Consider the following 56,377-nt stretch of genomic DNA (forward strand, 5'->3'; position numbering starts at 1 on the left):
AACTCCTCCGAGTACACCTTCCGCACCACGAGCCGATCATCTCGCTTCCTCCAGGCTCAGCCTGGGTTCAGCGTGTCCACTGATCGGGGTCAGGTCCCGCACGCCCGCGCTGTCTTGGCCGCACCCGGTCCGCTGCTCCTGGCGATGGCCGATAGCGCCCGGCTGACCACTCCAGGAGTCACCTCGCGGATGCAGAGCTGACCGAGGGCCGGCTTGACCTGCTTGCTGACCACCGACCGGTAGGTGCGCTGCGTGCCAGTCGACCAGCCGTGGTCGACCTCCAACCAGGCGTCGGCCAACGCCTCCACTCTGGTCGCTCCGGTGACCGCCTTGCCACGACCGAAGGCCTGGCGGTTGGTCAGCTCGGCCTTGAGCGCGCGCTCGGCAGCCGCCCGCGACCGTCCGACCTTGGTCACCATCCGGATGCGGCCGTCGTAGTCACGGAATCTGGTCCGCGCCTGCGTCTCGCCGCTGGGCTGCTCGACGAAGTAGACCCTGCCGTACGTCCCTACGGGCTGCGGGGGCCGTCCCACGGCGACACCATCCTCACCAGTTTTGGTGAGTAAATGATGCATCTATTGCGGCCAAACCGCTAGCGACGAGCGAACATGCTGGTCAAGCTCCCCCGACTGGACTTGAACCAGTAACCCTGCGATTACGCGCCAGGGTTGTCGGTAAATATTGGCCAGCGACGAAAGCGCTGGTGAATGACGAGTTTGACGTTAACCGGCGCTGACTGATACGTGGAACTTGCGGTTGATTATTCGTCGTAAGTTCGTCGCGCACGCTCGGCGCGGCCAGTCCTTGTGTTCGAGCGTGGGCACGTGGAATCCCGCGGTGGGCTGGAGAGGATGGCTGGTCCGTGATTCGCATGCGCGGTGCCAGACCAGCAGGAGCCTGCGGCGTACGCCCGAGCCGGTGCGGCCGGTCGACGTCAGTGCCGGATCCTCCCATTGCCTGCGCCTTGGTGCGCAGTCCGCCCGGCGGCGCCGGTCCCCCGGCGGAGACCGAGGCCCGGCTGTAGTTGCCGGTCGAGGCCCTGTGGGGCCAGGAGCGGCACGTCGGTGCCGTCGCCGGCCGCTCCGAAGACGCCCTGGTGTTCGGTCGTGATGGCGAGAGGAGCCTCGGCGTCGGGGACCTCGGCGGTGGTGATCGAGCCGTCGGCGACGTCGTAGGTAACCCGGAGCGTGATGGTGCCGTCGAGGCGGCCCCAGCCGCGACCGTCGTCATCGATGGCGGTCCACCACAGCGACTCGTCGGTGCAGATGGTGGTTCCGGTCTGCAGATCTACGAGGTTGCTAACTGTCACGACGTAGCGGCCGCCGGGTGATTCAGGGACCCGACGGTCGAAGCCGGTGCGGCAGGGCAGGTCGACCTGACGGCCGTCGGGGTCGTCGGCCAGTAGCCGTTGGCCGGCTGCGGTGCCCATGAGCTCGACGGGCAGGGGCGAGGGCAGGTCGGTCTCGGCGGCGTACAGCCGGCCGTCGTAAACCAGTCCCGGGTTCGGGCAGGGGTCGATGCGGCCCGTGAGCCGCGGCTCCAGTCACCCCCAGCGGCTGCATGGGGGACGTGGCGCAGCACTCGCACGAGCAACTGCTCGCCCGCGGCGGCGTTCGAGCCCACTCACGACCGCACGCAGCTCGTGCCCTTCGCCGCCCGCGCCTGCATCCGACCGCTCGCCCGGATCAGAGAAGGTCCGGTCTGTCCTGGCGGCGGTGCCGATCCAGGAAGCGACGGCGTTCTGCGGCCGCGTCGAGATCCTCGGGCGTGGTGCCTCCGAAACCACCGTGCGGCATCGCCTCGAAGACGTGCAGCTCAGCATCGACTCCTGCGTTGCGCAGCTTGCGGTGCATGCGCACGGTGTTGGACAGGAACAGGTCGCGAGTGCCTGCCTTCAAGAAGGTGGGCGGGAAGCCGGTGACGTCGGCGAACAGCGGCGACAGGTGCGGATCGGCGAGGTCCTGGCCGCCGGCGTACAGCCGGTTGACCTCGATCAGTGGCCCGAGCACGTTGTCGAACTCCAGGTTCGTGACGAAGGAGTCCCCTGACTCGGTCAGGTCCACCTCGGGCGTCTCGAGGACCAACGCCGCCGGCATGGGCAGCCCCTCCTCCTTCGCGCGGACCATGAGCGCCGCGGCGAGGTTGCCGCCGGCCGAGTTGCCGCCGACAAAGACGTCGCCGGGGTCGCGGACCTCGAGCAAGGCCCGGTAGACGGCGACACAGTCGTCCAGCCCGGCCGGGTAGGGATGCCGCGGCGGCATCCGGTAGTCGACACCCCAGGTCACCATGCCGTTGGTCATCGCCGTCACAGAGGTGAAGGCCCGACACAGGTCGCCACCGCCCATGATCAGCGCGCCACCATGTATATCCAGGTACACGGGGCCGGCCTCGTCGCGGGCGTCCTCCGTTCGGGCCACGTAGGTGCGGACACCTGCCACCTCCCGCTCCTCGACCCGCACAGGCAGGGCCGCGGCGAGGACGTACTTTCGGATGTAGGAGTCCGACCGGGCGATGTGCCGTTCCCAGCCCTCGATGTCGTCCTGCGCCGGGTACTCAGCCGAGGCACGCGGTTGGGAGAGGAACTGCCTAGCGGCGTCGCTGATACTCGTCGGCACAGCGGCCGGGGGGTACGTCGGGTCGGACATGGGGGTCTCCTGGGGTCGTGGGTATCGGCTCGCGCCAGAGGCTGCGGCATCTTCCCGGTCGGTGCGCGCATCCCGGCGACGAGCGTCTTCGGTGACAGGTGCCGCCCGCCCGGGTTCGCACAGCTGATAGCTGTGGACCCCGCTCCCGCGGGAGCGTCCCGACGACGTTTCCATAGAGGACGGGTGACTGCCGTGCGCTTGCTGCAGGAGGCGCTTCCGGCGTCAACGTCGGTGGTCGTGATCGACTCGTATGCGACCCGGCATCCGAGTGGTGCAGCAGCCCGGTGGCGGTGAAGGCGGTGTTGCCGCGGCGGCGGGTGAACAGCGCCTGCTCCAGCGCGGAGCTGACCAGCGGCGTTGTCTTCGACCGGCTGACTCGCCAGCCCAGGATGCGGCGGGAGTAGACGTCGGAGACGAAGGAGACGTAGACGAACCCGGCCAGGGTCCAGCCGTAGGTGAAGTCGGCGACCCACCACTGGTCCGGTCGGGTCGGCGACGCCCAGGCCCGGTCGCACAGGTCCGGGTGCCGCGGCGCGGTCTGATCCCGTCGGGTGGTCACCGTCCGGTGCCGGCCGCGGCGGACGCCGTCGATGCCGGCGATGGCCATCAGCCGGCCGACCTGGTCCCGGCCCCACGGATGCCCGGCGCGGCGGGCGGTGTGCCACAGCTTGCGCACCCCGTACACCCGCCGGTTGCGCCGATGGAGGTCGACAAGGGTGTTCGCGGCGTGGGCGTCGGACAGCTCCGCGGCCGAGACCGGGCAGGCGACGCGCGCGTAGTAGGTGCTCGGGGCGATCTGGGAGGCCGTGCTCGCTGAGCACGCGGCAGATCGGCTCGACCCCGAAGCGGTCCTTGTGCGCGTCGATGTAGTCGATGACTACCTGAGTCGGCGGTCGAGCTCCGCCGAGGCGAAAAACGCCGAGGCGGTCTCGAGGATCTCGTTCGCCCGGCGCAGCTCGGCGACCTCCCGGCGCAGCGCCTTGAGCTTCTCCGACGCCTCGCTGGTCACCCCGGGCCGGACGCCGGAGTCGATCTCCTCGCGTTCCACCCAGTTGCGCAGCGTGGCCGGGTTGATGTCCAGCACTGCCCCCACCGCCTTGCGGGCGGTCAGCTTGGACTCACCGAGGTCGCGGAGGCGCTCGGTGTACATCCGCACGGCTCGGGCGCGGGTCTCCTCGTCGTATGTGCGGGGTGCTGGCACGGTCTCAGTCTCCTTGCGAGATCAGAGCCTCTGCCAGATCCAGGACAATTCAATCAGCTTGTCCTGCAGGTCCTCCAACGCCGCGGCCAACGCGGCCGCGGGCAACTCCTCGCGCATCGCCACCGCCCACGCCTCCAGCTGTGACCAGGTCAGCGACTCATCGAGCTCAGGCAGCTCAACGGTCAGGGCGAGGGTAGTGAGCGACACCGATAACTCCTCGGATCGAGAGGCCATCACCTCAACTCAAGATCCGAGAAGTTCAACGTTGTCCGATGCTACCGAGCGGTCAGCGCAGCTACCCTGCGGTGGCTGCACGTGGAGATGAGTGCACTACCGCAGGAGCGCGCTGCGAATCGGAGGGGAGTGCCCATGTCCGGAGGCAGGGCCGTCCGAGACCCGTGTGGGGTGCGCTAGGTGCTGACGCCCCCTCACGAGGGACACGGGCCGCGCGACGCTGCTTCCTCGGTCCCCGACCGTCCGCCGTCCTCGGTCCGCCGCACCTCGAACCTCGACCTGAGCCACCCGAACGGCCCTGCCGGCCACCTGGTGCTGAACGGAGCATCCCGCGACCTGCGAACCTCGCTCGACGGATCGGTGACCCAACTCGGCACCGCAGAGGTCGAAGCGACGGTCGAGCTGTCCGGGAGCCGCTCGATCGTGGAAATGCGCAGCCGCCCAGACCTGCCCGGAGTCAGCGACCTGGTCGGCTTCCCCGCCCTCTCGGGGTTCAGGGCCCGACTAAGCGCGGCCGCGCCCGCGGACGCGGCTGCACGGACACCCCTGCACGCGCTGCTGGACGACATCCCCGGTGCGGTCGTGATCTCCGGCTACGCATGGGTGGTCGGCCCCCCGGCGGGCGCGCCCCTGCTGGGCCACACCCCGCCGGCCGACATCTGCTCCGGTTGGCGCTCCGACGGAACGATGATGCTGGCCATCAGGCGTAGCGGCGCCATGCCACGCCTCTCCGGCCCCACGGCCCCGCCGATCATCGATGCACAGGACTCCATCGGGTGGCACGCCATGCCACCACTGACTCCCGGGCAGATGCGTCGCCGCCGGCTGATGGACGTTGCTCCCGACGGAGATCTGCTGCGTGTCGAGGCGATGTTCCGGGACAGCTACGTCGATGCGGACGGGGACGAGTCGGTGGTCCACGAGTACGGCTTGGCAGCGCGGGTGGCTGTCGATGGGCTGACGTTGGTGGCTGTGACCGCTGAACCCCGCGTGTTGCCGTGGCAGGAGTGCCCGTTGGCAGCGGCCAGCGCGTCGGCGTTGGTCGGCCGCCAGGTCGGCACCCTCGGGCAGCATGTCCGCGGCGAACTCAGCGGAACGTCGTCCTGCACTCACCTGAACGACCTGTTGCGGACGCTGGACGACGTGCCCACGCTCGCGCCGGAGCTGCTGACCACTGGCTGACCGTGCCTACGGCCATCGGACCGCGCATCGGCTGCCACCGGCCGAGGATGGGGAAGACGTTCATGGCGCAACCCGGCACCGACTCACCTCGCCGCGCCAGTTACGAGCCCCAGGAGGAATCGATCGCGGATCCTCGTGCACACGCGCTCCGCCAGCTGCGCGCGTGGGTGCGACACGGAAGCCAGCGAGCCGGAGCGGATATGAAACAGCACGGGACGGGCCGGACGCTGACCGGATCGCTGGCGCCAACTCGCCGGGGCGAGGGCGCTGGTGGTCGGCAGTCGGCGTGCCCGCGCTCCCACGCCGCGTCCACGACGTCACGGCGTGATCCCGACCGGCGCCATGTGGCACTCTCGTCCAGCGACACCTTGTCAGATGAACGGGAGGAGTGGCGAGCTCATGAGCGGACGACTGACGGGCAAGACGGCACTCGTATCGGGGTCCACACGAGGCATCGGGCGGTCGATCGCCGAGCTGTTCGCGGCCGAGGGATGCCGCGTGGCCGTGACCGGCCGCACCGTGGACCGCGGCGAGAAGGTCGTGCAGCGCATCCGTGAGGCCGGCGGTGAGGCGGAGTTCGTGCCCCTCGACATCATGGACGAGAACAGCGTCCGGGAGGTGGTCGAGAGCGTCGCCGAGCGCTTCGGCTCGCTGACGACGCTGGTCAACAACGCGGCGCCGACAGCCACTGTCGCTTCGACCGTGAAAACGGTCGCCGAACTCTCCACCGAGGAGTGGAACGCCATCCTCACCGGGACGCTGACCGGCAACGTCTTCTGGGCGTCGAAGTACGCTTGGCCGCACCTGGCGCGGGCGGAGGGGGCGTCGATCGTCAACATCTCGTCAGGTCAGTCGGTTGCGGGCTACCGCGGGTTCGGCGCCTACGGGGCGGCGAAGGGGGCGGTCAACAGCCTGACCCGCACCCTCGCGGTGGAAGGAGCCCCCGACGGCATCCGGGCCAACACGATCCTGGTCGGTCGCGTCGTCTCCGGTCGCGGCGACTCCGGGCAGCACACCGGCGGCGGGCGACTGACCCGCATCGGCAACCCGATGGACATCGCGCACGCCGCGCTCTACCTCGCCTCGGACGAGGCGGAGTTCATCACCGGCTCGGAGCTCACTGCCGACGGGGGGTTCTCGATCAACGGGGACGCGATCTCCGGCGAGGGCTAGTTCGGCAATCGGTGACACGCTGTCAGAATTATGTGAGGATCTCCTGGCCCGGCGCGGTGTGCCGCAGGTCCGACCACCGTGCCGCTGCGGCCCCTCTCACCCGGCGAAGGACGCTCCGATGACTGTCGACACCAAGACCGCGAACGCCCTGATGGCCGGACTCCGACCCTTTCCGGTGGCGATCACGACCATCTCGCAGGGCCGCACCAACGGTCTCATGTCCCTGTCGGCCGGATCGGCCGGGATCATCGACGAGGCCCCCCGCTTCCAGTTCGGGCTGACGAAGTACAACTTCACGCACGACCTCGTGCTCGAGTCCGGTGTCGCCGCGATGCATTTCCTGGCCGCCGAGGAGTCCCTGCTCGAGGCGTCCCTGGCGATCCTGATGGGCCTCGGCGGCAGCTCGGGCCGGGACGGCGACAAGATGGCGCAGTTCCGCACCAAGGAGGGCGTCACCGGCGTCCCGATCCTGCTCGACGCGCTCGGCTACGTCGAGGGCCGGGTCGTGCACTCCGTCGACAACGACGAGAACACGGTCTTCATCTGCGACGTCGTCGCCTCGGAGAAGCTGGCCGGCGGCCCGAAGCTGGACATCGGGAAGGCGTGGAGCCGGCTGCCGTCGACCTGGACCGAGCAGTACGAGCGCAACCACATCCACCAGACGAACGACGCCCGTCGCCGCCGGGGCCTGCCGCTGCTCGACGCTCACTGAGGGTCGAGCAGCGGCGCCCGAGCCGTTCCCTCACGCCAGGGTGACCTCCGCGGTGGCGTGTCCGGCCTCCCGCGCCGTAGCGACCCGGACGTCGACGACGTCGGGGTCGGACTCCCGGAACGACCCGTCGACCACGAACTCCTCGTGGACGAACACCGGCGCGCGCAGTCGGTACTGCACGATGCGGACGGCGCGCGGGGTGGCCCGCCGCACGCCCTCGACCATGAGCAGCGCCAGCAGGGGGCCGTGGACCACGAGCCCCGGATAGCCCTCGACGTCGCGCGCGTACGGGGCGTCGTAGTGGATGCGGTGGGAGTTGGCGGTGAGGGCGCTGAACCGGAAGAGCAGCACCTCGTCGGCCCGCCACGCGCAGCTCACGGGGTGCCCAGTTTGCGGCGCCGGCTCCTCCGTCGGCCGGGCGTGCAGCCGCTGCGGTGACTCCCCCGACCGGTAGGCGACGTCGACGTCGTCCACCACGCGGAGCCGACCGTCCTGGCTGATCCGGGTCCGGACCTTCACGAAGGCCACCTCCCCCGAACGCCCCGACACCCGGCGCACGTCGACCACCTCGACGTGGCGCTGCATCTCCCGGCCGACCAGGAGCGGCTCGTGGACGACGACGGATCCGCCGGCCCACATCCGGCGCCGGTCGGGGATCGGGGGCAGCAGGCCGCCCTCCCGCGGGTGCCCGTCCTCCCCCACGTTGCTCCGCACCGGCCAGTCGGCGAAGGACAGCCAGTGCCACAGCGGAGGCAGCTCGTCTCCCTCCCCCGCGGCCGGCGCGGCATGGTCGAGGGCGCGGGACAGGGCGGCGACCGGACCCGGGTCGAGGCGCGCCGCGTCCTCGACCGGTGTGGGATGCCAGTCCGCCAGGGAGGCGAAGGGATCGGTCCCGACGGACGCGTGCGGTGCGTCGGTCATGCGGCCGGACGGTCCAGCGCCTTGCCGTACAGCTCGATCTCCCGGATGCAGTCGTCGAAGGAACGGGCGTTCGACTCGATCGACACCCAGGTGGCCCCGGCCTCGGCGTAGGACGCGAAGCCGGCGTTGAGGATCTCGACGTTGCGCTCGGGCTCCCGCCCCATGTGCGGGCTGTAGCAGACGTCCACCTCGGCGGGACGGCCGAACTCGACCCGCATCCGCGTGAGCTCGTCGACCCGCTCCTTCAACTGCTCGAAGGCGAGCGCCGGCGTCGAGGTCACCTTCGCCATCGCCTCGGGCTGCTCGAACGGGCACCACCCGTCGGCGTACTGCGCGACGCGGCGCAGCGCGACCTTGCCGTTGCCGCCGATCCAGATCGGCGGACCCGGCCGCTGGGCGGGACGGGGCAGCATGACGTGGCCGTGCGCGGGGAAGTAGGGGTCGTCGTATTCGAGGACCTCGCCGGTCCACGCGGCCTGCATGGCTTTCATCGCGGCGTCGAAGCGCGGACCGCGGTCGTCGAACTCGGCGCCGAGGACGTCGAACTCCGCCTTCTGGTAGCCGGCCCCCATGCCCACGGTCAGCCGGCCGCCCGAGAGCAGGTCCAGGCTGGCGGTCGCCTTCGCCGAGACGTAGGGGTGCCGGTAGGCGGACACGAGGATGAAGGTCATCACCCGGATGCGCTGGGTCGCCGCGGCCATGAAGGCCAGCGAGACGAATGGGTCGAAGGCGTGGTGACCGCCGTTCTCCAGCCAGCCCGTCTCCGGGAACGGGTGATCGGTGGAGGACACCATGTCGAACCCGTTCTCCTCCGCGGCGACGGCGAGCTCGGCGAGGTGGTGCTCCCCCACCCAGGTCTCCCAGTGCTTCACCGCGCGGGCCGGGAACTGGAAGTTGAGCTTCATCGATCTCCTCCATTGGTCGCTGTCGTGGGTGGTGCCTCGGCCCAGGCGGCGAGCACGGCGTCCACCGTGGGGATCGCGCCCAGCAGGGGAAAGACGTGGCGGAACATGTCCTCGGCGAACTCCTGGGGCAGCCCCGCGGTCCCGTCCCGCACGGTGGCGACCCGGTAACCGAGGTTCACCGCCTCGATCGCGCAGCCGAAGACCGCTTCGTTCAGGGAGACCCCGCCGATGACGAGGGTCCGGACGTCGAGGCTGCGCAGGATGGTGTCCAGATCGGTGCCCGTGAACGCCGACATCCCGTGCCGGCGGGCGGCCACGATGTCGCCGGGTTCGGGCCCGAGCTCGGGCACGATCTCGGTCGGCGGTGTCCCCTCGAGCATGTGCCCGGGGTCCCGCAGCGTGACCGCCATGAGCGGGGTGTTGATCCGGACGCCGACGCGGCCCGGGCGGTACTGGAGGGTGGCGTGGACGACCGGGACCCCGTGCGCGCGGGCCCCCCTGGCCAGGTCGCGGAGCCGGCCGGTCACCCCGCGGTCCCGGACGGCCCGCGCCATGTCGGCCACGACGGGACCGGCGAGGTCGCCGGCGATCCCGCGCTGCATCTCCGAGATGAGCACTGCGGTCTGCGACGGCGCGACGAGATCGACGAGCTCCATGCCTCCGGCCTCTCTGCATGGGCGGGTGGGACCCGTCCGGGACGGGTGTCCTGACGGGCCCGGCCGGCGACCAGCACCACGTCCGTCTGCCGAGAGTTCTACCGCACGGACGACGGCATGAACACATTCATCCAACTGAATGGGCGGCCGGCCACACCCGGCGCACATCCCGCCGTGCCGCCGTCCCCGCGCGGTTGCCCGGCGGCGCGGACATCTGACACCGTGTGCACGGCAATTCCCCGAGGACGAGGACAGTGGGCATCTGATGCGGCAGGGTCGGCGGATGGTGGTCTGTGCGAGCCACAGCCCGGGCAAGGAGCGGGATCTCGAGCGGGTCGAGGGCGGGGACTTCCGTGCCGGCCTTGCCCGGGCGAGGGCCGCCGTGGCCGACTTCGACCCCGACTGCGTCGTGCTCTTCGGCGGCGACCACCGGCACGCGTTCACCTCGATCGTGCCCGCCTTCGCCGTCTCGCTGTCGGCGGGCATCATCGCCGAGGCGCCCCACCCGGCGGGCCGGCTCGAGGTCTCCCAGGAGCGTGCGCTGGCCCTGGCCGAGCACCTGCTGGACTCGGGCATCGACGTCGCGGTGTGCCGGGACGTCCAGCTCGACCACGCCTTCGCACACCCGATGCGCGATCTGTTCGGAGTGGTCGATGGACGGCCGGTCGTGCCCGTGGCGATCAACTGCGCCACGCCCCCCCTCCCGCGCGCGGACCGGGTGGCGGCCCTCGGCTCCGCGGTCGGGACGTTCCTCGACGGCCTCGGGGAGCGCGTCCTGGTGATCGGGACCGGCGGCCTGTCCCACTCGCCGCCGAGTCTCGAGGTCGCGACCCACGACCTCGGCGACGAGGAGCGGGCCCGCCTCATCCAGGAGGGCCGGGCGACGGCGGCGCAGAAGATCCGCCCGGCCTGGGACGAGGCGTTCCTGGAGGCGCTCGAGGCCGGGGACCGCGAGACCCTCCTCCGGCTGACCGACGACGCCCACCGGCAGGCCGGCTCGGGCGCCAACGAGGTGCGCACCTGGCTCGCCGCCTCCGCTGCCGGTGGCGGCCGGCCCCTGCACCGGCTCGTCTACCAGCCGGTCCCGGAGTGGATCACCGGGATGGCGGTCGCCGTCTCCGCGTGAGGGCGACCGCCTCCGGCTACGACGAGCGGCCCAGGCGATCCAGGGACTCGCGCACCAGGCCGACCGCCCGCATCGGGAACACCGAGGCGTACTTCTCGGGGGTCTTCCCGCTGGACACGAGGACGTCGGCGAGCCGGCTCGAGATCAGCGTCATCACCACCGCCGCCATCAGCTCGTAGTAGTCCACGTGCGGCTGGTCCGCACCACCGAGGGCCACGTACCGGGCGATCGTGCCCTCCCGGTCCGGCACACCCTCGAGCCGCTGGAGCCCCTGGGCCTCGCAGAGGAAACGCTCGAACATCAGCCACCAGCCGAGGTCGATCCCCGGCGGCCCGGTCGTCGCGGTCTCCCAGTCGAAGAGGGCCAGCACGGAGAGGTCGTCACCGAAGCTGATGTTCCCGGGACGCGCGTCTCCCCAGACGACTCCCTCGGCGGGGTCGTCCGGACGGTGGTCGAGGAGGTGCCGCAGGCCCTCGGCCAGCGTCTCGGGACCGAACCGCCGGCTGGGACCGCACCACTCGTACCAGCCCTCCAGCCGGGTGAGGTAGCGATCGAGTGCGGTCCCCTCCCCGGGCTCGGCGAGGAACTGCAGCTCGGCGGTGCGTGGCACGCGGTGCAGCGCGACGAGGGCGGCCAGCCCGTTGTCGTACAGCAGCGAGCGATCGGCCGGCGAGAGCTCGACGGTCCAGCCCCGCGCATGCCAGCTCGGGATGTCCCCCGGCACCCGGCCGTGCACCCTGACCATCACGTAGAAGGGTGCACCGAGGACGGCGTCGTCGGACTCCGTGTACAGGATCTCCGGAACGGGCACCCCAGGCGCGCCGGCGAGCGCCGCCATCGTCCGGGCCTGGCGCAGGGCGTCCGGGGCCACGAAGAGCTGGTGGTCGGACTGCTGCACCCGCACGACGAGCTCCGCGCTCCGGCGCGCCCCGTCCCGGTCGGTCCACGTCGCCGGGACGAACAGGGTCTTCCCCGAGTAGCCCGCGTCCGGCGACGTCAGGTCGCCGATCGCCACCTCGGTGCCGCCGGCGCGGCCGAGGCGCTGCTCGAGCCACGCCGCCAACGCCGTCCGGACGTCGCCCGCACCGCTTCCGACGGCACGCACCGGCGTCACCGCGGGTCCACCCTCTCGCGTCATATGCACATGCTGTCAGAATGCGAGGATGGTCACCATCGACCCGGCATCGACTCAGGCCTCCCCCGGCGAGGCACGACCCGCGGAGGGAGCACGCCTGGGCGCATACATCCTGCCGGGGCGCGTACCGGACCCCCGCCCGGCCGTGCCGCAGGCCCGCGACGCGGAAGAGGCAGGCCTGGGATCGGTCTGGCTCAGCGAGAGATGGGGCACCAAGGACCTCGGCGTCATCGCCGGAGCCGTCGGCGCGACGACCGAGCGGATCCGGATCGCGGCCGGCATCACACAGTTCCTCGTGCGCAATCCCGCGATCCTCGCCTCCCTCGCCATGACCGCGCAGGGGCTGACCGACGGGCGTTTCGTGCTCGGCTTCGGGCGGTCGGTCCCGGCGCTCTACAGAGCGCTCGGCCTCCCCGCGGTGACCAACCAGATCATGATCGACTACGCAGACATGATGCGCCGGCTGTTCCGCGGCGAGAAGGTCAGCTACGAGGGGCCCGCCGGCCGCTTCCCGGCTCTGCGGCTCGCCGACGTCCCCGACGCCCCTCCGCCCCCCATGATCCTGGCCGCCATCGGCCCGAAGACCCTCGCGCTCGCCGGCGCCCACTTCGACGGTGTCCTCCTGCACCCCTTCCTGACGCCTGAGGCCGTGGGCCGGGCCGCCGCCCAGGTCCGCGAGGGCGCGGAGCAGGCCGGCCGCGACCCGTCCTCGGTGACGGTCTGGGCGACGGTGGTCACCGCCTCGGGCCTGCCCCCGGAGGAGGAGGCAGCCGTCGTCGGCGCCCGGGCGGTGACCTACTACCAGATTCCCGGCTTCGGGGAGCAGTTGGCCGAGGCGAACGGCTGGGACACCGCCCCCCTGGCGACCTTGCGGGCCCACCCTCAACTGGCCGGCATCAAGGGCGCGGCCGACTCCGTCCGCACCCGGTCGGAACTCACCGAGGCCGCGACCGCGCTGCCGGGACACTGGGTGAGCGCCGCCTCGGCGGTCGGGTCGCCGGACGAGTGCGCGGAGCGACTCGCGGCGTACCGGGCGGCCGGCGCCGACGAGCTGCTGCTGCACGGGAGCACCCCCCGCCAACTGTGCCCGGTCGTGGCCGCCGTCAGCCGGCCCCGTCCCTGATCGATCCGCGGTCGGCTCCCCGGGCGGCTCAGCCGCCGGGCGCCCCGGTGCGGGCCGATGCCGACGCGGTGGCTCCGTTGAAGGGGCCGCGCTCGAGCACCGTGGCCGCCAGTTCGACGATCCGGTCGTCGTCGTCGCCCACGAACCGCGCGTACTCCGGCATCCGGTCGAGAACGGCCATGACCACCACGGTCGCCACACCGCGGTCGAGCGGGTACGCCCGTTCGACACGCGCGAGCACCGCACCCACGGCCGCCGCCAGGTCGGCGTTGACCTGCCGGGCCAGAGCCGTCACCCGGGCGTCCCCGGACCCTCCGTCGATGCCGGCACGGAACACGCCGAGGTACCGGCGGTAGAACGGCAGGTACCGACGGAGCCAGTCACGCAGGCCCGGCCCGAGATCCGGGCCCGGCTCGAGGACGGCCAGGTCCCGACAGAGCTCGGCGGCCCCCGACGAGCTCTCCTCGGTGAGCCGCAGCAGCAGGTCGGACTTCTCGTCGAAGTACTTGTAGAACGTCGCGCGGGCGAAACCGGCCTCGGCGACCACGTCGTCCACGCTGGTCCCGTGGTAGCCGCGCTCGGCGAACAGGCGCGCTCCCGCCTTCACCATCTCGCCGACGGTCACCGCCGCCCGGGGGCTCAGCTCCGTCGGGTGCCCGGCATCCGGCGCGACCCCGGGTGCCCCGCCCCTGTGCACCCGACCCCGTGGCGGCGGGTCCGGGAGGCCGGCAAAGGCCTCCGCCGGGGTCTCGGGGAAGAGCATCAGCTGCAGGACGACGGCCAGACCGTCCACCGCTTCGTCCGCGGGCGGCAGTCCGGTCCGCTGGTGCCTGAAGTAGTTGAAGCGGTGCACGGTGCTCGTGAGCACGAGTGCCGCTTCACCCGGATCGACGCCGGAGACGCCGCACTCGGCCAGCCGGTCGGCGATCCACCGGTTGTAGGACCCGACGAATCCGTGCACCAGGTGGCGCACACCGGTGTTCCCGGGCTCGAGATCGGCCCACTGGCCGAAGAGCGTGGCGTACTTGTCGTAGACCCAGGCCCACTCCCCGAGCCACCAGTGCAGGTTGTGGAAGCCGGCCCGGGTGGGACCGAGCGCGCCGATCCGCCGGGCCACTCGCCGCAGCGCCGCGCCGCACTCGTCCATGAGCTCGACGAAGATCTGCTCTTTGCTCTCGAAGTACTGGTAGAGCGTGGCCCGCGACGTGCCGGCCGCGCGCGCGATGCTCTCCACAGAGGTGGCCCGGAAGCCCTGCTGCTCGAAAAGCGTGAGCGCCTCGGCGACGATCCGCTCGCGGGTGCGCGCTCCACGGCTGCCCACCACCGGGCTCATCGGCCAGTAACCCTGGCGCCGCACGATGCCGCCGTCGGTCACCAGGTGCTCTTTCCTCCCGAGGGCCGGGCGCTGCTCGCCCTCCGACACCGCTGCTGGTCCACGTCCGCCAGCGTCGCCGTCGTCGCCGCCCCCGCTCGGCGGAGAGGCCCCAGAGGATACCACCGCCATGATCGCCTCCCGTCGGTGCCGCCCGCTGTGGGCCGGGCCGTCCCCCCGGTTCCCGGGGCCTGGTTGCAGTCGGGTACACAGACTGTCAGAATCGCTGTGCTTCGCCAGGTGGCGGCCCAGTCGCGGCCCGGCCGACGCGACCGACGGCGCACGCGCGACGCGGCGCGACCACGAACGGAAGAGCGACACGTGCCGGAGTACGACCACCTGTTCATCGGCGGGCGCTGGAAGCGTCCGACCACGACGGACGTCATCGACGTCGTCTCCCCGGCGACCGAGCTGACGCTGGGCCGTGTCCCCGATGCCTCCGCCGCCGACATCGACGCAGCCGTGGCCGCTGCCCGGGAGGCCGTCGACAGCGGGCCCTGGTCCCAGCTGCCGGTGGACGAGCGGATCGACGCGGTCGCCCGGCTCGCCAAGGCCCTCCGCGGGCTGAGCGAGGAGCTGGCCCGGACGGTCAGCGCCGAGGTCGGCTCGCCCGTGCGGTGGGCGCGGGGCGCCCAGATCGCCACCGCGCTCGGCGTGCTCCGCGCCTACCGGACGATCGGCGCGGACTTCCCGTGGGAGGAGGAACGCCGCGGGCTGCTCGGCAACCCCGTCCAGGTCCGGCAGGTCCCCGTCGGCGTCGTCGCGGCGATCGTGCCGTGGAACGCGCCGCTCTTCACGGCCGCGCTCAAGATCGCCCCCGCGCTGATCGCCGGCTGCACCGTGGTGCTCAAGCCCTCCCCCGATGCCCCGATGGCCGTCCTCGCGCTCGCCGACGCCGCACAGGAGGCCGGCCTGCCCCCGGGGGTCCTCAACATCGTCCCGGCCGGCGCCGCGGCCAGCGAGCACCTCGTGTCGCACCCGGGTGTCGACAAGGTCAGCTTCACCGGCTCCACGGCGGTCGGACGGCGGATCGGCGAGCTGTGCGGTCGCGACGTCCGCCGGGTCACCCTCGAGCTCGGCGGCAAGGCCGCCGCCCTGCTGCTCGACGACGTCGTCGTCGACGACGCGCTCGCCGCGGCGCTGGTCCACGGCGCGATGGACGGCAGCGGACAGATCTGCATGGCGCAGTCCCGCGTGCTCGTCCCCCGGTCCCGCTACGCCGAGACGGTCGAGGCGCTCGCCGGGGCCACGGCGGCGCTCCGGGTCGGCGACCCGGCCGACGAGGCGACCGACATCGGGCCGGTGATCTCCGCCGGCGCCCGCTCGCGCATCGAGCAGGCCGTCGAGGGCGCCGTCGCCGGGGGTGCCCGCCTGGTCAGTGGTGGGCGCCGGCCGGCCGACCTGGACACCGGCTGGTTCGTGGCCCCGACGCTGCTGGCCGACGTCGCACCCGACGCACCGGTGGCGCAGGAGGAGGTGTTCGGGCCCGTGGCCGTCGTCCTCCCCTACGACAGCGAGGACGACGCCGTGGCGATCGCCAACGGCACCGACTACGGCCTCTCCGGCAGCGTGTGGACCGCGGACCCGGTCCGCGGGGCCGCCGTCGCGCGGCGCTTCGCCGCCGGTTCCGTCGCGGTCAACTCGGCCGCTCCGGTCGACCTGCTCAGCCCCTTCGGCGGGGTCCGGCGCTCCGGGATCGGACGGGAGGGCGGCCCCGAGGGGCTGGCCGCCTACCTCGAGCCGCAATCGGTCGTCCTCCCGCCGGCCTGAGCCCGAACCCCGAACCTCCAGGAGGTACACCCGTGCAGACGATGGCAGCGGTCCTGTGGGACCGCGACGACCCGACGTGGTCCGTGGAGCCGATCGAGCTCGACCCGCCCGGCCCCGAGGAGGTGCTGGTCGAGCTGCACGCCTCGGGCATGTGCCACTCCGACGAGCACCTGATCACCGGCGACATGCCCTTCCACCTGCCGTGCATCGGCGGGCACGAGGGAGCCGGGATCGTGCAAGCGGTCGGCGAGAGGGTCTCCTCGGTGTCCCCCGGTGACCACGTCGTCTTCGGGTTCATGCCCTCGTGCGGTCGCTGCCCCTCGTGCGCCAGCGGCCACCAGAGCCTCTGCGACCTCGGCGCCCGGCTCTACACCGGGCGGCAGATCGCCGACGGCACGGCCCGGCACCACGCCCGCGGCCAGGACCTCGCGACCTCGTGCCTGGTCGGCTCCTACGCCCACCACACCGTCGTCCACGAGGCGAGCACCATCAAGATCGACCCGAACGTGCCGCTGGACCGCGCGTGCCTGCTCGGCTGCGGCTTCGTCACCGGGTGGGGCTCGGCTGTCTACGCCGCCGACATCCGTCCCGGCGACACCGTCGCCGTGGCCGGCGTCGGCGGGATCGGCGCCGCCGCCATCCAGGGCGCCAAGCTGGCCGGCGCGCGGGTGATCGTGGCGATCGATCCCGCCACCACCAAGAAGGAGACGGCCCTGGCCATGGGCGCCACCCACGTGGCCAGCTCCTGGAGCGAGGCGCCCTCGGTCGTGGCCGACGCGACGTGGCAGCGCGGCGTGGACCGCTTCGTGTGCACGATGGGCCGCGGCGACGGCACGCTCATGCACAAGATCCTCGGGATGACGGCCAAGCGCGGCCGGGTGGTCGTCACCAACATCCACCCGATCGCCGAGCGCTCGATCAACGTCAGCATGATGGACCTGACCCTGAACGAGAAGCAGATCGTCGGGTCGCTGTACGGCTCGGCCAACCCGCGGGCCGACATCCCCAAGCTGCTTGAACTGTGGTCGTCGGGGCTCGTGGACCTCGACGCGGTCGTGTCGAACACCTACCCGCTCGAGGGCATCAACGACGGCTTCGCCGACATGCGGAGCGGCAACTTCCTGCGCGGGGTGCTGCGGTACCCCGCCGCGGGTTGAGAGGGGACGCAATGACCAGCACGGAGAACCCGCCCGTCCGGAGGCTCGACGACCTCTCGTGGTGGACGCAGCCGGTCGCCGACCGCGACGCGTACTTCGCCCGGCTGCGCGCCGAGGACCCCCGCCCGTTCGTACCGCCCAGGCGGGAGCCGGGCAGCCCGCGGCACGACGGCTTCTGGGCGCTCCTCACCTACGAGGACGTCCGGGAGGTCAGCCGGCGCGAGGAGGACTTCTGCTCGGGCCAGGGGACGCAGATCTTCGACCAGCCGCCCCGGCTGCGGGAGTACCGCGGGTCGATCATCGACATGGACAACCCCGAGCACGTGCGGCTGCGCAAGATCGTCAACCGCGGCTTCACGCCCAAGTCGCTGGAGAAGCTGCGCGAGGACGTCCGGCGGATCGCCCGCGACCTCATCGCCTCGGTGGCCGAGCGCGGCGAGTGCGACTTCGTCACCGACGTGGCCGGTCCCCTGCCGCTGCGCATCGTCAACGACATGCTCGGCATCCCGGACGAGTACGAGAAGTACATCTTCGACCAGACCAACATCATCATGGGCGCCAGCGACCCGGAGTACATCCCCGACCAGAGCCCGCGCTCGGTGGCCGCCGCGGTCGAGGCCGCCGGAGAGGGTCTGGCCGAGCTGCTGTCCCACCTGGCCGAGGACCGGATCGCCTCGCCGCGCGACGACCTGATCAGCAAGCTCGTGGCCGCGCAGGGCGAGGAGGTCCTCACCCCCGGGGAGATGGCGCGCTTCTTCATCCTGCTCGTCGGCGCCGGCAACGAGACCACCCGCAACGCCATCTCCCACGGGTTGCTGGCCCTGACCCGCTACCCCGACCAGCGGGAGCTGTGGCGCAGCGACCTGGAGGCGCACACCGCCCCGGCGGTCGAGGAGGTCGTGCGCTGGGCCTCCCCCGTGCTCCACTTCCGGCGCACGGTGACCCGGGACGGCGTCCGGCTCGGCGACCAGGAGTTCGCCGAGGGCGACAAGGTCGTCATGTGGTACCGCTCGGCCAACCAGGACGAGTCCGCCTTCCCGGACGGGACCCGTTTCGACATCACGCGAAAGCCCAACCCGCACGTGGGCTTCGGCGCCCCCGGGCCGCACTTCTGTCTCGGGGCGAACCTAGCCCGGCTGGAGCTGGGTGTGGTCTTCCAGGAGTTGCTCACCCTGCTGCCCGACATCCGTGCCGTGGGTGAGCCCGAGTTCCTCCGGTCCAACCTGCTGCACGGGGTCAAGCACCTGCGCGCCGAGTTCACGCCCACGTCCGTGGTGACGGCATGACCGCCGTCGAGGCCCCCGGCGTCCTGTCCGTGGACCGGGACGGCATCCGGCGGATCACCCTCAACCGGCCCGAGGCGGCCAACGCGCTGCGCCCGGAGGACCGCAACGCCCTCATCGACCTGCTCGTGGAGGCCGACGCCGATCCGGCGGTCCGGGTCGTGGTGATCGCCGCCGAGGGACGGCACTTCTGCGCCGGCGCGGACGTGCGGTCGATGGCGTCGAGCCGGGCGGGCGGCGAGGGCAAGCGCGTCGGCGACACGATGCGCAAGATCATGAACGGCGCCCAGCGGTTGATCGCCGCGGTGCTCGACTGCGGCAAGCCCGTGATCGCCGTGGTCCAGGGCCCGGCCGCGGGCATCGGCGCGCACCTCGCCTACGCCTCCGACCTCGTGGTCGCGAGCGAGGAGGCGACGTTCGTGGAGTCCTTCGTCCGCCGCGGCCTCGTCGTCGACGGTGGCGGGGCCTATCTGCTCCCCCGGCGCATCGGCATGCAGAAGGCCAAGGAGATGGTCCTGTTCGGCGACCCGCTGACGGCGCAGGAGGGCCTCGCCCTGGGGCTGGTCAACCGGGTCGTCCCGGCCGACGAGCTGGGCGGCGTGGCCGACGAGCTCGCCGCCCGGCTCGCGGCGGGACCGACGAGCGCCATCGCGCTGACCAAGCGGCTGATGAACGGGTCGCCGGACACCGACCGGGCCGGGGCCTACCTGGCCGAGGGGATGGCACAGGAGATCCAGTCGAACGCGCACGACCTGACCGAGGGGATCCGCTCCTTCGTCGAGCGTCGGCCCGCCGAATACCGCGGGCACTGAGGAGGCGCAGCGCATGACCGCACCGAGATCCGACCTGCCCACCCCCGACGCCGACAGCCAGCCCTTCTGGGACGCCGCCAAAGAGGGGCGTTTCCTCATCGCCCGCTGCGGCGCCTGTGGGCGGGCCCACCACTACCCCCGGCCGTTCTGCCCCACCTGCTGGAGCGAGGACGTCTCCTGGGAGCAGGCCAGTGGCCGGGGCACGCTCTACACGCACTCCACCGTCTACATGAACGACCTCGCACCGTTCCGCGACCGGCTGCCGTACGTGGCCGCGCTGGTGGAACTCGAGGAGGGGCCGCGGGTCATGACCAACGTCGTCGACTGCGCGCCCGAGGACCTGCGGATGGGCATGCCGCTGCGAGTGGCATTCCGCGAACTGGACGAGAACACCACGGCGCCGGTGTTCCGCCCGGCAGAACTGGAGGACGACGCATGACCCCCCTGCTCGAGGGCAAGATCGCGCTGGTCACCGGCGCCGGCCACGGCATCGGCCGCGGCCACGCCGTGGAGCTCGCCAAGCACGGCGCGACCGTGATCGTCAACGACCTGGGCAGCTCGGTGTCCGGCGAGGGTTCCGGCCGCGACGCCGACCGCGTGGTCGACGTCATCGGCGCGCGCGGCGGGAAGGCGGTGGCCGACTACGCCGACGTGGGCGATGAGGATCAGGTCGAGGCGATGGTCGGCCGGGCATTCGACGAGTTCGGCCGACTGGACATCCTGGTCAACAACGCGGGCATCGTCCGCGACAAGGCGATCTGGAACATGAGCGCCGCCGACTTCGACCTCGTGATGCGGGTGCACGTCCGCGGCACCTGGCTGGCCAGCCGCGCCGCCGCCGTGCGGTGGCGTGAGGCCGCCAAGGCCGACCCCTCCGGCCGGGTCTACGGCCGGATCATCAACACCACCTCCGGCGCAGGGCTCTGGGGCAACTTCGGCCAGACGAACTACGCCACCGCCAAGGCCGCCATCGTCGGCCTGACCCAGACCCTGAGCCTGGAGCTGGCCAGGATGGGCATCACGGTCAACGCGATCAGCCCGGGTGGCATCACCCGGCTCTCGGCCACGATGAGCGGCGCCGACGCCGTCCCCGAGCCCGACGAGCGGCCCGAGGACGAGTTCGACCCGAAGGACCCGTCGCTGTCCAGCCCGGTCGTGGCGTGGCTGGCCAGCCCCGAGGCCGCGCACGTGAGCGGGCAGGTGGTCCGCGCCATGGGCGAGCTCATCGAGCTGGCGGAGGGCTGGACGAAGGGCCCGTCCATCAGCAACGGCGGCAAGCGGTGGGACGCCACGACCCTCGGCGACCGGTTGGCGAAGGACGTGTTCCGGACGCGGGCGCCGGGCCTGCGGATGGGCGGCTGACCGAGGGGGCCGCCGCGACCTCAGCTCGCGGCGGTCCGCCGGTCGGCGGACGCCGCCAGCGGTGTCCGGCCGAGCAGGCCGCGCTCGATGAACGCCGCCATCGTCTCGACGATCTCGGTGTCCGACACCGCCCGGCTCTGCTGCGGCAGTCCCGTCGGGATGCGCTCGAGCACGGCGACGAGGACCAGGCCGGCAACGTGCAGGTCGAGCGGATAGGGCCGCGAGATGCCGGTCAGCACGCGGGCGATCGCCGACCGCGTCGCGTGCCGGACCTCGTCGCCGAGCAGTTGGACGCGCGGATCGTCGCTGTGGCGCTCCACCCAGACCCGCAGCACCCCGGCATGCCGGCGGGAGAGCCCGATGAGCTCGTGCAGCCACACGCGCAGCTCGGCGCCTGCGTGCACGCTGTCGCCGAACCGGCCGGCGAGGGCCACCACGTCGTCGCGGGCCTCCTCGGCGAGCGCGGCGAGGACGTCGGCCTTGTCGGTGAAGTACTTGTAGAGGGTCGCCCGGGCGACTCCCGCCCCGGCCGCGACGGCGTCGACGTTGGCTCCGGCGAAGCCGCGCGCGGCGAAGATCCGTGCCGCCGAGTCCAAGAGGGCGCGGACGGTCGCCTGCGCCCGGGGGCCGAGCCGCTCGACGCGGCCGGACGGGGCCTGAACGGACGGGGCAGCGGCCGTCCAGGACTCCGGTGGCGGTGCGTCCCGCGAGCCCTGGCCGGCGAGGACGTCGGCGGGGGTGTCGGGGAACAGCACCAACTGCAGCACCACGGCCAGGCCGTCGCTCATCACCTCGGCCGAGGGGGACCCCGTCCGGCCGGTGTGCCGCAGGTAGTTGGAGCGGTGGACGACGAGCAGGATCGCGGCGGCGGTGTCCACCCCGTCGATGCCAGCGAACCCGGCAGCCGCGAGCCGCTCGGCGATGCGACCGGCGTAGGCGTCGACGAAGCCGGTCACCATCGGCCGGAACGTCGTGTCGGCGGTCTGCAGGTGCTCCCACTGGGCGAACATCGTGGCGTAGCGGTCGTACACCCACGCCCACTCCCCCAGCCACCAGTGGAGGTTGTCGAAGCCCTCGGCGGTGGGGCCGAGCGGCCCGAGCCGGCGGATCAGCCGCATCAGCGCGGCGCCGCACTCCTCCAGCAGCTCGGCGAAGACCCCGTCCTTGCTCTCGAAGTACTGGTACAGCGTCGCGCGGGAGACGCCCGCGGCACGGGCCAGGTCGTCGACCGAGACGTCGTGGAGACTGCGCTCGCCGAACTGCTCCAGGGCGACGGCGAGGATCTGCCGGCGCGTCTGCACGCCGCGGGCGCCGACGATCCGGCTGCTGGACCCGTAGCTGGGCCGGCGCAGCACCTCGTCGCTCGTCACCCCTCGATGCTACGGGCGCATCTGACGCTCTGCGTGCGCCCGCGAGCCGGTCTCCCCCGGAGGGATGTGCATGTCCGCGGGCACATCTGCCGGCACACGGCTGATCGGCGTCAGCGCGCGTCTGACACATCTGGCACCTCGATCTGCCGGTGCCGGCCGGTCAGGGAGCCTCCCCCTCGAGGACCTCGGCCCGGCTCCGCAACACCGTCCTGTCGACCTTGAGCATCGACGTCAGGGGCAGGTCGTCGACGAGGACCAGCCGGTCGGGGGCCTTGTAGTCGGCCAGCCGCTCGCGCACCCAGGACCGCAGCTCGGCGAGCTCCGGGGGGTCGTCGGGGTCGGCCGGGACGACGAAGGCCACGCCGATCTCCCCGATGACCGGAGCGGGAGAGCCGACGACGGCCGCGCGCCGCACGCGAGGGTGCTCGGCGAGCACGTTCTCCACCTCCAGCGGGTGCACGTTGTAGCCGCCCCGGATGTAGAGGTCGCCCACCCGCCCCGCCAGGACCAGATCGCCGTCGGGCGTGAGCCTGCCGAGGTCACCGCTGATGAGCCATCCGTCCGCCGTCAGCGCCGCGGCGGTCGCCGCCGGGTCCCGCCAGTACCCCCGCATGACGCAGGCACCCCGGACCCGCACGCGACCGACCTCGCCGGCCCCCACGGGCTCCCCCTGCTCGTCGGTGACCGCGATCTGCACGCCCTCCTGCGGACGGCCGACGGTGCGGGCCTGCACATCCGGGGGGTCGTCGGGATCGGTCCCGGTGATCGACGGGGACTCCGTCATGGCGTAGCGGACAACCAGCGGGACGCCGATCCGCTCACGGACGGCGGTGACCAGGTCCGGGGACGCCGGCGCGGTGGCCGCGATCCCCACGCGCAGGTGCTCCAGCCGCTCGGCGGCAGGCTCCTCGAGCAGCTTGGCCCACTGCGTGGGGACGCCGCCGACGACGGTGATCCGCTCGTCGCGCATGACGGCCGCCATCTCCCGCGCCGACCACGGCACCGGGGAGATCACCACCGCGGTTCCCCAGACCAGCTGGTCCCACAGCTTCGCCATGTAGCCGGCGTGGGCGAACGGCGTGGCAACGAGACGCCGGTCGTAGGGAGCGCTCATGACCCCGGACGACCGCGCGCCCGCGGCGAGGTTGCCGACGTCGAACCATGCGCCCTTGGGCAGTCCCGTGGTCCCGCTCGTCCAGATGATCACGACCGGGTCGGTCGGCGCCGGGGACGGGCGGGCCGGCCCCAGCCCGGGATGGCGGTACGTCGTCGGCAACTCGGCGCGGTCGAGGACCGGGATCCCAGGAGGCCCCTCGGGCAGCCCCGCGGCGCCGTCCCGGATCAGCAGCGCCGGGCCGGCGCGGTCGAGGACCGCGGCCACCTCCCGGGGACCGAGCCGCGTGTTCAGCCCGGTGGTGACGGCACCGAGCCGGGCCAGGGCGGCGTAGCAGACGGCGTAGTCGACGGACGACGGGAGCATCAGCGCCACGACGTCCCCGGCCGCGATCCCGCGCTCGGCCAGCGCGCCCGCGAGGGCATCGGAGGTCCGGTCCCACTCGGCGAAGCCGATCCGGGGGCCGTTCGGCTCGACATACGCGTCCCGGTCGCCGTGCACCCGCGCCGCGGCCCGCAGCAGGGCGTCCACGGTGGCGAACTCCCCGCGCAGGGGCGGCTCCGGGCGGGCGGCCGGGGTCACGGCCGGTCGGTGCCGAGGATCAGCGTGCCGCTGGAGCAGAACCAGCCGCCGGTGCCGCTGACGCACGCGAGTTCGGCGTCGGGGACCTGCCGCGGCCCGCACTCCCCGCGCAGCTGCCGCACCGCCTCGACCACCAGGAACAGCCCGCGCTGCCCCGGGTGGATCGCGGAGAGCCCGCCGCCGTCGGTGTTGGTGGGCAGCGCGCCGCCCAGGCGCAGGCGGCCGTCGGCGACGAACGGGCCGCCCTCCCCCTTCTTGCAGAAGCCGAGGTCCTCCATCGTCATGAGGAGCATGTAGGTGAAGGCGTCGTAGACCTCGCACACGTCGATGTCCTCCGGGCGGACCCCGGCGCGCTGGAAGGCCAGGGGGCCGGTGACCGACGCCGGGCCGGTGGTGAGGTCCTCCCACTGGCTCGTGGACACGTGCGAGACGTTCTCGGCCGCGCCGAGGACGTGCACCGGCGTACCGGGCAGGTCCCGGGCCCGCTCCTCCGAGACGATCACCGCCGCCGCCCCGCCGTCCGAGCGGATGCAGCAGTGCAGCTTGGTGAAGGGATCGGCGATCATCCGGCCCGCCAGGACCTCCTCGACGGTGATCGGGTCCCGGTAGGCGGCCTCCGGGTTGTCGGCCGCGTTGAACCGCGCCGACACCGCGACCTCGGCCAGCTGCTCGATCGTCGTCCCGTACTCGTGCATGTGGCGGCGGGCGGCCATCGCGTACTTCGCGATGAGGGTGTGCCCGTACGGCGCCTCCCACTGCAACGGGCCCCGGCTGCCCCAGTTGAGGTTGGCCGTCCGCAGCCCGCGGCGCAGGTCCGACTTCGCCGTCGACCCGTACGTCAGCAGGACCACGTCCGCACGACCGGCGGCGATGGCGTCCGCCGCGTGGGCCACCATGACCTCCCACGACGCCCCGCCGACCGCCGTCGAGTCGATCCAGCGCGGTCGCAGCCCGAGGTACTCCCCCACGTCGATGGGCGGCAGGGTCCCCAGGCCGGTCGAGCCCAGGCCGTCCACCTCCGCCGGTGAGATGCCGGCGTCGGCGAGGGCACGCCTCGACGCCTGGGCGATGAGCCCGTACGGGTTGGTGGCCACCGGCCCCGGGTCGGCCAGGGCGACACCGGCGATGACGGCGCCGCGGCCCCGAGGCGCGGTCACTGGGCCGGCTCCTGCTGGAGGAGGGCGGCGAGGTGGTCGGCCGGACGACCGAAGAGCAGATCCAGCACGTGGGCTCGTTTCAGGTAGAGGTGGGCGTCGTGCTCGTAGGTGAACCCCATGCCGCCGTGGATCTGGATGTTGGCGGCGGCACCGTCGATCGCCGCCCGCGCGGCCACGATCTTGGCAGCGAGGACCTGAAACTCCCGGTCGGCCCGGCCCGAGTCGAGGGCGACGGCTCCGAAGGCGGTCTGGGACAGCGCCGCCTCGGCGGCCACGGCCATGTCCGCACAGCGGTGCTTGATCGCCTGGTTCACCCCGATGGGCCGGCCGAACTGCACCCGGGTCTTCGCGTGCTCGCTGGACTGGTCGCGGACGGCCTCGGCAATGCCGACCAGCACCGCGGACACCAGGACCAGCGCCCGCAGGCGCAGCGGCTCCTCGTCCGCCGGCAGCCAGCACAGGACCGGGGCCGAGTCCACGACGGCGGAGGCCAGCCGCGTCCCGGGGTCGATGCTGGGCAGCGGGGTCAGCTCGCCCAGCGCCGCGACGTCCACCAGGCCCGCGCCCTGCTCGCCGATGACGAGCACGAACGCGGCGCCGGAGGGGTCGAACACGTCGAGCCGTCCGGCCAGCGCCGTCGGCCCGACCGAGCCGTCGCGGAGCTCTCCGAGCGCCACCGCGGCGGAGCCCTCGACCATCCGGTGGGCGAGGTCGAGTGACCCGGCGAGGACGGCGAGGCGGGCGCCCAGTGCGGTCGGCAGGAACGGGCCGGGGACCAGACCGCGCCCGATCTCACGGAAGACCAGGACCTCGTCGTCCAGGCCCAGGCCCGAGCCGCCGACGTCCTCGGGCAGGGAGATGCCGAGCAGGCCCAACTCCGCGCCGGCGAGCCAGGTCGCGGGGTCCAGGACGGCGGGGTCGTCGCGACGGAGCCGGATGACGGCGGGCGGCACCTGCTCGGCGAAGAACTGGCGTGCCGCGGCCACCAGTTCCAGTTGGTCGGGCGAGGGGAGGAGATCCACGGGGGTCGGTCCGTTCCGGGTCGTCAGCGGGGCAGGCCGAGGACGCGGTCGCCGATGATGTTGCGCTGGACCTCCGACGTACCACCGCCGATCGACTGCGAGAAGGAGTAGAAGTAGTTGCCCGTCCACCCGCCGTGCGGGACCCAGCGGGAGACGAAGCGCAGGCCGTCGGCGCCCAGCACGTCCATGGCGAGCCGGCCGACCTCCTTGGCCACCTCGGCGTAGTAGAGCTTGAGCATGGATCCCTCGGGCCCCGGCGTGTCCGTGCGCAGGTTGCGGCAGACGCCGGCGTAGGTCATCGCCCGCAGGGCGGCGACCTCGGCGCGGGCGTTCGCCAGCCGCCGGGCGATCTCGTCGTCGGCGATGGCCGGACGGCGACCGTCGGGCCCCACGTGCTCGCGGGCGGCGTCGATGAGCTTCTCGACCGTGGTGGCCAGGCGCACCTGCTGGGCGGTGAACGCCGTGCCCCGCTCGAAGGACAGGGTCGACATGGCGACCCGCCACCCGTCGTCGACGTCGCCCACCACGTTGGCCAGCGGGATGTGGACCTCGTCGTAGAAGACCTCGCAGAACTCCGCGCCCCCCTCGATCGTCTCGATCGGCCGGACGTCGATGCCCGGGGTGTCCATGTCGCAGATGACCCAGGTGATCCCCTGGTGCTTGGAGTCCCCGCGCGTCGTCCGGACCAGCAGCTCCTGGTGGTCGGCGATGTTCGCGAAGCTGGTCCAGATCTTCTGGCCGGTGACCACGAGGTCCTCGCCGTCGATCACCGCGCGGGTGGAGAGGGCCGCCAGGTCGGACCCGGCTCCGGGCTCGGAGAAACCCTGGCACCAGACCACCTCGCCGCGCAGGATCCGCGGCAGGTGGTGGTCGCGCTGCTCCTCGGTGGCGCGGGTCATCAACGTGGGCCCGGCGTGGCTCAGGCCGACGAAGCACGCGTCGATCCCGGGAAGCCCGGCGCGCGCGTACTCCTCGTACCAGATGAGCTGCTGGACCAGCGTCAGGCCGCGCCCGCCGTACTGCTCGGGCCACGCGATGCCGGCCCAGCCGCCCTCCCACTGGGTGCGCTGCCAGGAGAGGTCGAACTCGCGCATGGCGGCGGGGTCCTCCGGCCGCTGCTCGCGCGGGGCGTGCTCGGCCAGCCAGGTGCACACCTCGTCGCGGAACTGCACCTGCTCGGCGGTGAAGTCCAGGTCCATGGGTCCTCCAGGGTCAGGAGCGGTACCGGGCGGCGAGTTCCTCGCTGCCCCGGGCGAGCAGGAGGACGTCAGCGCCGACGAGGACGAGGCGGGCGCCGAGGTCCAGGTAGCGGCGGGCGAGCGGTTCGGCGAAGGCGTTGACGCCCACGGTCGTGCCGGCGGCTACGACGGTGGCGATCGCCGCCTCGACGGCCGCGACGACGTCGGGGTGGTCGGGCCGGCCGAGGTGGCCCAGGGACGCGGCGAGGTCCGCCGGCCCCAGGAACACCGCGTCGACGCCGTCGACCGCAGCGATCTCGGGCAGCGCGTCCAGCCCCGCCCGGGACTCGACCTGCACGGTGACCGTCAGCTGCGCGGCCGCGGTGTGCAGGTAGCCCTCCGTGCGGTTCCAGCGGGAGGCCCGGGCGATCGCGCTGCCCACCCCCCGGATGCCCTCGGGGGGGTAGCGGGTCGCCGCGACGACGTCCCGGGCCTGCGCGGCGGACTCCACCATCGGCACCATCAGGTCCTGCACACCGATGTCGAGCAGCTGCTTGATCACCACCGGGTCGCCCGAGGGGGGACGGACGACGACGGGGATCCCGGAGGCCGCGGCGGCCTGCAGCTGCGGGAGCACGGTCGTCAGGTCGTTGGGCGCGTGCTCGCAGTCGACGAGCAACCAGTCCAGGCCGCCGCCGGCGCAGATCTCGGCGACGTACGCGCTGCCCGACACGACCCACATGCCGATCAGCCGGCCGTCCCCGGCCAGGCGTTCCCGCAGGCCGGTCACGAGCCGGCCCGGACGAAGCGGCACCCGAGGGAACCGAGCGGGCCGAAGTCGGCGGTGAAGAGATCCCCGTCGGCCGCCGGCACCGGCCGGGTGAAGGAGCCGGCCAGGATCACCTGGCCGGCCTCCAGCGTCACGCCGTGGGCACCCAGGCGGTTGGTCAGCCAGGCGACGCCGTTGGCCGGGTGGTTCAGCACGGCGGCGGCGACGCCGGACTCCTCGATCTGGCCGTTGCGGTACAGCAGCGCGCAGACCCAGCGCAGGTCGACGTCGAACGGGCGGACCGGCCGGCCGCCGAGCACGAGGCCGGCGTCCGCCGCGTTGTCGGCGATCGTGTCGACGATCGTCCGCAGGTGCCCGGTCTCCGGGTCCCTCATCTGCACCCGGGCGTCGAGGATCTCCAGCGCGGGGGTCACGTACTCGACGGCACCGAGGACGTCGAACAGGGTCACGCCCGGGCCCTTGAGGGGGCGGCCCAGCACGAAGGCGAGCTCCACCTCGACCCGCGGGAAGATGAACCGGTCGTGCGGCACCGTGCCGCCGTCGTCGAAGACCATGTCGTCGTACAGCGCGCCGTAGTCGGGCTCGCTGATCGACAGCGCCTGCTGCATGACCCGCGAGGTCAGGCCGATCTTGCGCCCCACGACGGTGCGCCCCGCCGCGACCTTGGACCGCACCCACGCGTGCTGAACGGCGTAGGCGTCCTCGATCGTCATGTCCGGGTACTGCAGCGACAGCTGCCGGATCGGCACCCGCGTGCGCTCCGCCTCGTCGAGGCGGGCGACGGCGTCGGCGACGGCCGCCTCGTCCAGTGTCACGCCCGTTCCCCGCGGAGGAACGCGATCGCAGCGGGCGTGAAGGTCTCCGGGTCCTCGAAGTGCGGCCAGTGCCTGACGCCGGGCATCTCGAGCACCCGGGAGTCCGGGATCAGCTCGGCGATCCGCCGGGCGGTGCTCTGGTACTCGGAGACGTCCTGCCCCGAGGCGATCACGAGGGTGGGCGCGGAGATCGTCGCCCACTGCTCCTCGGGGATGAGGTTGCGGTCGCGGACCTCGGCGTCCTGGAGGACGAGCAGGTGGTCGATGGTCTCGCGGGTGTCGGGACGGCGGTAGATCGCCTGCCGGAGCGCGATGAGGTCGGGCAACCGGTTGCGCTCGTCCGCGATGAGGTGGTCGAAGACCGCCTTGAGCGAGGCCCAGTCGGCCTCCTGCACGGCGCGCGTGCGCTCGGCACGGATCCGGGCCATGTTCGACGCGGTGGCGACCAGCCCCGCCGGGGACATGAGGATCAGCCGGTCCACCCGCTCGGGATGGTCGACGGCCAGCCGGGCGGCCACCCAGGCGCCGAGCGACATCGCGGCGACGTGGGCCCGGGAGATCCCGAAGGAGTCCAGGACCGCGAGGACCTGACGCACGTAGACGGGGATCTCGTAGTCGTGGTCGGGCTTCTCGGAGAACCCGTTGCCGACCATGTCGATCGCGATGCAGTGGAAGTGCTCGGCCAGGCCACCCAGGTTGGCGGCGAAGGTCTCCCAGTGACCGCCGGTCCCGTGCAGCAGCAGCAGGGCGGGAGCGTCGGGGCGGCCGGCCTCGGCGAACCGGGTGCGCACGCCGGCGGCGTCCAGGTACCCCTGCCGGAACTCCAGGTCACGCAGATGTCCCCAGATGCTGCGGTAGCCCTCGTCGGCGTCCAGTTGCGCGGTCACGTCTCTCCTCGCTGCCCCTCGTGTCCATGTCCAGCGACCTGCGGCACACGGCCCTGATCAGCGGTGGCGCTCGCCGGGCTCCGTCGGCGGAGCCGAGGTGGCCGGTTGTTTCTGACAGGGAGTGTACGATAGAACGGTGCCGTGGTCGCCGTCGATGAGCCCCCCGCTCGAGCCGTGAGCGCCGACAGGGGGAGCGGTCGCGCCGCGAGCTCGGGAGAGGTCGAGCTGGCGGTCGTGGGAAACGAGTTCGCCACCGTGCGAGTAGCGCTGGACACCAACGGAAATAGCCCCCGCCTGCTCCTCGAAGACCTCGAGGACGGGTCGAGGATCTGGCTGTCCCCGCTCGAGCTCGCCAGCCTCTGCCTGGCCACCCCCGAGGACCGGGTGAACTGGTTGCGCGTGGGGGTCTACCGGGACGAGCGGCAGTGACCGCCCCGGCGATCGTGGGCCTCGGCCTGACGGAGATGTCACTTCGCCCCGGAGCCGAGGCGTCCCGCCTGGCCGCCGACGCGCTGGGCGCCGCCCTCGCCGACGCCGGGCTGGACCGGGCGGACGTCGACGGGCTGCTCGTCGGGTCCAGCCAGGGTGTCCGCCCGGACCGCGTCGGGGTCGCGCTGGCGCGGCAGGCCGGCCTGGGGGACCTGCGCCTGCTCGAGCACGTCGAGATCAAGGGGGCCACCACCGTGGCCATGGTCGACCGTGCCGCCCGGGCCGTCCGCGAAGGAGCGGCCCGGGCCGTCGTCTGCGTGTTCGCCGACGCCCCCCTGCGCGCCGGTGGCTCCACCGGTTCGACCTATGCGCACAGCGGCGGCACGTCCGGCCTGCGCGGGCTGGAGCGGGCCTCCGGCCTGCTCGGCTCGGTGCCGACGTACGCGCTGCTGGCCGCTCGCTGGCTGCACCTGAACGGCGGAACGGCCGAGGACCTGTGCGCGGTCGCCGTCTCCGCCCGCGCGTGGGCGGTGGACAACCCGATCGCCGTGCAGCGCACCCCGCTCGACGCCGCCGCCTACTTCGCCAGCCCGGTCATCGCCGAGCCGCTGCGCCGCCTCGACTGCGCGCGCCCGGTGAACGGCGCGGCGGCCGTCGTCGTCACCGCCGACCCCGGAGTGGGCAGCGGCACCCGGGTGGTGGTCCGCGGCTCCGGCGCGGCCCACCCGATGCGCCGTCGCCGGTCCGGAGCCGAGTCGTGGTTCGGCGGCGGGCGCAGCGCGGTGGACGACGCGCTCGCGGCCGCGGGGATGGACCGCGGCGACCTCGACGTGGTCGAGCTCTACGACCCCTTCAGCGTGGTCACGCTCCACCTGCTGGACGAGTACGGGCTGTGCCCGCCGGGCAAGGCCGGGCCCTTCGTCCGCGACGGCGGGACATCGCCCGGCGGCAGCCTGCCGGTCAACACCGGCGGCGGCCAGCTCTCGGGCTTCTACCTCCAGGGCATGACCCCGTTGGTGGAGGCCGTCGTGCAGCTGCGCGGCGACGGTCTCGGGCGGCAGGTGCCCGGCGCACGGACCGCCCTCGTGGGCGGTATCGGCGGGCGCCTCGACCACCACGCGGCGCTGGTTCTGGAGGCGTCGTGACCGATCCCGGACCGGCCGCGGACTGGCTGCTGGACCCCGGCCTCGCCCCGCAGACCGACGGCCACCTGGCGCCGCTGTACGCCGGCGCCGCAGCGGGCCGGCTGACGCTCCCCCGGTGCGCGTCCTGCGACCTGCCCCTGGAGCTCGAGCAGCAGGTGTGCGACGGCTGTGGCGGCGACGTCGTCGCCTGGCACGACGAGGTTCCGGAGGGGACCGTCCACAGCGTGACCACGGTGCACCGGCGCGAGCCCGGCCTGGTACTCGTCGACCGTCCGTACGTGGTCGCCGACGTCGAGCTGGCCGGCGGCCACCGGCTGCTGATGGCCGGCGTACACCCCTGCCCGGCCCCGGCCATCGGCTCCCCGGTGACCGTCGCCTTCCGCCACCTCGGGGGCGTCGCGCTCCCCGCGTTCGTCCCCCCACCCCTCTCCCCCGAGCAGGAGCTCTGACGATGACGGAACTGGACACACGCCCAGCCCGGACACGGGTCGACGACCTCGTCCGCCCGGACCGGGTGTCCGGGGCGGTCTACACCGATCCCGAGGTCTTCGAGCTGGAGATGCAGCGCATCTTCCGGGAGGGCTGGGTGTACGTCGGCCACGACAGCGAGATCCCCGAGCCGGGCGACTACGTGACCCGCCGGATCGGCCGCGAGCCGGTCGTCTTCGTCCGCGGCAAGGACGACGAGGTCCGCGTGCTGCTCAACCGCTGCAGCCACCGCGGCAACCGGCTCTGCAACGCGGAGAAGGGCAACTCCAGCACCTTCCGCTGCCCGTACCACGGCTGGACCTTCGCGAACTCCGGTGAACTCATCGGGGTCCCCATGCGCCAGGGCTACGGCGAGCGCCTCTCGGCCGTCCGCGACGAGCTGGGGCTGGCCCCGGCGCCCCGCGTCGACAGCTACGGCGGTTTCGTGTTCGCATCGCTGACCGGTGGCGGGATCAGCCTGCGCGAGCACCTGGGCAGGGCCACGGTCGCCATCGACCGGCTGCTCGCCCTCTCCCCCACCGGGACCCTCGACCTGCGTGCCGGCTGGATGAAGCACCACCAGCAGTGCAACTGGAAGATGGTCATGGAGAACAACGTGGACGGCTACCACGCGCTGTTCACCCACCAGTCGGTCTACGACGCCGTCCGCCCGGCCAAGGTCTCCCACGTGCCCACCAAGGTCGAGGTCTACGTGCGCGACCTCGGCAACGGCCACTCCGAGATCGACTACGCCGCCGAGTACACCCGGCTCGACGACGAGTTCGTGTGGTTCGGCCGGGCGCCGCGGGAGAAGCTGCCGCGCTACGTCGCGGCCATGGAGGAGGCGCACGGCCCCGAGGCCACGCACCGGGCGTTCGTCGTCGGCCCGCCGCACACGCTGATCTTCCCGAACCTGTTCCTCGCCGAGATGAACATCATGACGGTGGAGCCGCTGGGTCCGGGCGAGACGATCGCGTACACGACGCCGGCGCTGATCCCCGGCATGGACGAGATGAACGAGCGGATGCTCCGGCGCACCGAGGGTGCCATGGGCCCCGCCGGCTTCCTGATCGCCGACGACGGCGAGATCGGCATGCGCAACCAGTTCGGCCTGGCCGCCCGGGACCCCGAGTGGATCATGCTCAGCCGCGGCATCGAGACCGACGTCGAGGACGAGACCGGCATCGTCAACCACGACAAGAGCGCGGAGACCCCGCAGCGCGGCTGGTGGAAGCACTGGGCCGGGGTCCTGAACGGAGAGCAGGCATGACCGCCGTCGCATCCGGGACGACTCCCCCGCTGGCACTGGAGCTCGCCGTCGAGGCGTTCCTCTACCGGGAGGCACGCCTGGCCGACGAGGCCCGGTACTCCGAGTGGGAGGAGCTCTGGGAGGACGACGGCCTGTACTGGGTGCCGATGGGCCCCGACGACGACCCGAAGGTCGACCTCTCCTACGTCTACGACAACCGGCGCCGCATCACGAGCCGGATCGCGCAGCTCAAGTCCGGCGCCCGGCACTCGCAGACGCCGCCGTCGGTCATGCGCCGGATGCTGGCCAACCTCGAGGTGCTCGACAGCAGCGCCGACGACCGGGGCACGACGGTCACCGTCGGCGCCAACTTCGTCCTCCACGAGTACCGCTACGCGATGAACATCTGGGCCGGACGGGTGATCTACCGCGTCCGCGTCCGCCCGGACGGCGACCTGGGCCTCGTCGGCAAGACCGTCCACCTGGTGAACGCCGGCGGCCCCGTGCCGACGCTGGCGTTCCTGATCTGAGGACAGCCATGCTCGTCGGAGACATCGCGCGCCGGAACTGCCGCCGCTACCCCACCAAGACGGCCGTCGTCAGCGGGGACACCCGGCTCTCCTGGTCCGCCGTGGACGAGCGCGCCAACCGGCTGGCGACCCACCTGCTGGCGCAGGGACTGGTCCCCGGTGACCGGGTCGCCATCTGCTCCCGGAACACCGCCGAGTGGCCCGAGATGAGCTTCGGCCTGGCCAAGGCCGGGCTCGTGGCCGTGCCGCTCAACATCCGGCTGTCGTCCCCGGAGATCGCCCACATCCTGGCCGACTCCGGTGCCCGCGCCGGCATCCTGCACAGCGAGCAGGCACCGGTCGCCGCCGATCCCTTCGGCGCGCTGGAGCACGTGCTGCAGATCGGCGGCACGGACGCGGGACGCGACTACGAGAGATCGCTCGCAGCGGGACGGGCGGTCGACCCGACGCCGGCGGACCAGCGTCCCGACGACGCCCAGTTCATCCTCTACACGAGCGGCACCACCGGGCACCCCAAGGGGGTCGTCCACTCGCACCGGGCGATGCTGGCCCAGGCGGCCGACACCGCGATCGTCACCGAGGCCCGCCACGACGACGTCACCCTCGGGACGACCCCGTCGTTCACCGCCGGCGGCATGATCCGGACGGTCGCCGGCCTCTACCTGGGCCAGACCCTCGTGCTGCACCCGAAGTTCGACCCCGACGCCGTCGTCGACGAGATCGAGCGCAGCCGGGTCACGATGACGACGTTCATCCCGACCATGCTCATGCGCACGCTGAAGGTGCTGACGGAGCATCCGCGGGACGTGTCCAGCCTGCGGCGGATCAGCTACGGCTCCGCGCCCGTGCCGCCCGGCCTGGCCGAGGAGGCCATGGCCCGCCTCGGGTGCGACCTCCAGCAGCGGTACGGGCTGACCGAGGCCGGCGGCCAGGCGACCATCCTCACGCCGGAGGACCACCGCCGGGCCGTCGCCGGCGAGGAGCAGCTGCTCGCCTCCTGCGGACGCGAGACCCCCTTCGCCGAGATCGCGATCGTCGACGACGAGGGGCGGCCGCTGCCGCCGGGTGAGACCGGCGAGATCGTCATCCGCTCCGACGCCGTCGCGCTGGGCTACTGGAACCGGCCCGAGGCGACGGCCGCGACCTTCCGCCCCGAGGGACTGTTCTCCGGCGACCTGGGCTGGCTCGACGAGGCGGGGTACCTCTACATCGCCGGCCGCAAGACCGACATGGTCATCTCCGGGGGCTTCAACGTGTACCCCGCCGAGATCGAGCGGGTCATCGCCGGGCACCCGGCCGTCGACCTGGTCACCGTGGTCGGCGTGCCCGACCCGGAGTGGGGAGAGACCCCGGTGGCGGTCGTCGTGGCGAAGGGGGATCCGGATCCGACGCTGGCGGAGCAGCTGAAGGAGCTGTGCCGGGGCAACCTGGCCGGCTACAAGCAGCCCCGGCGCTTCGAGTTCCGGCCCTCCCTCCCCCTCGGCCCCGCCGGGAAGATCCTCAAGCGGGAGGTCCGCGCCGGCCTGCTCGCGCCCGCCGGCTCGGAGACGCCGGCGTGACCGCCGTCGCCGGGACCCGCCAACCCGGCAGCTGGCGGCCGGAGTTCGAGGCGGACACCGTGTGGGCCCTGCTGCGCGAGCGGGCGCGGCTCACCCCCGACGGCCTGTTCGCGGTGGACGAGCACCGCCGCGTGCTGACCTTCGCCGAGCTGCGCGCCGCCGTGGAACGCACGGCCGCGGGACTGACCCGGCTCGGGATCCGGCCCGGGGACGTCGTCTCCTGGCAGCTGCCCAACGGGTTCGACACCATCACCCTGTCGCTCGCGCTCGCCCGCCTGGGGGCGGTGCAGAACCCGCTGATCATGATGCTGCGCGAGCGCGACCTGACCTTCATCTGCCGGCAGGCGGGAACCCGCTGGCTCGTCGTCCCCGGCGAGTTCCGCGGCACCGACCACGCCGCGATGGCCGCAGCGGTCGCCGGGCAGCTGCCCGGCCTGCAGGTGCTGTCGACCGTCGGTGGCCTCCCGACGGCCGACCCCGCCCACGTCCGGCTGCCTCCGGAGCCCGGGTCGCCGGCCGTGGGCTCGGAGGTGCGCTGGCTCTTCTACACGTCGGGCACCACGTCCGACCCGAAGGGGGCCCGGCACAGCGACCGCACACTCATCGCCGCCTCGGACACCTTCTGCGCCAACCTGCACGTCACCTCGGCCGACCAGACCGCGACGCTCCTCCCCCTCGCCCACGTCGGCGGCGTCGCGCACATCCTGACCAGCCTGCGCACCGGCAGCAGCATGGTCACCAGCGCCGTCTTCGACCCGGTCGCGACCGTCGACCTCCTCCGCGAGCAGCGGATCACGCTGCTCGGCTCGGGGCTGCCCTTCGTCCGCGCCTACCTGGCCCGCCAGCGGGCGGAGCCCGGCACCCGGCTGTTCCCGCACGTCCGCGCCACCCTCTTCGGCGGCGCCGGCCGCCCGGCGTCGATCCACGAGGAGATCAAGCGCGAGCTGGGCGGGGTGGGCGCGGTCTCCGGCTACGGGCTGACCGAGTGCCCGTACCTGACGTGGGGCACGCCCGAGGACAGCGACCGCGCCCACGCGACGGCGGAGGGCAGGCCCGGGCCCGGCGGGGAGATCCGCGTCCTCCGCTCCGACGGCAGCGCCGCGGGCACCGGCGAGGAGGGCGAGCTCCGCGTCCGCGCACCGCAGCTCATGCTCGGCTACGTCGACTCCGCGCTGGACGCCGACGCCTTCGACGACCAGGGGTTCTTCCGCACCGGTGACCTCGGCTTCGTCGACGGCGAGGGCGTGCTCACGGTCACGGGCCGGATCAAGGACATCATCATCCGCAAGATGGAGAACATCTCCGCCCGCGAGGTGGAGGAGCACCTGATCACCCATCCGGCCGTCGCCGATGTCGCCGTGATCGGCCTGCCGGACCCGGAGACCGGCGAGCGGGCCTGCGCCGTCGTCGTCCCGGTCGATCCGGACGCTCCGCCCACCCTGGCCGCCCTGACCGGCCACCTGGCCGCCCGCGGCCTGTCCACCCGCAAGTTCCCCGAGCAGCTCGAAGTGCTCGGCGACCTGCCCCGCAACGCGATGGGCAAGGTCGTGAAGCGGGAACTGACCAGCCGCTACGGAGGCGCCCGGTGACCATGCCCGAACTGACGACGCTGGTCCTCGACGTCGAGGACCACGTCGCGACCATCACGCTCGACCGGCCGGACAAGCTCAACTCCTTCAACCGGACGATGACCGTGGAGATGGGCCAGGTGTGGGCGCGCGTCCGCGACGACGACGACATCCACGTCGCCGTCGTCCGCGCGGCCGGTGACCGGGCCTTCTGCACCGGCCTGGACATGGACGAGGGCCCGTGGTGGAACGACCTGAACGTCTGGAACCAGGACGATCCCGGCGAGCTCCTCGGCCCCAAGCACCACCGCGTCTGGAAGCCGGTGATCGCCGCGGCGCACGGGATGACCGCCGGTGGCGGGATGTACTTCCTCAACGAGGCCGACATCATCATCTGCTCCGAGGACGCCACGTTCTTCGACCCGCACGCCAACGGCGGCATGGTGTCCGCGCTGGAGCCGATCGGCCTGATGCGCCGCGGGGTCCCGCTCGGGGACGTCCTCCGCTGGGCGCTGATGGGCAACGAGGAGCGGCTGACCGCCGCGACCGCGCTGCGGCTCGGGCTGGTCACCGAGGTGGTCGCGCGCGAGGACCTGTGGCCGACGGCGCACATGCTCGCCACCGGGATCGCCGCGCGCCGGCCGCAGTCCATCCAGGGCACCGTGCGGGCGATCTGGGAGGCGCTGGACCAGCCGCCGTCGATCGCGCTCCGGCACGGCATGTCCTACCCCCAGATCGGCAACGTGGGCCGGGAGAAGGGCATCCACAAGGCCCCCCGCCGGGAGAAGCGGCTGCGGTGACCGGTCCGCTCGCGGGCCTCACCGTCGTCAGCCTGGAGCAGGCGGTGGCGGCGCCCTTCGCGACGCGCCAGCTCGCCGACCTCGGCGCGCGGGTCGTCAAGGTGGAGCGGCCGGGCGCCGGCGACTTCGCCCGGGGATACGACGAGGCCGTGCACGGCCAGTCCAGCTACTTCGTGTGGCTCAACCGGTCCAAGGAGTCGGTGACGCTGGACCTGAAGTCCCCCGCCGGCCGGGCGGTGCTCGAGGAGCTGCTGGGCGGCGCCGACGTGTTCGTGCAGAACCTGGCCCCGGGGGCGACCGCGCGCCTGGGCCTGTCGGCAGCGGAGCTGCAGGCCCGGCACCCGCGGCTGGTCGTGTGCGACGTCTCCGGCTACGGCGCCGACGGCCCGTGGGCTGAGCGCAAGGCCTACGACCTGCTGGTCCAGGCCGAGTCGGGCCTGATGTCGCTCACCGGGCCACCCGGCGAGGCGGTGAAGGTCGGCATCTCCGTCGCCGACATCGCCGCCGGCATGTACGCCTACTCCGGGATCCTGACCGCGCTGCTGCAGCGCGCGGGCGGCGGCCCGGCCCCGGCCGTGCAGGTGTCGCTGTTCGAGGCGCTGGCCGAGTGGATGGGCTCCCCCGCGTACTACACCGAGTACGGCGGCCGCTCCCCCGCCCGCGTCGGGGCGGAGCACGCGACGATCGCGCCGTACGGCCCGTACCGGACCGCCTCGGGCGACGACGTCGTCGTGGCGGTGCAGAACGACCGCGAGTGGCTCCGCTTCTGCAGCGTCGTGCTGGCGGACCCGGACCTCGCCGTCGACCCACGGTTCGCCCGGAACTCCGCCCGGGTCGCCCACCGCTGCGAGCTGAACGCGATCGTCGGGGAGCGGCTCGCCCGCCTGGACACCCCCGCCGTCGTCGCGTCGCTGGACGACGCGGGCGTCGCGCACGCCGGACTCCGGTCGGTGCGGGAGTTCCTCGACCACCCGGTGCTCGCCGGCCGGGACCGGTGGCGCACCGTGCAGACCCCGGGCGGCCCCGTACGGGCCCTGCGGCCGCCGGCCGACGTCGCGGGGGCGGTCCCGCGGATGGACCCCGTGCCCGCCGTCGGCGAGCACACCGACGCGGTGCTGCGCTCGCTCGGGCGCACCGATGACGACATCGCCCGGCTGCGCGCCGACGGCGTGATCTGAGGAGGAACCCATGGAACTCAGCGCCGAGGAACGGGACGTCATCGCGACAGTCCGGGAGTTCGTCGACCGTGAGGTCCGGCCGGTCGCGCGCGACCTGGAGCGCGCGAACGAGTACCCCGAGAAGCTCATCGAGCAGATGAAGCAGCTCGGTATCTTCGGGCTGGTGATCCCCGAGCCGTGGGGCGAGGCGTCGGTGTCGATGCCGTGCTACGCGCTGGTCACCGCCGAGCTCGCCCGCGGCTGGATGTCGCTGGCCGGCGCGATGGGGGGGCACACGGTCGTCGCCAAGCTCCTCTTGGCCTACGGCACCGACGAGCAGAAGGACCGGTACCTGCCGCGGATGGCCACCGGCGAGGTCCGGGCCACCATGGCGCTGACCGAGCCCGGCGGCGGCTCGGACCTGCAGGCGATGACCACGGTCGCCCGCCGCGACGGCGACGGGTACGTCGTCAACGGGGCCAAGACCTGGATCACCAACTCGCGCCGGTCGCAGCTGATCGCCCTGCTGTGCAAGACCGACCCCGCCGCCACCCCCAAGCACGCCGGCATCTCGATCCTGCTGGTGGAGCACGGCCCGGGGCTCACCGTCTCCCGCGACCTGCCCAAGCTCGGCTACAAGGGCGTGGAGAGCTGTGAGCTCTCCTTCGACGGCTACCGCGCCCCGGCGTCCGCGCTCCTCGGCGGGGTGGAGGGCCTCGGCTTCGGGCAGATGATGAAGGGGCTGGAGACCGGCCGCATCCAGGTCGCCTCCCGCGCCCTCGGCGTCGGCCGGGCCGCGTTCGACGACGCGCTGCGCTACGCCCAGGAACGGGAGAGCTTCGGCAAGCCGATCTGGCAGCACCAGTCGATCGGCAACTACCTCGCCGACATGGCCACCAAGATCACCGCTGCGAAGCAGCTGATCCTGCACGCGGCCGAGGTGTACGACTCCGGCCGCCGGGCGGACATGGAGGCCGGCATGGCCAAGCTGTTCGCCAGCGAGATGGCCATGCAGGTGGCGCTCGACGCCGTCCGGATCCACGGCGGCTACGGCTACTCCACCGAGTTCGACGTCGAGCGCTACTTCCGCGACGCCCCCCTGATGATCGTGGGCGAGGGCACCAACGAGATCCAGCGCAACGTCATCGCCGCTCAGCTCGTCAAGCGCGGCGGGCTCGACCAGTGACCGAGGAGGCATCATGACCACGACCGCCCAGCGCACCGGCGCCGAGCTGGCCGAGTACTCGCTGCACATCGGCGGGAAGGCGGTCCCGGCCGCCTCCGGGCGCACCTATGAATCCCTCGACCCCTTCACCGGGGCGCCGTGGGCGCGGGTGGCCGACGGTTCGGCCGAGGACGTCGACGCGGCGGTGGCGGCAGCTCGCGCCGCTCTCAGCGGGCCGTGGGGCGGCATGACCGCGCCGCAGCGCGGCGAGCTGCTGCGCCGGCTGGCCGCCCTCATCTCGCGGGACGCCGACGCCCTGGCCGAGATCGAGGTGCGCGACGGCGGAAAGCTGCTCCGGGAGATGTCCGGGCAGATGCGCGGCCTGGCCTCCTGGTACACGTACTACGCCGGGCTGAGCGACAAGCTGGCCGGCGAGGTCATCCCGACCGGGAAGCCGAACTTCCTCGTCTACACCCGGCACGAGCCCGTCGGCGTCGTCGCGGCCATCACCCCGTGGAACTCGCCGCTGCTCCTGCTCACCTGGAAGCTGGCACCGGCCCTGGCCGCCGGCTGCACCGTCGTGGTGAAGCCCAGCGACTACACCCCCGCCTCGACCGTCGCTCTGGCCGAGCTCGTCGTCGAGGCCGGGTTCCCACCCGGCGTCGTCAACGTCGTGACCGGCTGGGGCCCCGAGACGGGCAAGGCGCTCGCGGCGCACCCGGGCGTCGACAAGATCGCCTTCACCGGCTCGACGGAGACCGGGAAGGCCGTGGCGCACGCCGCGGCCGAGAACCTGTCCCGGGTGACCCTCGAGCTGGGCGGCAAGTCCGCCCAGCTGGTGTTCGACGACGCCGGCCTCGACGCCGCGGCCAGCGGGGTCATCTCCGGGATCTTCGCCGCGACCGGCCAGACCTGCCTCGCCGGCTCCCGGCTGCTGGTCCACGCCTCCGTCGCCGACGAGCTCGTCGAGAGGATCGTCGACCGGACGCAGCGGATCGTCATCGGCGACCCGCGCGCGCCGGAGACCGAGATGGGCCCCCTTGCCAACGACCGGCAGTACGCGAAGGTGCTCGAGCACCTCGTGGCGGCCAAGGAGCAGGGCGCGGTCGTCGCGTGCGGCGGGGAGGCGGTGGCCGAGCTCGGCGGGTACTTCGTCCAGCCGACCGTGCTCCGGGACCTCCCCCGCGACGCCCGCGCCGTGTCCGAGGAGATCTTCGGTCCGGTCCTGACGGTGAACACGTTCACCGACGAGGACGACGCCGTGGCGCAGGCCAACGACACCCCGTTCGGCCTGGCCGGCTCGGTGTGGACGCGCGACGTCCAGCGGGCCCACCGCGTGGCGGCGCGGCTGCGCACCGGCACCGTCTGGGTCAACTCCTACCGGGTGGTCGCCCCCGAGGTGCCCTTCGGAGGCGTGGGCCTGTCGGGGATCGGCCGGGAGAACGGCGCGGACGCCGTCCTGGACTACACCGAGACCAAGGCCGTGTGGGTCGAGCTCACCGGCGCCAGCCGGGACCCGTTCACGCTCGGCTGATGCCCGGCACAGTCGAGGTGCCCGCGACCGGAGGCCCGCTCGCCGGGGTCCGGGTCGTCGAGATGGCCGGGATGGGACCGGCACCGCACGCCGCCATGCTGCTCGGCGACCTGGGAGCCGACGTGGTGCGGGTCCAGCGGCCGGCCGCGGCCGGGCAGTCCCACGGCGGTCGGCTGCCGGCGCGGAACAGGACGCCGGTCGAGGTGGACGCGAAGGACGAGGCCGGCCGGGCCGCCGTCCTCGCACTGGTGGCCCGCGCCGACGTCCTGGTCGAGGGGTTCCGGCCGGGTGTCATGGAGCGGCTGGGGCTGGGCCCGGACCGGTGCGCGGCCGTCAACCCGCGGCTGGTCTACGCCCGGATGACCGGGTGGGGCCAGGACGGGCCGCTGGCCCGGACGGCCGGCCACGACATCAACTACGTCGGGGTGACCGGCGTCCTGGCGGCCATCGGCCGCGCCGGCGCACCGCCGACCGTTCCGCTCAACCTCGTCGGGGACTTCGGCGGCGGATCGCTCTACCTGGCCCTCGGCGTGCTCGCCGCGCTGCTGGAGCGGGAGCGGTCGGGCGCCGGCCAGGTGATCGACGCGGCGATCGTCGACGGCACCAGCAGCCTCGCGTCGGCCATCTGGGGCCTGCGGGCGGCCGGCGCCTGGAACGACGAGCGGGGCACGAACCGGCTGGACTCCGGCGCTCCGTTCTACGACGTCTACCCGACCTCCGACGGCGGCCACATGGCCGTGGGCGCCCTGGAGCCGTACTTCTACGCCGCTCTCCTCGAGGGGCTCGGACTCGACCCGGCCACCCTCCCCGCCCAGGGTGACCGGGCCGGCTGGCCGCGGCTGCGCGCCGCCTTCACCGCCGCATTCGCCTCCCGGACCCGGGCGGCCTGGACCGAGGTCTTCGCCGGCACCGACGCGTGCGTCACCCCCGTCCTGTCCTTCGCCGAGGCGGCCGAGGACTCCCACCTGGCATCCCGCAGGACCATCGTCGACGTCGCCGGCGTGCCGCAGCCGGCCCCGGCGCCGCGCTTCTCCCGCACACCACCACCGACCCCGACCCCCGCGTCCCCGCCGGCCGACCTCGCCGCGGTGCTCGACGCCTGGTCCGACCGAGGAGACCTCCGTGGCGATCGCGCCCCCGACCCCAGCCGCTGACGAGTCGGACCTCCCGACCGGCGCCTGGGAGCTCCCCGAGGAGCTCGTCCTCCTCCGCGACACGGTGCGCCGGTTCGTGGACACCGAGGTGCGCCCGATCGAGGAGCGACTCCCCCACGACAGCGCCGGCATGCCCGCCGACGACCTCGCCCGGCTGCAGGAGCGGGCGCGGGAGCTCGGCCTCTGGGCGCTCGCGACGCCGCAGGAGTTCGGCGGCGCCGGGCTGTCTGTGCTCGGCCAGGTCGTCGTCGCCGAGGCCGCCGCCGCGTGCCGGATGGGCGCGTACTTCCCCGCCGGCGGGGCGTTCGGCGGCAATCCGCCCAGCGTGCTGTTCCGCGCCACCGCGGAGCAGTGGGAACGGTTTGGCCGGCCGATCGTCGAGGGCCGGGCCGGCAAGGCCTACACCGCGATCACCGAGGCCTCCGGGGGCTCCGATCCCGCCCGGGCGATCCGGTGCCGCGCCGAGCGCGACGGCGACGACTACGTGCTCAACGGCACCAAGATGTGGATCTCGCACGCGGGGACGGCCGACTGGGGCGTCGTCTACGCCCGGACGGGAGCCGCCGACGCGCGCGGCGGGATCAGCTGCTTCGTGGTCGAGCGGGACACGCCCGGGCTCACGATGCGGCCGATCGGCGTCATGAACAGCTTCTCCCCCTACGAGCTGCACTTCACCGACGCCCGCGTGCCGGCAGCCAACCGGATCGGCGCGGAGGGAGAGGGGTTCGCGCTTGCCAGCGGGTTCCTGGTGCACGGCCGCATCGTCTACGCCGCCGGGCCGATCGGGATCGCCCAGGCCGCCCTGCGGATGGCGGTCGACTGGGCCAAGGAGCGACGCGTGTTCGGCGGACCGCTCGCGGACAAGCAGGCGATCCAGTTCACGCTCGCCGACTGCGAGATCGAACTGCGTGCCGCCCGGCTCCTGGTGTACCAGGCGGCCTGGAACGCCGACCTCGGCCGGGACGTCCGGGTCGACGCGTCGGTGAGCAAGGTGTTCGGGACCGAGACGGCCTTCCGGGTGGTCGACCGGGTCATGCAGGTGTTCGGCGCCATGGGGCTGTCGCAGGAGATGCCCGTCGAGCGGTGGTTCCGCGACCTGCGCGTCAAGCTGCTGGGAGAGGGCGCGTCGGAGGTGCAGCGGATGATCGTCGCGCGGGACCTGCTGCGCTGACCGCCACCGCCGAGGGCCGGGTCAGCCGGGCAGCAGGAAGTCCGCGGTCCCGGAGACCGCGGCGCCCTTGTCGCCCACGCCCGCCTCGAGCTCGACGGTGACCAGGCGGCCCTCGGGGGTCGGCTCAACCGCCGTCACCCGGCCCGTGCAGGTGAGCACGTCCCCGGGATAGACCTGGGTGCGGAACCGGACGCCGAAGCGGCGGACCTCCTCCGCGCCCAGCCACTCGACCGCGTAGCCGGCGAGCAGCGCGGCGACGTGCATCCCCTGGGAGAACACCGACGGGTAGCCGGCCGAGCGCGCCATCGCGTCGTCGTAGTGCATCGGGTTCAGGTCGCCCGAGGCCCCCGAGTAGCGCACGAAGTCCCGGGTGGTGAGGGGGCCGTAGTCCCGGGGCGGCGCGGTGGTCCCCACCGCGAGGTCGCCCTGCGCCGTCCCGGTCACGCGTCCTCCTTCGCGGCCTTCGCCGTCTCGATGTAGGTGGCCCGCGCCTCGGCGACCAGCTCTCCGGACTCGTCGCGGAACTCGGTCACGATGACGACGAAGCGCATGACACCTCCGCGCTTGCCCGGCTTTTCGTATCGGTCCTCCACACGGTCGCGGGCACGCAGGACCTGTCCGGCGCGCGGCGCCGGGCCCAGGAACCGGTACTCCTGCTCGCCGTGCAGCAGCCGGCGCCGGTCGAACCCGTGACCGATCCGGGCGCCCTCCGGCGCCCACAGCCCCGCGGACGCGAGGAACGTCGGGGGGACGACCGCGTCGGCCCCCTGGTACGCGGGCAGGTCGCACTGCATCGCCGCGGCGAACTCGCGGATCTTGCCGCGTTCGACCACGACGTCCCACTCGGGGCCGAACGTGCCCACCGGTGTGCTCACGCCACTCCCCCTTCTGTCGCGGAGGCCGGGGTCGCCCCTCCACGGGCGGCTGTTCCGCCGCCTGGTCCCAGGACTCGGCGCGATCGTCGCGCCGAGAACTTCTGACATCATGTACACGCCGTGGGGCGGGCGCAACACCGCTCGCGGGCGCGGGGCGCAGCCGGCGGCGCGCGTCTCAGCGGGGTGGAGCGATGATCCGGTCGAGCGTGGCGACGACCCGGTCCAGGTCGGCGAGGGGGCACGCCGCGGCCACGTAGCGGTCCGGGCGCAGCACCAGCACCTCGTCCTGCGGCCGGTCCAGCCGGATGTCGCGGAACGCGCCCGTCACGTCGAACAGCGTGCCCGGCCCGGTGTCGGCGGGGGCGCTCGTCGACGCTCGCCGGCCCGGCCGCGGAGGCGCGACCGCCCACACGGTCGCGCCCAGCCGGTCCAGGACCTTCCGGCTCTCCGGGGACAGGTGGGCCTCCGGGTCGCCGGCGAGGCCCAGGACGGCGATCGTCGGGCCCAGCACGTCGTCCAGCCGGCGCCGGGTGCCGCCCGCGTCCTCGACGACGGGCTGGCCGAAGAGCCGGCCGACCGGCGAGCCCCTGTCGCCGGCCGCGTCGACCACGACGCCGCGTTCGTAGCGCGGTGCGGGCTTGTACTTCATCTGCAGGATGTACTCGCGGGCCCCGGGGATCACCTGGACCGCCCGGAAGACCGTGTCCCGCACGACCTCGGTGGCCCGGTTGCGGGGCTGGTACATGCTGCCGACGCGCGTCGCGAAGGACACCATCGCCCAGGCGTGATCCCGGCGCTCCTCGTCGTAGGTGTCGAGCAGCTGCGGCGCCGCGCGCCCGCCGGTCACGGCAGCCAGCTTCCATGCGAGGTTCGTGGCGTCACGGAGGCCGGAGTTCATGCCCTGCCCGAAGAACGGCGGCTGCAGGTGCGCCGCGTCGCCGGCCAGGAAGACCCGGCCGGAGGAGAACGTCGAGGCGATCCGGGAGTGGTGCCAGTACACCCGCCGCCCGTAGATGGTCGGCATCGGCAGGCCCGGGTAGTAGGGGCGCAGCAGGCCGAGGATGCGCTCGTCCCGCACGATGTCCTGCTCGTCCTCGCCGGGGAGCAGCTTGAACTCGAAGCGCCGGTAGCCGTAGGGCAGCGGGATGGTCATGGTGGGGCGCTCGGGGTGGCAGTAGACGGCCGAGTACAGCGACTCGAGTGCATCTCCCTCGACGTCGACGACCAGCCAGCGGCTCGGCGCAGTGGAGCCCACCAGGTCGATGCCCACGCTCTCCCGGACGAAGCTGCGGCCACCGTCGGCACCGACGACGTAGCCGGCCCGCACGGTCAGCGGGCCGTCGGGGCCCGTCGCCGTCAGCACGACCTCGTCCTCGGTCCGGGTCAGGCCGGTCACCTCGGTACCGGGAAGCAGACGCACGTCGGGGAACCGGTCGAGGCCGACCCGCAGCGACCTCTCCAGCAACGGCTGGAAGAAGAGGTTGCGGCGGGGCCACCCGTAGGGCTGGGCGCTCGGCCGGATGTGGGCGAGGACCCGCCCGCTCGAGCTGTGATAGCGGATGGGGGCGTTCTGGATAAGGTCCGGCAGCACCTGATCGACCAGGCCGGCGGTCTGCAGCGTGCGCAGCGACTCGTCGTCGATCGCGACCGCCCGGGGATAGGGGGTCACCCCCGGCTCGCGGTCGAGCACGACGGTCGACACCCCGGCGACCCCGAGCAGGTTGGCCAGCGTCGACCCGCAGGGGCCGGCTCCGACGATCGCGACGTCGGCCTCGATCTGCACGCCGCTCCCCCGGTCGCTCACGCCGGGACCCCGGCTCCGGCCCGCCCGAGCACGAAGCCGCGGTAGCCGTCGTCGGCGACCGAGTCACAGATCTTGCGGTAGCGGCCCACGCCACCGGCGTAGGGCAGGAAGACGCGGGGTTTGCCGGGCACGTTCGACCCCACGTACCAGGAGTTCGCGTGCTTGTAGAGCGTCCCGTCCGCGGCCTCGTCGACGTGTGCCGTCCACTCCTCCTCGGAGGCGACCGTGGGCTCGACGACGTCGTGCCCCTGCTCGGCCATGGTCGTCAGCAGGCGGCCGACCCAGTCGACGTGCTGCTCGATGGCCAGGAACATGTTGCACAGCACGGCGGGGCTGCCCGGCCCGGTCAGGGTGAACAGGTTGGGGAAGCCGGCCGTCATGACGCCGAGGTAGGTCCTGGCGCCCTCGGCCCACTTCTGCGCCAGGGTCCGCCCGCCGCGACCGCGGATGTCGATGCGGGTGAACGAGCCGGTCATCGCGTCGAACCCGGTGGCCAGCACCAGGACGTCGAGATCGTGATGCTCGTCGCCGGTCCGCAGGCCGGTCTCCGTGATCTCCGCGATCGGCCGCTCGCGCACGCTCACCAGCCGCACGTGGTCCAGGTTGTAGGTGGCGAAGTAGTCCGTGTCCACGCAGATCCGCTTGCTGCCGATCGGGTGGTCGGTCGGCGTCAGGAGGTCGGCCACCGCGGGGTCCCGGACGATCGAGCGGATCTTCCCGCGCACGAACTCTGCGGCCAGCGCGTTGGCGTCGAGGTCGCGCATGACGTCGTCGTAGGAGCCGAGGAAGGGGAAGCCGCCGAGGCGCCAGCGCTCCTCGAACTGCGCGTGGCGCTCCTCCGCGGAGACCGCCAGCGCCGACTGCCGGTGGATCGGCGTCGTCGACCCGGTGAACGACCGGCGGGCCTTCTCCCGCAGCGCCGCGTAGTTCTGCTTGGTCTCGCGGATCTGCTCCTCGGTGAGCGCGTCGTTCTCGGCCGAGATGCTGTAGTTCGCCGTCCGCTGGAAGACGGTCAGCCGCGCCGCCAGCGCCGCCAGCTGGGGCACCGCCTGGATGCCCGAGGAGCCGGTACCGATGACGCCGACCCGCTTGCCGGTGACGTCGACACCGCCGACCGGCCAGCGGGCGGTGTGGTGCACCTCGCCGCGGAAGCGCTCGAGCCCGGGGAACTCGGGCACGCGCGTGGCGGAGAGCACGCCGGTGGCCAGGACCAGGAACCGGGTGGTCACCTGTTCCCCGCCGTCGGTGGCCACCGTCCAGACGTCGCGGCGCTCGTCGTACAGGGCGCCGGTCACGTTCGTCCCGAACGTGATGTCGCGCCGGAGGTCGAAGCGGTCGGCGACGTGCTCGGCGTAGGCGAGCATCTCCGGCTGGGTGGGGTACCGCCGCGACCAGGTCCACTCCTGCTGGAGGTCCTCGTCGAAGGAGTACGAGTACTCCATGCTCTCGATGTCGCAGCGCGCCCCGGGGTAGCGGTTCCAGAACCAGGTGCCGCCCACCCCGTCCCCGCGCTCGAACGCCCGGACGCGGAATCCGCGCCGGCGCAGGTCGTGGACGGCGTACAGGCCGGCGAACCCCGCTCCGACGACGACGACGTCCACCTCGACTCCGTCGGCCACGTCCGGGATCCTAGTAGACGTAGTGTCAGATCGTCACCCCGGTGCGCGTGGGATCCGGGCACGTCTGGCCGACGGCCGATCGCGCAGGGCTCACAGGTCCAGGACCAGACGTGAGCAGGCCGCACGCGAGACGCAGATGAACATCGTCGCGTCAGCCGCCCGCTCCTCCTCGTCCAGGAGGCTGTCCCGGTGGTCGACGTCGCCCTCGATCACGTCGGTCTCACACGTTCCGCAGGTGCCCTCCCGGCAGGAGGACAGGACCTCGACCCCGGCCTCCTCGACCACCTCGAGGATCGACCGGTCGGGCGGAACGGTCAGGGTCAGGCCGCTGGCGGCGAGCTCGACCTCGAACGCCGCGGACAGCAGGGGCGCCCCCTGCTCCTTCGGTGCGAACCGCTCCACGTGCAGCGTTCCCGCCGGCCGGCCCGCGCACACGACCTCCACCGCCCGCAGCAGCGGCTCCGGGCCGCAGCAGTAGACCGCCGTCCCTTCGCCCGCCGCGCCGAGGACGTCCTCGAGCGGCATCAACCCGAACTCGTCCTCGGGGTACAACCGTACGCGGGCGCCGAACGCGGCCAGTTCCTCCCGGAAGGCCATCGTCGCGGCGGTCCGCCCGCCATAGTGCAGCTCCCACTGCACGCCGGTGGCCGCAGCGATGCCGACCATGGGCAGGATCGGCGTGATGCCGATCCCCCCGGCGACGAAGACGTAACGCTGCGCGGGTTCCAGGGCGAAGTGGTTACGAGGGCCGCGGACGTCGACGACGTCTCCGGCGTGCAGGCGCTCGTGCACCCGCGCCGAGCCCCCCCGACCGGCGGGCTCGCGCAGGACCGCGATCCGCCAGACCTCGCGGGCGGCGGGGTCCCCGCACAGCGAGTACTGCCGCACCACGCCGGGAGCCACGGTCAGGTCGACGTGGGCACCGGGGGCCCACTCGGGGAGGAGAGCGCCGTCCGAGCGGTGCAACTCCAGCGCGACGACACCGTCGGCGACCTCCTCCCGGCGCGAGATCGTCAGACGCAGGTCCACCTCGTCGTGCGTGCTGTGCACAGCTGCCCCTTCTTCGTCGAACGCCCGTTGACCGACGTGAGACCGTCGGCAGCATGGATGCAATCATCTACCTGTTCCTGTCGGCGAGGCCGGCCGGGAGAGGCGCGCACTCGTGACCGGTCACAGCGCGGCGTCCTGGCTCTTCGTCCCCGGCAGCCGACCCGAGCGCTTCGCCCGGGCCGCCGCCGCAGGCGCCCACGAGGTCATCGTCGACCTGGAGGACGCCGTCGCTCCGGCCGCCAAGGAGGCCGCCCGCACCGCGGCGGCGCGCTGGCTGACCGATGGTGGTCGAGCCTGGGTGCGGGTCAACGCCGTGGACACGCCGTGGCACGGGGACGACCTGGCGGCACTCGCCCGCCGGCCGGGGCTCCGCGGCCTCGTGGTGCCGAAGGCCGAGGACCCCGACGTGCTGCGCCGGATCGCGGAGTCGCTCCCCGACGGGAGCGGGGTCCTCGCCCTGGTGGAGTCGGCCGCGGGGGTCCTCCGCGCGCCGGCCGTCGCGGGATGTCCCGGCGTCAGCGGTCTCGCGTTCGGCTCGATCGACTACGCCCTCGACATCGACGCGGCCGAGACCGACGATGCCCTCCGGTACGCCCGCAGCACCCTGGTCGTCGCCGCCCGCGCGGCCGGACTGCCACCCCCGGTCGACGGCGTCACGGTCGACACCCGCGACACGGGCGCCGTCCGATCGGCCGCCGCCCGCGCCAGGGAGCTCGGGTTCGGGGGCAAGCTCTGCATCCACCCGCTCCAGGTGCCCACCGTCAACACGGTCTTCGCACCCGCGCCCGCCGACGTCGCCTGGGCGCGCCGGGTGCTCGCCGCGGCGGCCGACGCGGACGCGGACGCGGGGGTGCTGAGCGTGGACGGCCGCATGGTCGATCGCCCCGTCGTCGAACGTGCCCGCCGCCTCGTCGACCGCGCCGGCGGCTGACGAGGGGCCGGACGCCGAGCCGCAGCCGGAGTGACAGGACTGTCAGGTGACGAAGACGTCAGATAGTGTGACCGACCACACGCCCGCCCCAGGGCCCAGCCCCGATGCCTGGAGGAGCCTGCATGGACCCCGCACCCGACCGCTGGGCCGAGACGGTCGACGTGGTCGTGGTGGGCACCGGCGCTGCCGGTCTCACCGCGGCGATCCGGGCCGCCGACGCCGGCGCCCGCGTGCTGGTCCTGGAAAAGACCGCACTCGTCGGGGGCAGCACCTCGGTCTCCGCCGGGCTGGTGTGGGTGCCGCTGAACCACCACCTCCCGGAGGTGGGACTCACCGACTCCCGCGAAGAGGCGCTGGCCTACGTCCGGCGGCTGTCGGGGCGCGTCGCCGATCCCGACCTCCTCGAGATGTGCGTCGACCGGGGCGCCGAGATGCTGGCCTACCTGGAGCAGCGCTCGCCGCTGCGCATGACCGCCATGGCCCGGTTCGCCGACTACTACGCGGCCTACGACGTCCCCGGCAAGAAGGCCGGAGGGCGCTCGTGCGAGCCCCTGCCGTTCCCCGTCGGGTCCGCGCTGCCCGAGTGGGCCGACCGCATCCAGACCAAGGTCGCCGTCCGCGGGCAGGTCGCCCGCAACATGCTCGCCGAGGACCTCGGCGAGCGCCCCCGGGCCGCCGACGAGCTCGCCCGCCGGGAGCGCGAGGACGTCCGGACGAAGGGCAGCGCGCTGGTCGCGGCCCTGCTGCGTGGCGTCCTCGACCGCGGCATCGAGGTGCGCCTGGAGACCCGGGCCGAGCAGCTGCTCGGCCGAGACGGCGCGGTCGAGGGGGTCCGGTGCGCGACCGCCGGCGGGACGGTCGACGTCCGGGCGCGACGCGGCGTGGTGCTGGCCAGCGGCGGGTTCGAGTGGAACCGGGATCTGGTCTCGGCGTTCATCGGCTACGAGCTCTTCCCGATCAGCCCCGAGCACAACACCGGCGACGGGCACATCATGGGGATGGAGGCCGGAGCGCTGCTCGGGAGCATGCACTCGTACTGGGGCAGCGGCGCCATGGTGGACCCGAGCGACCTGCGGGCCGGCCGGCCCCTGCCCACGTTCGACGAGGCCCGGGCAGCCGGCGGGACGCTGATCGTCAACGCCCACGGCGAGCGGTTCGTCAACGAGGCCGCGCCGTACCACGACTTCGCGAAGGCCTTCGGCGAGTTCGATCCCTCGACCGCCGCCTTCCGCAACGAGACCGCGTGGATGGTCTTCGACCACGAGCTGCGCTCCCGCAAGCAGATCCTGTCGCTGCGACCCGACGGGCCGGTGCCGGACTGGGTGGCCACCGGCGACTCGCTCGGCGAGCTCGCCGAGCGCCTGGACATCGACCCCGCGCGGCTCGAGCAGACCGTCGCCGAGTTCAACGGACACGCGGCGGAGGGCAACGACCCCGCGTTCGACCGTCCCCGCGGCATGGCCGGCTCGAAGATCCGCCCCCTCGGGGACGGCCCCTTCTACGCGATCCCCATCCATCCCGGCACGCTGGGCACCAACGGCGGGTTGCGGACCGACGCCCTCGGCCGGGTGCGCCGGGCCCGGGGCGGCGTGCTCGACGGGCTCTACGCCGCCGGCAACGTGGCGGCCAGCCCGCTCGGCTGGGGCTATCCCGGCGGTGGCGCGACCCTGTGGGCCGGCATGACCCTGGCGTACGTCGCCGGGGACGCGGTCGCCCGCCACCGCGACCGCGCGGCCGACAGCCCCGCCACCCCGGCCGGCGCCCCGGCGCCGTGATCGACGCGCGGTCATCCGGGCGGATCCTGGCCCGGCTGGTGGCGTCGGTGCCGTCACCGGTCCCGCCGGAGCACGTGCGGGGCGTCGTCGCCCGCTACTACGCCAGCTTCACCGACGGCGACCTCGCCGGACGGGAGGCGCTGTTCGCCCCGAGCCTGCGGTTCGAGGACCCGGCCGGTCGCGTCGTGGCCACCGATTCCGCCTCGCTGCACACCTTCTTCACCGAGGTGCTGCCCGCCTCCTGGTCGCTCGGCTTCCGGCTCGAGCGCGTCACCGTGGTCGCCGGCGAGGCCGTGGCGACCACGACGATGCGGCTCGCGGTGCCCGACCGGGTGCCGGTCGAGGTGGTGGTCAATGCGCACTTCGTGCTGGACGGCACGGGGCTGATCACGTCGGTGCGGGTCTTCTTCGACGAGGAGGCCATGCGCGACGCGCCGTAGGACGGACCGATCGGACGACGCCGGCTCGCACCGGCTCACGGGAAGGGAGAAGGACCGGATGACAGCCTTCAGCAGGGACGAGGTCGAGCAGGCGTTCCGCCACTACTACATGACCGGGCCGGTCCAGGAGGACTGGAAGGCCTGGTCGGAGCTGTTCACCGACGACGCCGTCTACTGGGACCACTACTGGGGCAGGTTCCACGGACCGCGCGAGATCGAGATGTTCCTCGACGGGACGATGTCGCAGGCACCGGCCGTCTACACGCCGATGATGTGGTATGTCATCGAGGGGTCGCGGGTGGTCTGGAAGGGCGTGAACCGCGCCGACAACCCGCGGCCCGGCGGCGAACCGTTCGGCTTCGAGTCCCTGCAGATCCTCACCTACGCCGGCGACGGCAAGTGGTCGCGCGAGGAGGACTGGTGGATCGCCTACGAGTCCCTGCGCTTCGCCCGGGACTACGCCGCCGCCGTCGAGGAGTTCGACCCGGGCCACCCGCAGAAGCTGACCCGCCAGGACTGGGGCGACTGGGTGGACTGGGCCCGGCCCCCCGCGGGCCACTCGGCGAGGCCGTCGTGGCTGGACCGCACCGACGTCGTGCCGCTGAAGACCGTCCGCGACGCCCATTTCGGCGAGCGCAACCCGAAGTAGCCCGGCGGCCGAGTGGGGGCCGGGACGAGGAGGCCGGAGGGCCTCGTCGTCCCGGCCCGCTACCAGGTGGGCATCGCCGCGACAGGTGCAGCGGTGGGCGCAGCGTCGCCCCCCGGCGTGGCGGACGACGGCACCCCCGCCAGCACGCCCAGCCGGTCGACCATTTCCTCGACGGCGCCCTGGCGCAGGACGTAGTAGGTGTTGCGGCCCCGCTTGCGCACGTCGATGAGGCCCGCCTGGGCCAGTGCCTTCATGTGGTACGAGATGGTCGGCTTGGACACCGCGAGGGTCGCCTCGAGCTGGCTCCAGGCCAGTTCCTCGACGCCCGCGAACTGCCGCAGGATGTCCCAGCGGATGGGGTCACTGAGCGCCTTGAAGACGGACGGCATCACGTTCGGCCCGGTCATCCGGTCTCCCTCCCGACCCGCCCGACGGCGGGCCGACTCCACGCAGCCGCCGGAGCAGGCGACCGCCCTTAGGGTATACCTGTCTAACTGATTCGGCTGTATGAGCCGATGACAGGGCTCAAACCCGAGGAGCGGCCATGCCCGTCGACCGACTGCTGCCCAGCCAGGAGGCCGAGGACCTCCTCGACCTCGTGCGGGACGTCGCCGACAAGGAGCTCGCGACCCGCGTCGAGGAGCACGAGCGGGCCGAGGCCTACCCGGACGGGCTGTTCGCCGTGCTGGGGGACGCCGGGTTGCTGGGTCTGCCCTACCCCGAGGAGCTCGGCGGCGGCGGGCAGCCCTACGAGGTGTACCTGCAGGTGCTGGAGGAGCTCGGCGCGCGGTGGGCCGCGGTGGCCGTCGCCGTCTCGGTGCACGGCCTGTCCTGTCACCCGGTCGCCACCTTCGGGACCGAGGAGCAGCAGCAGACCTGGCTGCCGCGCATGCTGTCCGGTGAGCTGATCGGCGGGTACTCGCTGTCGGAGCCGCACGCGGGCTCCGACGCCGCCGCGCTGACCTGCCGGGCCGACCAGACCGACGGCGGCTACCGGATCACGGGGACCAAGGCGTGGATCACCCACGGTGGCCGGGCGGACTTCTACGCGCTGTTCGCTCGCACCTCCCCCGGCTCCGGCGGGATCAGCTGCTTCCTGGCTCCCGGCGCGACCGACGGCCTGTCGTTCGGCCGGCCCGAGCAGAAGATGGGCCTGCACGCCATCCCCACCACGATCGCGAACTGGGACGGCGCACTGCTCGACGCCGACCGGCTGATCGGAGCGGAGGGCCAGGGCCTGCCCATCGCGTTCTCCGCCCTGGACTCCGGTCGCCTCGGGATCGCCGCCGTCGCCACGGGGCTCGCGCAGTCGGCCCTCGACGCGGCCGTGGCCTACGCCAAGGAGCGCGCCGCCTTCGGCCGGAAGATCATCGACCACCAGGGGCTGGGCTTCCTGCTGGCGGACATGGCGGCCGCGGTCGACTCGGCCCGGGCGACCTACCTGGACGCCGCCCGCCGGCGCGACGCCGGCCGGCGGTACGGCAGGCAGGCCAGCGTCGCGAAGCTCATCGCGACGGATGCGGCCATGAAGGTCACGACCGATGCGGTGCAGGTCCTCGGCGGCGCCGGGTACACGCGCGACTTCCCCGTGGAGCGGTTCATGCGCGAGGCGAAGATCATGCAGATCTTCGAGGGCACCAACCAGATCCAGCGCCTGGTCATCAGCCGGGCCCTCGCCCGCTGACCGGGAGGTCCTCGTGTCCGACACAGCAGACCGGCCCCGGGTCCGGACGGCGCTCGACGACCGGGTCTGGCGGATCACGCTGGACCGCCCGGAGGCCGGGAACGCGGTCGACGCCCGGCTCGCCGCGGACCTCGCCGCAGCCCTCCGCGGGACGCCGGAGGCAGCGCGGGCGGTGCTCCTGGACGCCGCGGGCCCTCGGTTCTGCGTCGGGGGCGACGTCCGGCAGTTCGCGGGGGCACCCGACCTCGCGGCCTTCGTCGGCGACCTCGCCCGGGACTGGCACGCCACCGTCCGCGTGCTGCTCGACCTCCACCTCCCGGTGGTCGCCGCGGTCCACGGTGCGGTCGCGGGCGCCGGCGTGGGCCTGATGTCCGCGTGCGACATCGTGGTCTGCGCCCGGTCGACGCGGATCCGCCCGGCCTACCTGGGTCTGGGGTTCTCCCCCGACGGCGGCACCTCCTGGGCACTGACCCGCGCCCTCGGCCTGCCACGGGCGCTGGACCTCATGCTCACCGACGGATCGCTCACCGCGGACGAGGCCCACGCCGCCGGCCTCGTCGCCCGCGTCACCGACGACGACGCACTGCCGGCATCGGCGGGCGCGCTCGCGCGGCAGCTGGCCGAGGGACCGGTGCGGGCGATGGCCCGCACCCGGGCACTGGCCCGGCGGGCGCTGAGCAGCGACCTGACCGACCACCTGGACGCCGAGGCGCTGCTGATCGCCGCCTCCGCGGCCGACCCCGAGGGCATCGAGGGCGTCCGCGCGTTCGTCGACCGGCGCCCCCCGGACTTCCTGCACCGCTGAGCCGGGCGCCGGGGACCCCCGCCGACGTGCCATCCGTTTACGGATTGGCCGGATGGTGAACAGACCCGCGGAACAGTCGTCGGCGTGGGGAAGACCATGGCACTCCTGCAGGCAGTACGTCTGGCCCCCCTGGGGGGTCGCCCCTCCACGGTGACGTGCTTCGGGGGTGGCGGCGCCTTCGGCATCGCCTTCAACCTCGGCGTCGCCCGGGCGCTCCAGGACGGCGGGATGGCGCTGGAGGACGGCCCCATGCTGGGCACCTCCGCCGGCAGCTGGACGGCCGCCGCGCTGGCCACCGGGCTGGCCCTGGACGACCTGGTGCCGACGTGGGAGCTCTCCGGCGGCCCGGGGCCGCGCCGGGTCATCGACAGCACCGGCGCCCTCTGGGGCGACCGCCGGGACGCCCGCGTCATCGGCCTGGCGGTGCAGCTGCCGCTGGGCCGACGGCGGCTGCTGTCGGCAGCGGAGCACCCCATCGCCGACGTGGTCGCCGCGTCGTCGTCCCTGCCGGGGTTCGCCGCCGCGCACGTGATCGGCGGCCGGCGCTACGTCGACGGTGGGCTGGTCTCCCCCGCGTCCGCCGACCGCGCACCCGCCGCCGACGTCCTGGTCGTCACCGCTCCCATGGCCGGACCGCTCCTGGGAACCGTCGGCCGGCTGATCGACCAGCGGACCCGGTGGGAGACGGCGCACTGGTCGGTGCGCCATGGCCGGCCCGTCCTCTACATCCGCCCCGACGAGCGCTTCCGGCCGGACCTGAGGCGCCTGGGCGACGTCATGACCATGCGGGGGATCGACCGGGTCCACCGCGAGGCCTACGACCTCGGGTGCGAGAGCCTGGACGCCTTCCGCAGCCGGGGCCGCCGGCGGGCCGGCTGGGCGGCCTGGGCCAGCTGACCGGCCCGGCCGCCGGCATCGGTCCCCGCCGGCGTCAGCCCCCGGCGGCGGTGCGTGCCCCCGGGCGGGCGGCCGCGGCCACGGCGTCGATCCCCCGGAGCGCGTCGCGGATCCGTTCGGCGAACGCCGCGCGACGGGCGGCCAGGTCCGGCCCGGGCTCGAGCAGCCCCTGGTTGGTCGCCAGCTCCACCCCCGTGCGGAAGAGCATCGTGGAGACGGCGTCCGGGCTGTGCAC

The 56,377-nt window shown here is 73.1% G+C and carries 55 protein-coding genes, 1 pseudogene and 1 other annotated feature (1 of these 57 cut by a window edge); of the genes and pseudogenes, 31 read left to right on the forward strand and 25 right to left on the reverse strand.

Going from position 1 to position 56,377, the window contains the following annotated elements:
• Positions 1–89 precede the first annotated feature (89 nt).
• From ACK586_RS12575 to ACK586_RS12595, 5 genes and pseudogenes are all read right to left on the reverse strand, one after another.
• Complete coding sequence (locus ACK586_RS12575; RefSeq protein WP_409330827.1) at positions 90–533, reverse strand: phage integrase central domain-containing protein; 444 nt, start codon at positions 531–533, stop codon at positions 90–92.
• Between the two features lie 401 nt (positions 534–934).
• Positions 935–1,429, reverse strand: coding sequence for a hypothetical protein (locus ACK586_RS12580; protein WP_409330828.1), 495 nt, complete (start codon positions 1,427–1,429; stop codon positions 935–937).
• 256 nt (positions 1,430–1,685) lie between these two features.
• Positions 1,686–2,645: an alpha/beta hydrolase gene (locus tag ACK586_RS12585; RefSeq protein ID WP_409330829.1), complete on the reverse strand. Its 960-nt coding sequence runs from the start codon at positions 2,643–2,645 to the stop codon at positions 1,686–1,688.
• Positions 2,646–2,898: 253 nt separating this feature from the next.
• A pseudogene (locus ACK586_RS12590) lies at positions 2,899–3,846 on the reverse strand (IS3 family transposase); the annotation flags it as partial.
• Positions 3,433–3,565, reverse strand: a sequence feature (AL1L pseudoknot). (Overlaps the previous pseudogene by 133 nt.)
• 21 nt (positions 3,847–3,867) lie before the next feature.
• Positions 3,868–4,053, reverse strand: a complete 186-nt coding sequence (locus ACK586_RS12595; RefSeq protein WP_409330830.1) for a hypothetical protein — start codon at positions 4,051–4,053, stop codon at positions 3,868–3,870.
• Between the two features lie 207 nt (positions 4,054–4,260).
• On the opposite strand from ACK586_RS12595, the gene ACK586_RS12600 reads away from it, so the two are divergent.
• The 3 genes from ACK586_RS12600 to ACK586_RS12610 all read left to right on the forward strand — a co-directional run bounded on the left by ACK586_RS12600 (position 4,261) and on the right by ACK586_RS12610 (position 7,147).
• Positions 4,261–5,262 carry a DUF2889 domain-containing protein gene (locus ACK586_RS12600; protein WP_409330831.1) on the forward strand — a complete coding sequence of 334 codons (1,002 nt, stop codon included), beginning with the start codon at positions 4,261–4,263 and terminating at the stop codon, positions 5,260–5,262.
• Positions 5,263–5,661: 399 nt separating this feature from the next.
• The gene (locus ACK586_RS12605; RefSeq protein WP_409330832.1) at positions 5,662–6,435 is read left to right on the forward strand and encodes an SDR family NAD(P)-dependent oxidoreductase; all 774 of its coding nucleotides are present in this window, start codon (positions 5,662–5,664) and stop codon (positions 6,433–6,435) included.
• Between the two features lie 118 nt (positions 6,436–6,553).
• Entirely contained in the window at positions 6,554–7,147 is a 594-nt protein-coding gene (locus ACK586_RS12610) for a flavin reductase family protein (RefSeq protein ID WP_409330833.1), read from the forward strand.
• A gap of 30 nt (positions 7,148–7,177) precedes the next feature.
• Here ACK586_RS12610 and ACK586_RS12615 read toward each other — a convergent pair whose 3' ends face one another.
• From ACK586_RS12615 to ACK586_RS12625, 3 genes are read right to left on the reverse strand one after another with little or no spacing between them, the layout of a single operon-like run.
• Complete coding sequence (locus ACK586_RS12615; RefSeq protein ID WP_409330834.1) at positions 7,178–8,068, reverse strand: HTD2 family dehydratase; 891 nt, start codon at positions 8,066–8,068, stop codon at positions 7,178–7,180.
• Positions 8,065–8,973: an LLM class F420-dependent oxidoreductase gene (locus ACK586_RS12620; RefSeq protein ID WP_409330835.1), complete on the reverse strand. Its 909-nt coding sequence runs from the start codon at positions 8,971–8,973 to the stop codon at positions 8,065–8,067. Before ACK586_RS12620 ends, ACK586_RS12615 begins: the two co-directional genes overlap by 4 nt.
• Positions 8,970–9,629, reverse strand: coding sequence for a cysteine hydrolase family protein (locus tag ACK586_RS12625; protein ID WP_409330836.1), 660 nt, complete (start codon positions 9,627–9,629; stop codon positions 8,970–8,972). Before ACK586_RS12625 ends, ACK586_RS12620 begins: the two co-directional genes overlap by 4 nt.
• 283 nt (positions 9,630–9,912) lie before the next feature.
• Between ACK586_RS12625 and ACK586_RS12630 the strand changes: the two genes are divergently transcribed.
• The gene (locus ACK586_RS12630; RefSeq protein WP_409330837.1) at positions 9,913–10,755 is read left to right on the forward strand and encodes a 3-carboxyethylcatechol 2,3-dioxygenase; all 843 of its coding nucleotides are present in this window, start codon (positions 9,913–9,915) and stop codon (positions 10,753–10,755) included.
• Between the two features lie 16 nt (positions 10,756–10,771).
• On the opposite strand, the gene ACK586_RS12635 is transcribed toward ACK586_RS12630, so the two are convergent.
• Positions 10,772–11,860 carry a phosphotransferase family protein gene (locus ACK586_RS12635; protein ID WP_409330838.1) on the reverse strand — a complete coding sequence of 363 codons (1,089 nt, stop codon included), beginning with the start codon at positions 11,858–11,860 and terminating at the stop codon, positions 10,772–10,774.
• 58 nt (positions 11,861–11,918) lie between these two features.
• Between ACK586_RS12635 and ACK586_RS12640 the strand changes: the two genes are divergently transcribed.
• Positions 11,919–13,013 carry a TIGR03857 family LLM class F420-dependent oxidoreductase gene (locus ACK586_RS12640; RefSeq protein ID WP_409330839.1) on the forward strand — a complete coding sequence of 365 codons (1,095 nt, stop codon included), beginning with the start codon at positions 11,919–11,921 and terminating at the stop codon, positions 13,011–13,013.
• A 28-nt stretch (positions 13,014–13,041) separates the two neighbouring features.
• Here the strand turns inward: ACK586_RS12640 and ACK586_RS12645 are convergent, their stop codons facing one another.
• A complete protein-coding gene (locus ACK586_RS12645; protein ID WP_409330840.1) occupies positions 13,042–14,388 on the reverse strand; it encodes a TetR/AcrR family transcriptional regulator in 1,347 nt (448 codons plus the stop codon).
• Positions 14,389–14,706: 318 nt separating this feature from the next.
• On the opposite strand from ACK586_RS12645, the gene ACK586_RS12650 reads away from it, so the two are divergent.
• Genes ACK586_RS12650 through ACK586_RS12675 form a run of 6 tightly spaced genes read left to right on the forward strand, consistent with a single transcriptional unit; the run spans position 14,707 to position 20,769 of the window.
• Entirely contained in the window at positions 14,707–16,155 is a 1,449-nt protein-coding gene (locus ACK586_RS12650) for an aldehyde dehydrogenase (protein WP_409330841.1), read from the forward strand.
• A 41-nt stretch (positions 16,156–16,196) separates the two neighbouring features.
• Positions 16,197–17,312, forward strand: a complete 1,116-nt coding sequence (locus ACK586_RS12655; protein WP_409330887.1) for an NDMA-dependent alcohol dehydrogenase — start codon at positions 16,197–16,199, stop codon at positions 17,310–17,312.
• An 11-nt stretch (positions 17,313–17,323) separates the two neighbouring features.
• The gene (locus ACK586_RS12660; RefSeq protein ID WP_409330842.1) at positions 17,324–18,598 is read left to right on the forward strand and encodes a cytochrome P450; all 1,275 of its coding nucleotides are present in this window, start codon (positions 17,324–17,326) and stop codon (positions 18,596–18,598) included.
• Positions 18,595–19,407, forward strand: a complete 813-nt coding sequence (locus ACK586_RS12665; RefSeq protein WP_409330843.1) for an enoyl-CoA hydratase/isomerase family protein — start codon at positions 18,595–18,597, stop codon at positions 19,405–19,407. Before ACK586_RS12660 ends, ACK586_RS12665 begins: the two co-directional genes overlap by 4 nt.
• A gap of 13 nt (positions 19,408–19,420) precedes the next feature.
• Positions 19,421–19,846 (forward strand): Zn-ribbon domain-containing OB-fold protein, encoded by a 426-nt coding sequence (locus ACK586_RS12670; protein WP_409330844.1) that lies wholly within the window; start codon positions 19,421–19,423, stop codon positions 19,844–19,846.
• Positions 19,843–20,769: an SDR family NAD(P)-dependent oxidoreductase gene (locus tag ACK586_RS12675; protein WP_409330845.1), complete on the forward strand. Its 927-nt coding sequence runs from the start codon at positions 19,843–19,845 to the stop codon at positions 20,767–20,769. Before ACK586_RS12670 ends, ACK586_RS12675 begins: the two co-directional genes overlap by 4 nt.
• Before the next feature lie 20 nt (positions 20,770–20,789).
• Here the strand turns inward: ACK586_RS12675 and ACK586_RS12680 are convergent, their stop codons facing one another.
• The 8 genes from ACK586_RS12680 to ACK586_RS12715 form a co-directional block, all read right to left on the reverse strand.
• Positions 20,790–22,139, reverse strand: coding sequence for a TetR/AcrR family transcriptional regulator (locus tag ACK586_RS12680; protein WP_409330846.1), 1,350 nt, complete (start codon positions 22,137–22,139; stop codon positions 20,790–20,792).
• 160 nt (positions 22,140–22,299) lie between these two features.
• A complete protein-coding gene (locus ACK586_RS12685; RefSeq protein ID WP_409330847.1) occupies positions 22,300–23,835 on the reverse strand; it encodes a class I adenylate-forming enzyme family protein in 1,536 nt (511 codons plus the stop codon).
• The gene (locus ACK586_RS12690) at positions 23,832–24,992 is read right to left on the reverse strand and encodes an acetyl-CoA acetyltransferase (RefSeq protein ID WP_409330848.1); all 1,161 of its coding nucleotides are present in this window, start codon (positions 24,990–24,992) and stop codon (positions 23,832–23,834) included. Before ACK586_RS12690 ends, ACK586_RS12685 begins: the two co-directional genes overlap by 4 nt.
• Complete coding sequence (locus ACK586_RS12695) at positions 24,989–26,014, reverse strand: acyl-CoA dehydrogenase family protein (RefSeq protein WP_409330849.1); 1,026 nt, start codon at positions 26,012–26,014, stop codon at positions 24,989–24,991. The genes ACK586_RS12690 and ACK586_RS12695 overlap by 4 nt, the downstream gene beginning before the upstream one ends.
• Positions 26,015–26,037: 23 nt before the next feature.
• A complete protein-coding gene (locus ACK586_RS12700; RefSeq protein ID WP_409330850.1) occupies positions 26,038–27,213 on the reverse strand; it encodes an acyl-CoA dehydrogenase family protein in 1,176 nt (391 codons plus the stop codon).
• A gap of 13 nt (positions 27,214–27,226) precedes the next feature.
• On the reverse strand, positions 27,227–27,982 hold the full coding sequence (locus tag ACK586_RS12705) for an aldolase/citrate lyase family protein (RefSeq protein WP_409330851.1): 756 nt from the start codon (positions 27,980–27,982) through the stop codon (positions 27,227–27,229).
• Complete coding sequence (gene hpaH, locus ACK586_RS12710) at positions 27,979–28,797, reverse strand: 2-oxo-hept-4-ene-1,7-dioate hydratase (RefSeq protein WP_409330852.1); 819 nt, start codon at positions 28,795–28,797, stop codon at positions 27,979–27,981. Before hpaH ends, ACK586_RS12705 begins: the two co-directional genes overlap by 4 nt.
• The gene (locus ACK586_RS12715) at positions 28,794–29,684 is read right to left on the reverse strand and encodes an alpha/beta fold hydrolase (protein WP_409330853.1); all 891 of its coding nucleotides are present in this window, start codon (positions 29,682–29,684) and stop codon (positions 28,794–28,796) included. The genes hpaH and ACK586_RS12715 overlap by 4 nt, the downstream gene beginning before the upstream one ends.
• Before the next feature lie 174 nt (positions 29,685–29,858).
• On the opposite strand from ACK586_RS12715, the gene ACK586_RS12720 reads away from it, so the two are divergent.
• From ACK586_RS12720 to ACK586_RS12780, 13 genes are read left to right on the forward strand one after another with little or no spacing between them, the layout of a single operon-like run.
• Positions 29,859–30,113: a hypothetical protein gene (locus tag ACK586_RS12720; protein WP_409330854.1), complete on the forward strand. Its 255-nt coding sequence runs from the start codon at positions 29,859–29,861 to the stop codon at positions 30,111–30,113.
• Positions 30,110–31,258 (forward strand): thiolase family protein, encoded by a 1,149-nt coding sequence (locus tag ACK586_RS12725; protein WP_409330855.1) that lies wholly within the window; start codon positions 30,110–30,112, stop codon positions 31,256–31,258. Before ACK586_RS12720 ends, ACK586_RS12725 begins: the two co-directional genes overlap by 4 nt.
• Positions 31,255–31,707, forward strand: coding sequence for a Zn-ribbon domain-containing OB-fold protein (locus ACK586_RS12730; RefSeq protein WP_409330856.1), 453 nt, complete (start codon positions 31,255–31,257; stop codon positions 31,705–31,707). Before ACK586_RS12725 ends, ACK586_RS12730 begins: the two co-directional genes overlap by 4 nt.
• A gap of 2 nt (positions 31,708–31,709) precedes the next feature.
• Entirely contained in the window at positions 31,710–32,996 is a 1,287-nt protein-coding gene (locus ACK586_RS12735) for an aromatic ring-hydroxylating oxygenase subunit alpha (protein ID WP_409330857.1), read from the forward strand.
• The gene (locus ACK586_RS12740; RefSeq protein WP_409330858.1) at positions 32,993–33,505 is read left to right on the forward strand and encodes an aromatic-ring-hydroxylating dioxygenase subunit beta; all 513 of its coding nucleotides are present in this window, start codon (positions 32,993–32,995) and stop codon (positions 33,503–33,505) included. The genes ACK586_RS12735 and ACK586_RS12740 overlap by 4 nt, the downstream gene beginning before the upstream one ends.
• An 8-nt stretch (positions 33,506–33,513) precedes the next feature.
• The gene (locus tag ACK586_RS12745; protein ID WP_409330859.1) at positions 33,514–35,064 is read left to right on the forward strand and encodes a class I adenylate-forming enzyme family protein; all 1,551 of its coding nucleotides are present in this window, start codon (positions 33,514–33,516) and stop codon (positions 35,062–35,064) included.
• Positions 35,061–36,653 (forward strand): class I adenylate-forming enzyme family protein, encoded by a 1,593-nt coding sequence (locus tag ACK586_RS12750; RefSeq protein WP_409330860.1) that lies wholly within the window; start codon positions 35,061–35,063, stop codon positions 36,651–36,653. The genes ACK586_RS12745 and ACK586_RS12750 overlap by 4 nt, the downstream gene beginning before the upstream one ends.
• A 2-nt stretch (positions 36,654–36,655) precedes the next feature.
• Entirely contained in the window at positions 36,656–37,432 is a 777-nt protein-coding gene (locus ACK586_RS12755) for an enoyl-CoA hydratase/isomerase family protein (RefSeq protein WP_409330888.1), read from the forward strand.
• Positions 37,429–38,610, forward strand: a complete 1,182-nt coding sequence (locus ACK586_RS12760; protein WP_409330861.1) for a CaiB/BaiF CoA transferase family protein — start codon at positions 37,429–37,431, stop codon at positions 38,608–38,610. The genes ACK586_RS12755 and ACK586_RS12760 overlap by 4 nt, the downstream gene beginning before the upstream one ends.
• A gap of 10 nt (positions 38,611–38,620) precedes the next feature.
• Positions 38,621–39,775, forward strand: a complete 1,155-nt coding sequence (locus ACK586_RS12765) for an acyl-CoA dehydrogenase family protein (protein WP_409330862.1) — start codon at positions 38,621–38,623, stop codon at positions 39,773–39,775.
• A gap of 13 nt (positions 39,776–39,788) precedes the next feature.
• Positions 39,789–41,288 (forward strand): aldehyde dehydrogenase, encoded by a 1,500-nt coding sequence (locus ACK586_RS12770; protein ID WP_409330863.1) that lies wholly within the window; start codon positions 39,789–39,791, stop codon positions 41,286–41,288.
• On the forward strand, positions 41,288–42,442 hold the full coding sequence (locus ACK586_RS12775; RefSeq protein WP_409330864.1) for a CaiB/BaiF CoA transferase family protein: 1,155 nt from the start codon (positions 41,288–41,290) through the stop codon (positions 42,440–42,442). Before ACK586_RS12770 ends, ACK586_RS12775 begins: the two co-directional genes overlap by 1 nt.
• On the forward strand, positions 42,411–43,613 hold the full coding sequence (locus ACK586_RS12780; protein WP_409330865.1) for an acyl-CoA dehydrogenase family protein: 1,203 nt from the start codon (positions 42,411–42,413) through the stop codon (positions 43,611–43,613). Before ACK586_RS12775 ends, ACK586_RS12780 begins: the two co-directional genes overlap by 32 nt.
• A gap of 21 nt (positions 43,614–43,634) precedes the next feature.
• Here ACK586_RS12780 and ACK586_RS12785 read toward each other — a convergent pair whose 3' ends face one another.
• From ACK586_RS12785 to ACK586_RS12805, 5 genes are all read right to left on the reverse strand, one after another.
• Complete coding sequence (locus ACK586_RS12785) at positions 43,635–44,057, reverse strand: MaoC/PaaZ C-terminal domain-containing protein (protein ID WP_409330866.1); 423 nt, start codon at positions 44,055–44,057, stop codon at positions 43,635–43,637.
• Positions 44,054–44,488, reverse strand: a complete 435-nt coding sequence (locus ACK586_RS12790) for an FAS1-like dehydratase domain-containing protein (protein ID WP_409330867.1) — start codon at positions 44,486–44,488, stop codon at positions 44,054–44,056. The genes ACK586_RS12785 and ACK586_RS12790 overlap by 4 nt, the downstream gene beginning before the upstream one ends.
• A 175-nt stretch (positions 44,489–44,663) precedes the next feature.
• Positions 44,664–46,292, reverse strand: coding sequence for a bifunctional 3-(3-hydroxy-phenyl)propionate/3-hydroxycinnamic acid hydroxylase (locus ACK586_RS12795; RefSeq protein WP_409330868.1), 1,629 nt, complete (start codon positions 46,290–46,292; stop codon positions 44,664–44,666).
• Positions 46,289–47,911: a flavin-containing monooxygenase gene (locus ACK586_RS12800; protein WP_409330869.1), complete on the reverse strand. Its 1,623-nt coding sequence runs from the start codon at positions 47,909–47,911 to the stop codon at positions 46,289–46,291. The genes ACK586_RS12795 and ACK586_RS12800 overlap by 4 nt, the downstream gene beginning before the upstream one ends.
• Positions 47,912–48,001: 90 nt before the next feature.
• Entirely contained in the window at positions 48,002–48,961 is a 960-nt protein-coding gene (locus ACK586_RS12805; protein ID WP_409330870.1) for a PDR/VanB family oxidoreductase, read from the reverse strand.
• A gap of 112 nt (positions 48,962–49,073) precedes the next feature.
• Between ACK586_RS12805 and ACK586_RS12810 the strand changes: the two genes are divergently transcribed.
• The 4 genes from ACK586_RS12810 (at position 49,074) to ACK586_RS12825 (ending at position 52,756) form a co-directional block, all read left to right on the forward strand.
• Positions 49,074–49,892, forward strand: a complete 819-nt coding sequence (locus ACK586_RS12810) for an HpcH/HpaI aldolase/citrate lyase family protein (RefSeq protein ID WP_409330871.1) — start codon at positions 49,074–49,076, stop codon at positions 49,890–49,892.
• A gap of 122 nt (positions 49,893–50,014) precedes the next feature.
• Positions 50,015–51,667 carry an FAD-dependent oxidoreductase gene (locus ACK586_RS12815; protein ID WP_409330872.1) on the forward strand — a complete coding sequence of 551 codons (1,653 nt, stop codon included), beginning with the start codon at positions 50,015–50,017 and terminating at the stop codon, positions 51,665–51,667.
• Between the two features lie 47 nt (positions 51,668–51,714).
• On the forward strand, positions 51,715–52,107 hold the full coding sequence (locus ACK586_RS12820) for a nuclear transport factor 2 family protein (RefSeq protein ID WP_409330873.1): 393 nt from the start codon (positions 51,715–51,717) through the stop codon (positions 52,105–52,107).
• Between the two features lie 58 nt (positions 52,108–52,165).
• Complete coding sequence (locus ACK586_RS12825) at positions 52,166–52,756, forward strand: nuclear transport factor 2 family protein (RefSeq protein ID WP_409330874.1); 591 nt, start codon at positions 52,166–52,168, stop codon at positions 52,754–52,756.
• Between the two features lie 59 nt (positions 52,757–52,815).
• On the opposite strand, the gene ACK586_RS12830 is transcribed toward ACK586_RS12825, so the two are convergent.
• Positions 52,816–53,163: an ArsR/SmtB family transcription factor gene (locus tag ACK586_RS12830; protein WP_409330875.1), complete on the reverse strand. Its 348-nt coding sequence runs from the start codon at positions 53,161–53,163 to the stop codon at positions 52,816–52,818.
• 137 nt (positions 53,164–53,300) lie between these two features.
• Between ACK586_RS12830 and ACK586_RS12835 the strand changes: the two genes are divergently transcribed.
• The 3 genes from ACK586_RS12835 to ACK586_RS12845 all read left to right on the forward strand — a co-directional run bounded on the left by ACK586_RS12835 (position 53,301) and on the right by ACK586_RS12845 (position 56,142).
• Positions 53,301–54,440, forward strand: coding sequence for an acyl-CoA dehydrogenase family protein (locus ACK586_RS12835; RefSeq protein ID WP_409330876.1), 1,140 nt, complete (start codon positions 53,301–53,303; stop codon positions 54,438–54,440).
• Positions 54,441–54,453: 13 nt separating this feature from the next.
• Positions 54,454–55,245: an enoyl-CoA hydratase/isomerase family protein gene (locus ACK586_RS12840; protein ID WP_409330877.1), complete on the forward strand. Its 792-nt coding sequence runs from the start codon at positions 54,454–54,456 to the stop codon at positions 55,243–55,245.
• A 150-nt stretch (positions 55,246–55,395) separates the two neighbouring features.
• Complete coding sequence (locus tag ACK586_RS12845; RefSeq protein ID WP_409330878.1) at positions 55,396–56,142, forward strand: patatin-like phospholipase family protein; 747 nt, start codon at positions 55,396–55,398, stop codon at positions 56,140–56,142.
• A 34-nt stretch (positions 56,143–56,176) separates the two neighbouring features.
• On the opposite strand, the gene ACK586_RS12850 is transcribed toward ACK586_RS12845, so the two are convergent.
• Positions 56,177–56,377, reverse strand: partial view of a glycerol-3-phosphate 1-O-acyltransferase gene (locus tag ACK586_RS12850; protein ID WP_409330879.1) — the final stretch only. The gene runs 2,205 nt beyond the window's last position; only the last 201 of its 2,406 coding nucleotides appear in the window; its start codon lies off the right edge, out of view; the stop codon is at positions 56,177–56,179.

The sequence above is a fragment of the Trujillonella humicola genome (assembly GCF_046233715.1).
Lineage (GTDB): Bacteria > Actinomycetota > Actinomycetes > Mycobacteriales > Geodermatophilaceae > Trujillonella > Trujillonella humicola.

Coding starts and splice junctions, on each gene's coding strand:
- ACK586_RS12660 (WP_409330842.1), top strand. CDS start 17,324: ATGACCAGCACGGAGAACCCGCCCGTCCGGAGGCTCGACGACCTCTCG.
- ACK586_RS12640 (WP_409330839.1), top strand. CDS start 11,919: ATGGTCACCATCGACCCGGCATCGACTCAGGCCTCCCCCGGCGAGGCA.
- ACK586_RS12735 (WP_409330857.1), top strand. CDS start 31,710: ATGACGGAACTGGACACACGCCCAGCCCGGACACGGGTCGACGACCTC.
- ACK586_RS12700 (WP_409330850.1), bottom strand. CDS start 27,213: ATGGACCTGGACTTCACCGCCGAGCAGGTGCAGTTCCGCGACGAGGTG.
- ACK586_RS12615 (WP_409330834.1), bottom strand. CDS start 8,068: ATGACCGACGCACCGCACGCGTCCGTCGGGACCGATCCCTTCGCCTCC.
- ACK586_RS12815 (WP_409330872.1), top strand. CDS start 50,015: ATGGACCCCGCACCCGACCGCTGGGCCGAGACGGTCGACGTGGTCGTG.
- ACK586_RS12770 (WP_409330863.1), top strand. CDS start 39,789: ATGACCACGACCGCCCAGCGCACCGGCGCCGAGCTGGCCGAGTACTCG.
- ACK586_RS12670 (WP_409330844.1), top strand. CDS start 19,421: ATGACCGCACCGAGATCCGACCTGCCCACCCCCGACGCCGACAGCCAG.
- ACK586_RS12665 (WP_409330843.1), top strand. CDS start 18,595: ATGACCGCCGTCGAGGCCCCCGGCGTCCTGTCCGTGGACCGGGACGGC.
- ACK586_RS12765 (WP_409330862.1), top strand. CDS start 38,621: ATGGAACTCAGCGCCGAGGAACGGGACGTCATCGCGACAGTCCGGGAG.
- ACK586_RS12740 (WP_409330858.1), top strand. CDS start 32,993: ATGACCGCCGTCGCATCCGGGACGACTCCCCCGCTGGCACTGGAGCTC.
- ACK586_RS12675 (WP_409330845.1), top strand. CDS start 19,843: ATGACCCCCCTGCTCGAGGGCAAGATCGCGCTGGTCACCGGCGCCGGC.
- ACK586_RS12775 (WP_409330864.1), top strand. CDS start 41,288: ATGCCCGGCACAGTCGAGGTGCCCGCGACCGGAGGCCCGCTCGCCGGG.
- ACK586_RS12610 (WP_409330833.1), top strand. CDS start 6,554: ATGACTGTCGACACCAAGACCGCGAACGCCCTGATGGCCGGACTCCGA.
- ACK586_RS12585 (WP_409330829.1), bottom strand. CDS start 2,645: ATGTCCGACCCGACGTACCCCCCGGCCGCTGTGCCGACGAGTATCAGC.
- ACK586_RS12825 (WP_409330874.1), top strand. CDS start 52,166: ATGACAGCCTTCAGCAGGGACGAGGTCGAGCAGGCGTTCCGCCACTAC.
- ACK586_RS12830 (WP_409330875.1), bottom strand. CDS start 53,163: ATGACCGGGCCGAACGTGATGCCGTCCGTCTTCAAGGCGCTCAGTGAC.
- ACK586_RS12625 (WP_409330836.1), bottom strand. CDS start 9,629: ATGGAGCTCGTCGATCTCGTCGCGCCGTCGCAGACCGCAGTGCTCATC.
- ACK586_RS12745 (WP_409330859.1), top strand. CDS start 33,514: ATGCTCGTCGGAGACATCGCGCGCCGGAACTGCCGCCGCTACCCCACC.
- ACK586_RS12655 (WP_409330887.1), top strand. CDS start 16,197: ATGGCAGCGGTCCTGTGGGACCGCGACGACCCGACGTGGTCCGTGGAG.
- ACK586_RS12620 (WP_409330835.1), bottom strand. CDS start 8,973: ATGAAGCTCAACTTCCAGTTCCCGGCCCGCGCGGTGAAGCACTGGGAG.
- ACK586_RS12630 (WP_409330837.1), top strand. CDS start 9,913: ATGGTGGTCTGTGCGAGCCACAGCCCGGGCAAGGAGCGGGATCTCGAG.
- ACK586_RS12605 (WP_409330832.1), top strand. CDS start 5,662: ATGAGCGGACGACTGACGGGCAAGACGGCACTCGTATCGGGGTCCACA.
- ACK586_RS12755 (WP_409330888.1), top strand. CDS start 36,656: ATGCCCGAACTGACGACGCTGGTCCTCGACGTCGAGGACCACGTCGCG.
- ACK586_RS12580 (WP_409330828.1), bottom strand. CDS start 1,429: ATGGGCACCGCAGCCGGCCAACGGCTACTGGCCGACGACCCCGACGGC.
- ACK586_RS12835 (WP_409330876.1), top strand. CDS start 53,301: ATGCCCGTCGACCGACTGCTGCCCAGCCAGGAGGCCGAGGACCTCCTC.